The sequence below is a fragment of the Serratia sp. SM04 genome (assembly GCF_040280225.1).
GTDB classification, from domain to species: domain Bacteria; phylum Pseudomonadota; class Gammaproteobacteria; order Enterobacterales; family Enterobacteriaceae; genus Serratia; species Serratia sarumanii.
In genome coordinates this window covers 1-57,671 of the sequence record NZ_JBEOQT010000006.1, presented here as the reverse complement: position 1 = coordinate 57,671, position 57,671 = coordinate 1, and the positions used below count along the sequence as shown (strand labels likewise).

General features: G+C 56.7%; 42 protein-coding genes, 1 tRNA gene and 1 pseudogene (1 of these 44 running past the window's edge). 18 read left to right on the top strand and 26 right to left on the bottom strand.

Going from position 1 to position 57,671, the window contains the following annotated elements; genetic code table 11:
* From ABTW55_RS10785 to ABTW55_RS10770, 4 genes are all read right to left on the bottom strand, one after another.
* On the bottom strand, positions 1-156 hold the 5' portion of the coding sequence (locus ABTW55_RS10785) for a hypothetical protein (protein ID WP_033652779.1). The gene continues 618 nt to the left of window position 1, outside the view; 156 of the gene's 774 nt are visible here — the first part of the coding sequence; the start codon lies at positions 154-156; its stop codon lies beyond the left edge, outside the window.
* 215 nt (positions 157-371) lie between these two features.
* Complete coding sequence (nrdG, locus tag ABTW55_RS10780) at positions 372-836, bottom strand: anaerobic ribonucleoside-triphosphate reductase-activating protein (RefSeq protein ID WP_060422687.1); 465 nt, start codon at positions 834-836, stop codon at positions 372-374.
* Between the two features lie 168 nt (positions 837-1,004).
* Positions 1,005-3,143: an anaerobic ribonucleoside-triphosphate reductase gene (gene nrdD / locus ABTW55_RS10775; protein ID WP_060422684.1), complete on the bottom strand. Its 2,139-nt coding sequence runs from the start codon at positions 3,141-3,143 to the stop codon at positions 1,005-1,007.
* 244 nt (positions 3,144-3,387) lie between these two features.
* The gene (locus ABTW55_RS10770; RefSeq protein ID WP_033636854.1) at positions 3,388-4,302 is read right to left on the bottom strand and encodes a LysR family transcriptional regulator; all 915 of its coding nucleotides are present in this window, start codon (positions 4,300-4,302) and stop codon (positions 3,388-3,390) included.
* Positions 4,303-4,408: 106 nt separating this feature from the next.
* On the opposite strand from ABTW55_RS10770, the gene ABTW55_RS10765 reads away from it, so the two are divergent.
* Positions 4,409-4,933 carry an NAD(P)H-dependent oxidoreductase gene (locus ABTW55_RS10765; RefSeq protein ID WP_060422791.1) on the top strand — a complete coding sequence of 175 codons (525 nt, stop codon included), beginning with the start codon at positions 4,409-4,411 and terminating at the stop codon, positions 4,931-4,933.
* Positions 4,934-4,962: 29 nt separating this feature from the next.
* Here the strand turns inward: ABTW55_RS10765 and treC are convergent, their stop codons facing one another.
* The 3 genes from treC to treR all read right to left on the bottom strand — a co-directional run bounded on the left by treC (position 4,963) and on the right by treR (position 9,187).
* A complete protein-coding gene (gene treC / locus ABTW55_RS10760) occupies positions 4,963-6,627 on the bottom strand; it encodes an alpha,alpha-phosphotrehalase (protein ID WP_060422681.1) in 1,665 nt (554 codons plus the stop codon).
* A 67-nt stretch (positions 6,628-6,694) separates the two neighbouring features.
* Positions 6,695-8,110: a PTS trehalose transporter subunit IIBC gene (gene treB / locus ABTW55_RS10755; protein WP_033636857.1), complete on the bottom strand. Its 1,416-nt coding sequence runs from the start codon at positions 8,108-8,110 to the stop codon at positions 6,695-6,697.
* A gap of 129 nt (positions 8,111-8,239) precedes the next feature.
* Positions 8,240-9,187: a trehalose operon repressor TreR gene (gene treR / locus ABTW55_RS10750; RefSeq protein ID WP_033636858.1), complete on the bottom strand. Its 948-nt coding sequence runs from the start codon at positions 9,185-9,187 to the stop codon at positions 8,240-8,242.
* 423 nt (positions 9,188-9,610) lie between these two features.
* On the opposite strand from treR, the gene mgtA reads away from it, so the two are divergent.
* On the top strand, positions 9,611-12,319 hold the full coding sequence (mgtA, locus tag ABTW55_RS10745; protein ID WP_060422678.1) for a magnesium-translocating P-type ATPase: 2,709 nt from the start codon (positions 9,611-9,613) through the stop codon (positions 12,317-12,319).
* Positions 12,320-12,529: 210 nt separating this feature from the next.
* Positions 12,530-14,920, top strand: a complete 2,391-nt coding sequence (locus tag ABTW55_RS10740) for a family 20 glycosylhydrolase (RefSeq protein WP_060422675.1) — start codon at positions 12,530-12,532, stop codon at positions 14,918-14,920.
* Between the two features lie 36 nt (positions 14,921-14,956).
* On the opposite strand, the gene ABTW55_RS10735 is transcribed toward ABTW55_RS10740, so the two are convergent.
* The 6 genes from ABTW55_RS10735 to argF form a co-directional block, all read right to left on the bottom strand.
* Entirely contained in the window at positions 14,957-17,944 is a 2,988-nt protein-coding gene (locus ABTW55_RS10735; protein WP_060422672.1) for a non-ribosomal peptide synthetase, read from the bottom strand.
* 204 nt (positions 17,945-18,148) lie between these two features.
* On the bottom strand, positions 18,149-18,535 hold the full coding sequence (gene ridA / locus ABTW55_RS10730; protein ID WP_060422669.1) for a 2-iminobutanoate/2-iminopropanoate deaminase: 387 nt from the start codon (positions 18,533-18,535) through the stop codon (positions 18,149-18,151).
* Between the two features lie 157 nt (positions 18,536-18,692).
* Positions 18,693-19,157, bottom strand: coding sequence for an aspartate carbamoyltransferase regulatory subunit (gene pyrI, locus ABTW55_RS10725; protein WP_033636863.1), 465 nt, complete (start codon positions 19,155-19,157; stop codon positions 18,693-18,695).
* A 12-nt stretch (positions 19,158-19,169) separates the two neighbouring features.
* Positions 19,170-20,105: an aspartate carbamoyltransferase gene (gene pyrB, locus ABTW55_RS10720; RefSeq protein ID WP_033636864.1), complete on the bottom strand. Its 936-nt coding sequence runs from the start codon at positions 20,103-20,105 to the stop codon at positions 19,170-19,172.
* A 298-nt stretch (positions 20,106-20,403) separates the two neighbouring features.
* Positions 20,404-21,972, bottom strand: a complete 1,569-nt coding sequence (locus tag ABTW55_RS10715) for an ABC transporter substrate-binding protein (protein WP_060422666.1) — start codon at positions 21,970-21,972, stop codon at positions 20,404-20,406.
* A 195-nt stretch (positions 21,973-22,167) separates the two neighbouring features.
* Positions 22,168-23,187: an ornithine carbamoyltransferase gene (gene argF / locus ABTW55_RS10710; protein WP_047569565.1), complete on the bottom strand. Its 1,020-nt coding sequence runs from the start codon at positions 23,185-23,187 to the stop codon at positions 22,168-22,170.
* Between the two features lie 162 nt (positions 23,188-23,349).
* Here argF and rraB point away from each other — a divergent pair, with 162 nt between their 5' ends.
* Together rraB and miaE are read left to right on the top strand one after the other, a co-directional pair.
* The gene (gene rraB, locus ABTW55_RS10705; RefSeq protein ID WP_004933365.1) at positions 23,350-23,775 is read left to right on the top strand and encodes a ribonuclease E inhibitor RraB; all 426 of its coding nucleotides are present in this window, start codon (positions 23,350-23,352) and stop codon (positions 23,773-23,775) included.
* 180 nt (positions 23,776-23,955) lie between these two features.
* Positions 23,956-24,720, top strand: coding sequence for a tRNA isopentenyl-2-thiomethyl-A-37 hydroxylase MiaE (miaE, locus tag ABTW55_RS10700; RefSeq protein WP_060422664.1), 765 nt, complete (start codon positions 23,956-23,958; stop codon positions 24,718-24,720).
* A 15-nt stretch (positions 24,721-24,735) separates the two neighbouring features.
* Here miaE and ABTW55_RS10695 read toward each other — a convergent pair whose 3' ends face one another.
* From ABTW55_RS10695 to pepA, 5 genes are all read right to left on the bottom strand, one after another.
* Entirely contained in the window at positions 24,736-26,343 is a 1,608-nt protein-coding gene (locus ABTW55_RS10695) for a GMC family oxidoreductase (RefSeq protein WP_033636871.1), read from the bottom strand.
* A 225-nt stretch (positions 26,344-26,568) separates the two neighbouring features.
* Entirely contained in the window at positions 26,569-27,072 is a 504-nt protein-coding gene (locus tag ABTW55_RS10690; RefSeq protein WP_041037659.1) for a GNAT family N-acetyltransferase, read from the bottom strand.
* Between the two features lie 200 nt (positions 27,073-27,272).
* Positions 27,273-30,149: a valine--tRNA ligase gene (locus ABTW55_RS10685; RefSeq protein ID WP_060422661.1), complete on the bottom strand. Its 2,877-nt coding sequence runs from the start codon at positions 30,147-30,149 to the stop codon at positions 27,273-27,275.
* 12 nt (positions 30,150-30,161) lie between these two features.
* The gene (locus ABTW55_RS10680) at positions 30,162-30,611 is read right to left on the bottom strand and encodes a DNA polymerase III subunit chi (protein ID WP_033631663.1); all 450 of its coding nucleotides are present in this window, start codon (positions 30,609-30,611) and stop codon (positions 30,162-30,164) included.
* Between the two features lie 84 nt (positions 30,612-30,695).
* Positions 30,696-32,207 (bottom strand): leucyl aminopeptidase, encoded by a 1,512-nt coding sequence (gene pepA / locus ABTW55_RS10675; RefSeq protein ID WP_033636874.1) that lies wholly within the window; start codon positions 32,205-32,207, stop codon positions 30,696-30,698.
* Between the two features lie 282 nt (positions 32,208-32,489).
* On the opposite strand from pepA, the gene lptF reads away from it, so the two are divergent.
* From lptF to ABTW55_RS10660, 3 genes are all read left to right on the top strand, one after another.
* Positions 32,490-33,584, top strand: coding sequence for an LPS export ABC transporter permease LptF (gene lptF, locus ABTW55_RS10670; RefSeq protein ID WP_033652791.1), 1,095 nt, complete (start codon positions 32,490-32,492; stop codon positions 33,582-33,584).
* Positions 33,584-34,654, top strand: coding sequence for an LPS export ABC transporter permease LptG (lptG, locus tag ABTW55_RS10665; protein ID WP_033636876.1), 1,071 nt, complete (start codon positions 33,584-33,586; stop codon positions 34,652-34,654). Before lptF ends, lptG begins: the two co-directional genes overlap by 1 nt.
* Positions 34,655-34,789: 135 nt before the next feature.
* On the top strand, positions 34,790-35,506 hold the full coding sequence (locus ABTW55_RS10660) for a LuxR family transcriptional regulator (protein WP_049211804.1): 717 nt from the start codon (positions 34,790-34,792) through the stop codon (positions 35,504-35,506).
* A 782-nt stretch (positions 35,507-36,288) separates the two neighbouring features.
* On the opposite strand, the gene ABTW55_RS10655 is transcribed toward ABTW55_RS10660, so the two are convergent.
* Genes ABTW55_RS10655 through ABTW55_RS10640 form a run of 4 tightly spaced genes read right to left on the bottom strand, consistent with a single transcriptional unit; the run spans position 36,289 to position 39,747 of the window.
* Positions 36,289-37,674, bottom strand: coding sequence for a GntP family permease (locus ABTW55_RS10655; RefSeq protein WP_074027173.1), 1,386 nt, complete (start codon positions 37,672-37,674; stop codon positions 36,289-36,291).
* On the bottom strand, positions 37,674-38,639 hold the full coding sequence (gene denD, locus ABTW55_RS10650) for a D-erythronate dehydrogenase (protein WP_060422658.1): 966 nt from the start codon (positions 38,637-38,639) through the stop codon (positions 37,674-37,676). Before denD ends, ABTW55_RS10655 begins: the two co-directional genes overlap by 1 nt.
* Positions 38,640-38,669: 30 nt before the next feature.
* Positions 38,670-39,437: a DeoR/GlpR family DNA-binding transcription regulator gene (locus ABTW55_RS10645; RefSeq protein WP_060422656.1), complete on the bottom strand. Its 768-nt coding sequence runs from the start codon at positions 39,435-39,437 to the stop codon at positions 38,670-38,672.
* A gap of 55 nt (positions 39,438-39,492) precedes the next feature.
* Positions 39,493-39,747 (bottom strand): hypothetical protein, encoded by a 255-nt coding sequence (locus ABTW55_RS10640; RefSeq protein WP_146224372.1) that lies wholly within the window; start codon positions 39,745-39,747, stop codon positions 39,493-39,495.
* 82 nt (positions 39,748-39,829) lie between these two features.
* Between ABTW55_RS10640 and ABTW55_RS10635 the strand changes: the two genes are divergently transcribed.
* The 7 genes and pseudogenes from ABTW55_RS10635 to ABTW55_RS10605 all read left to right on the top strand — a co-directional run bounded on the left by ABTW55_RS10635 (position 39,830) and on the right by ABTW55_RS10605 (position 50,151).
* A tRNA-Leu gene (locus ABTW55_RS10635) sits at positions 39,830-39,914 on the top strand.
* A 182-nt stretch (positions 39,915-40,096) separates the two neighbouring features.
* Positions 40,097-40,607, top strand: a pseudogene (locus ABTW55_RS10630) (tyrosine-type recombinase/integrase); the annotation flags it as partial.
* Positions 40,608-40,733: 126 nt separating this feature from the next.
* Positions 40,734-44,258 (top strand): type I restriction-modification system endonuclease, encoded by a 3,525-nt coding sequence (gene hsdR, locus ABTW55_RS10625; protein ID WP_060422652.1) that lies wholly within the window; start codon positions 40,734-40,736, stop codon positions 44,256-44,258.
* A gap of 79 nt (positions 44,259-44,337) precedes the next feature.
* Positions 44,338-45,906 (top strand): N-6 DNA methylase, encoded by a 1,569-nt coding sequence (locus tag ABTW55_RS10620; protein WP_060422649.1) that lies wholly within the window; start codon positions 44,338-44,340, stop codon positions 45,904-45,906.
* Positions 45,906-47,288 carry a restriction endonuclease subunit S gene (locus tag ABTW55_RS10615; RefSeq protein ID WP_072265036.1) on the top strand — a complete coding sequence of 461 codons (1,383 nt, stop codon included), beginning with the start codon at positions 45,906-45,908 and terminating at the stop codon, positions 47,286-47,288. The genes ABTW55_RS10620 and ABTW55_RS10615 overlap by 1 nt, the downstream gene beginning before the upstream one ends.
* Positions 47,288-48,991 (top strand): AAA family ATPase, encoded by a 1,704-nt coding sequence (locus ABTW55_RS10610; protein WP_072265035.1) that lies wholly within the window; start codon positions 47,288-47,290, stop codon positions 48,989-48,991. Before ABTW55_RS10615 ends, ABTW55_RS10610 begins: the two co-directional genes overlap by 1 nt.
* Positions 48,991-50,151, top strand: a complete 1,161-nt coding sequence (locus ABTW55_RS10605; protein ID WP_072265034.1) for a hypothetical protein — start codon at positions 48,991-48,993, stop codon at positions 50,149-50,151. Before ABTW55_RS10610 ends, ABTW55_RS10605 begins: the two co-directional genes overlap by 1 nt.
* Positions 50,152-50,160: 9 nt before the next feature.
* Here ABTW55_RS10605 and ABTW55_RS10600 read toward each other — a convergent pair whose 3' ends face one another.
* The 4 genes from ABTW55_RS10600 to ABTW55_RS10585 all read right to left on the bottom strand — a co-directional run bounded on the left by ABTW55_RS10600 (position 50,161) and on the right by ABTW55_RS10585 (position 55,681).
* Positions 50,161-51,357 carry a hypothetical protein gene (locus ABTW55_RS10600; protein WP_060422647.1) on the bottom strand — a complete coding sequence of 399 codons (1,197 nt, stop codon included), beginning with the start codon at positions 51,355-51,357 and terminating at the stop codon, positions 50,161-50,163.
* Entirely contained in the window at positions 51,345-53,576 is a 2,232-nt protein-coding gene (locus ABTW55_RS10595; RefSeq protein WP_200761783.1) for a Piwi domain-containing protein, read from the bottom strand. Before ABTW55_RS10595 ends, ABTW55_RS10600 begins: the two co-directional genes overlap by 13 nt.
* 447 nt (positions 53,577-54,023) lie before the next feature.
* Positions 54,024-55,148 carry an HNH endonuclease gene (locus ABTW55_RS10590; RefSeq protein ID WP_373682060.1) on the bottom strand — a complete coding sequence of 375 codons (1,125 nt, stop codon included), beginning with the start codon at positions 55,146-55,148 and terminating at the stop codon, positions 54,024-54,026.
* A 224-nt stretch (positions 55,149-55,372) separates the two neighbouring features.
* Positions 55,373-55,681, bottom strand: coding sequence for a hypothetical protein (locus ABTW55_RS10585; protein ID WP_060422642.1), 309 nt, complete (start codon positions 55,679-55,681; stop codon positions 55,373-55,375).
* A 514-nt stretch (positions 55,682-56,195) separates the two neighbouring features.
* Here ABTW55_RS10585 and ABTW55_RS10580 point away from each other — a divergent pair.
* The 3 genes from ABTW55_RS10580 to ABTW55_RS10570 are packed head-to-tail and all read left to right on the top strand — an operon-like array spanning position 56,196 to position 57,644.
* Positions 56,196-57,023, top strand: a complete 828-nt coding sequence (locus ABTW55_RS10580; RefSeq protein ID WP_060422639.1) for an RNase A-like domain-containing protein — start codon at positions 56,196-56,198, stop codon at positions 57,021-57,023.
* Positions 57,024-57,027: 4 nt separating this feature from the next.
* Positions 57,028-57,327, top strand: coding sequence for a contact-dependent growth inhibition system immunity protein (locus tag ABTW55_RS10575; protein WP_072265033.1), 300 nt, complete (start codon positions 57,028-57,030; stop codon positions 57,325-57,327).
* Positions 57,312-57,644 carry a contact-dependent growth inhibition system immunity protein gene (locus ABTW55_RS10570; protein ID WP_060422634.1) on the top strand — a complete coding sequence of 111 codons (333 nt, stop codon included), beginning with the start codon at positions 57,312-57,314 and terminating at the stop codon, positions 57,642-57,644. Before ABTW55_RS10575 ends, ABTW55_RS10570 begins: the two co-directional genes overlap by 16 nt.
* The last annotated feature ends 27 nt before the right edge of the window (positions 57,645-57,671 follow it).

Here is a 57,671-nt window from a genome sequence, read left to right as displayed (position 1 = left end):
ATCAGCTATTGCGACCTCACCGCGCATATGAGCAAATACACGATTACCTTTTCCCTTCCCCACATAGAAAGTACTTCCATCCCTTGGATCAATCAATCGGTATACATACCAACCAAGATGTTCCATAACTCCCGGTGGAAACTCATTAATATCCATGTCAAAACACCTATCACTCGATTTATAAAACATACTTTAAACATAGTACTGTCGATTAATGACTAATAGTACCCAATAATTTTTCCCTGTGATTGATACAGCGGGGAATTAGCAAAATATGCTTCTGGCACAAATACGCCCGTCAGATTGGCTCCATGCTGCAGATGTGTCAGATCGAATCTGGATGAATACCTATTGAAACGTGTGTTGATAGCTCAACGCAACCTATGCACCACCTGGTTGCTGCTGCCGCGCCAGATCAGCGCCGGGTCTTTCAAATCTTGCACGAACTTGCCGTCGATCAGCACGTTGATCCTGTCCACCACCTGCATTTGCTGCGCGTCCAGCTCCGCCAGCCGGTAGCCTGTCCACAGCCAGATATCCTTGCCGGGGCATTCGGCGCGCACCCGTTTCACCAGTTGCAAGATGCTCGGCACGTTGGCCGGGTGCAGCGGATCGCCGCCGGAGAGCGACAGCCCCTGGCGCGGCACGCGCGTATCGTTCAGATCGGCGATGATGCGGTCTTCCAGCGCCGGGATAAACGGCTGGCCGGAGTTGAGCCGCCAGGTGCTTTTGTTGTAGCAACCGGGGCACTGGTGCACGCAGCCGGCGACAAACAGCGTGCAGCGGGTGCCGGGGCCGTTGACCACGTCGATCGGGTAATACTGGTGATAATTCATGTGAGGCCTGCCCATCAGGCTATTTTACTGGCCATTTTGCCTCCGGGCAGTGCTGCCAATCCTCACGTACTGCGTGTACGCTGCGGTTGGTGCGCGCTGGCCGAAGGCAAACTGGCGGCGACAATCACGCCTGATGAACAGGCTTCTGCATAGGCTGCACCGCGCTTTTCAGCCGAGCTGCCCGTTGCCGAGGTGTTTCACCCGGCGTTTCACCTCTTCCTGCTTGCCGGCGTTGAATGGCCGGGCATCGGGGCTGCCGAGATAGCCGCACACCCGGCGGGTGACTGAGACCTTGGCTGAGTCGTGGTTGCCGCATTTCGGGCAGGTGAAGCCTTTGCTGGTGCAGGAGAATTCACCGGTGAAGCCGCATTCGTAGCACTCGTCGATCGGCGTGTTGGTGCCGTAGTAAGGCACCCGGCTGTAGCTGTAGTCCCACACGTCTTCCAGCGCCTTCAGGTTGTGCTGCAGGTTCGGGTATTCGCCGTAGCAGATGAAGCCGCCGCTGGCCAACGGCGGGTAGGGCGCTTCGAAGTCCAGCTTGTCGTACGGATTGACCTTCTTCTCCACGTCGAGGTGGAAGCTGTTGGTGTAATAGCCCTTGTCGGTGACGCCCGGCACCACGCCGAAATCAGCGGTGTCCAGCCGGCAGAAGCGATCGCACAGGTTCTCGCTCGGCGTGCTGTAGAGGCTGAAGCCGTAGCCGGTTTCGTCTTTCCAGGCGTCGACGGCGGCACGCAGCCGCGCGACGATCGCCACCGCTTTGGCGCGCAGCGCCTCGTCGTCATACACGTGGTTTTTGCCGCCGAACAGCGCGTTGATGGTCTCGTGCAGGCCGATGTAGCCCAGCGAAATCGAGGCGCGGCCGTGCTTGAAGATATCGGCGATATTGTCGTCGGCCTTGAGCCGCACGCCGCAGGCGCCTTCCATGTACAAGATTGGCGCCACCCGCGCCTTGATGCCTTCCAGCCGGGCGATGCGCGTCATCAGCGCCTTTTTCGCCAGCTGCAGGCGCTGATCCAGCAGCGCCCAGAAGCGCGACTCATCGCCCATCGCCTCCAGCGCGATGCGCGGCAGGTTGAGGCTGATGACGCCGATGTTGTTGCGGCCGTCGTGCACCAGCTCGCCATCCTGCTCGTAGGTGCCGAGGAAGCTGCGGCAGCCCATCGGCGTTTTGAACGAGCCGGTGACCTTCACCACCTGATCGTAGTTGAGGATGTCCGGGTACATGCGCTTGCTGGCGCACTCCAGCGCCAGCTGCTTGATGTCGTAGTTCGGATCGCCGTACTGGTGGTTGAGGCCGTCGCGGATGGCGAACACCAGTTTGGGGAACACGGCGGTCTTGCGGTTTTTGCCCAGCCCGGCGATGCGGTTTTTCAGGATTGAGCGCTGGATCAGGCGCGATTCCCAGCTGGTGCCAAGGCCGAAGCCGAAGGTGACGAACGGCGTCTGGCCGTTGGCGGTGTGCAGGGTGTTGACCTCGTACTCCAGCGACTGGAAGGCGTCGTAACACTCTTTCTCGGTGCGCGCCATGGCATAGCCTTTGGCGTCCGGGATCTGCCATTCCTCCGCCACCTGCAGGTGTTTGCGGAAGCTCTCGTCGACGAACGGCGCCAGAATTTCATCGATGCGGTTGATGGTGGTGCCGCCATAGATATGGCTGGCGACCTGGGCGATGATCTGCGCGGTCACGGCGGTGGCGGTGGAGATCGACTTCGGTGGTTCAATCTCGGCGTTGCCCATCTTGAAGCCGTTGGTCAGCATGCCTTTCAGATCGATCAGCATGCAGTTGAACATCGGGAAAAACGGCGAGTAGTCGAGATCGTGGTAGTGAATTTCGCCGCGTTCATGGGCCAGCACCACGTCGCGCGGCAGGATGTGCTGCTTGGCGTAGTGTTTGGCGACGATGCCTGCCAGCAGGTCGCGCTGGGTGGGGATCACCTTGCTGTCCTTGTTGGCGTTCTCGTTCAGCAGCGCGCGGTTGCTCTGCTCGACCAGGCCGCGAATTTCCTGGTTCAGGCGGCCGCGCAGCTCGCGCGCCACGTCGCGATCGTGGCGGTATTCGATATAGGCGCGCGCCAGCTGTTTGTACTCGCCGGCCATCAGCTGGTTTTCCACCGCCTGCTGGATCTCGTGGATATCGACGCGCGGCTGCTGCTCCATGCGCTGAGCGACCACGCGGGCGATGGTGGCGCAGTAGTCGGCGTCGACCACGCCCACCGCCAGCGCGGCGCGCTCGATGGCCTGCGCGATGCGCGCTTCGTCAAAAGGTACCTGGCAACCGTCCCGCTTAATCACTACTGGTTTCACGTTGTACTCCTTGTTCCCCGAGGGAGCGTTCATACCCGCCTGGCGTGGCGAGCAACCGTCAAATTTCGCTTATCCACAGGGCAAAGCCGCAGCGCGCAAGGGCTGTGGCGGCGTGTGGATGATTTTGTGGATAACTACTATATATAGGTGTTCGTAATTCTTAATGCACTATATATAGATATTGGCGAGATTCTTTTGATGTAGAACAAGGAAAACGGAAGAGCGTGCGCAAGCTGAACAGTCGTCAATCGCTCACTGGCCGATCGCGAAAATGCGCCAGCAGAAAGTCGACCCAGACGCGCACCCGCGGCGGCAGATCCGCCGAGGCGTAATAGAGCCACAGCTGTACCGGGCGCGGCCAGCATTCCGCCAGCACCGGCCGCAGCGTGCCCTGTTCGAAGTGCTTTTCGAGGTACCAGCGCGCCAGGTTGACGATGCCGAGCCCGGCCAGCGCCGCATCCAGCAGCATCTCTGGGCGGCTCACCACCAGCCGGCCGTTCAGATCCAGCGCCAGCGTTTCGCCCTGATGGCGCAGCTGCCATTTGACGTGGCGGCCGTTGCTGGGGTTGCGGTGCAGCAGGCAGTCGTGCCGCAGCAGGTCGTGCGGCGTTTGCGGTTCACCGCGCCGCGCCAGATAGTCGGGCGACGCTGCCAGCACCATATGCATCGGGTAGAGCGGGCGCGCCACCAGCCGGCTGTCGGGATCGACCCGGCTGCCGATGCCGACGTCGAAGCCTTCGCCCACCAGATTCACCACCCGGGCGTCCAGCGACAGATCGAGATCGATCTGCGGGTAGCGCGCGAGAAATTGCGGGATCAACGGCATCAGCATCTGGCGGCCAAAGCCGGGGATCATCGTGACGCGCACCACCCCGGCCGGCGCCTGCCGCTCGCCGCCGGCGCTTTCCAGCGTCGCCGCCAACGCCTGCCACAGCGGCGCCACCTGCGCCAGCAGCGCTTTGCCCTCGTCGGTCAGCAGCACGTTGTGGGTGTTGCGCTGAAACAGCCGCAGCGCCAGCTTCTCTTCCAGCGCGCGGATATTTTTGCTGACCGCCGCCGGCGTGACGCCCAGCTGGCGGGCGGCGGCGGAGAAATTTTGCGCCTGCGCGGCGGCAAGGAAGGCCGGCAGCAGGCGGTGCACGTCAAAGGGCAGCGACATAGTGGTTGATACTTTCGGTTGAAATTGAAGTGACCTTGAACAGCCTACACCCGAAGCGGCAGAAATGGAAAAATGCCTCATCTTCTTTACGTTCAAGGAATCCTTTATGCCACGCATTTTAGTGTTAACCGCCCACCGCACCCCCGACGAGTCGCGCATCAACCAGGCGCTGATCGAGGCGGTGCGCCCGCTGCCTAACGTGACCGTGCACGAACTGATCCGCGCTTACCCGGATTACCGCATCGACGTGGCGCGCGAACAGGCACTGCTGGCAAGCCACGATGCGGTGGTGATGATGTTCCCGTTTTTTTGGTACAGCTCGCCGGCGATCCTGCGCGAATGGCAGGACGCGGTATTAACCTATGGTTTCGCCTACGGCAGCGAGGGCACCAAACTGCACGGCAAGCCGCTGCAGCTGGTGGTGAGCACCGGCGGTAACGCGCAGGCCTACACGCCGGCAGGCTACAACCGCTATCCAGTGCAGGATCTGCTGCTGCCGTTCCACGCGCTGGCTAACCTGACCGGCATGGATTATCTGCCGCCGCATCTGGTGCAGGGCGTGAGCGACATGAGCGATGAGCAGTTGGCGCAAGAGGCCGCCGGGGTGGTGGCGCTGATGGGGACATTGTAGGGCGCAGTTCATCGCTGCGCCCTGCGGGGTCAGTCTTCGAGCAGCCACCACACCGCTTCGAACGGCCGCAGCGTCAGCGCCTGCGGCTGGTCCGCCGAGTCGCTGTAGTTGCTCATCAGCGGGCGCCATTGGGCGGAGGCTTCCACGCCTTCCGCCGTCCAGGCCAGCGGTTCGCGGCTCAGGTTGGCCACCACCAGCAGGCGCTGGCCGTTCCAGCTGCGCTGATAGCACCACAGCGCCGGGTGATCCGGCGCCAGATCCTGATAGTCGCCGTGGGTCAGCAGCGGATACTGCTTGCGCAGGGTGATCAGCTGGCGGTAGGCGTAAAACACCGAGTCGAGGTCGGCCAGCGCCGCGTCGGCGTTGATCTGCGGGTAGTTCTCGGCGCAGCCGATCCACGGCGTGCCGGTGGTGAAACCGGCGTGCGGCGCGGCGCTCCACTGCATCGGCGTGCGGCCGTTGTCGCGCGATTTGTCCGCCAGGATCGCCAGCAGTTCGGCGTCGCCGCGGCCCTGGGCGCTCAGCTCGGCGTACATGTTCAGGCTTTCCACGTCGCGATACTGCTCGATGGCGCGGAAGCCGGGGTTGGTCATGCCGATCTCTTCACCCTGATAGATATAAGGGGTGCCCTGCATGCCGTGAAGCACCATCGCCAGCATTTTGGCGGCCGGCACCCGCAGTGCGCCTTCATCACCGAAGCGCGACACGATGCGCGGCTGATCGTGGTTGCACCAGAACAGCGCGTTCCAGGCGCGGTTATGCATCCCCTGCTGCCAGTGGCGGAAGATCTGCTTCAGTTCCACATAATCCGGAGCCGCCCGCGTCCATTTTTCACCGCCGGCGTAGTCCACCTTCAGATGGTGGAAGTTGAAGGTCATCGACAGCTCTTCGCCGCTCTGCGCCGCGTACTGCCGGCAATGCTCAAGCGTGGTGGAAGACATCTCGCCCACCGTCATCAGGCCGCGCGGCTGGAATACGTCGCGGCTCATTTCCTGCAGGAATTCGTGGATGCGCGGGCCGTCGGTGTAGAAGCGGCGGCCGTCGCCCTGGCTGTCGGACGGGAAGTCCTGCTGCTTGGACACCAGGTTGATCACGTCGAGGCGCAGGCCGTCGACGCCTTTATCCGCCCAGAACTGACACACTTTCTTCAGCTCTTCGCGCACCGGCGGGTGTTCCCAGTTGAGATCCGCCTGCTCGACGGCGAACAGGTGCAGATAGTACTGGCCGCTGTCGGCGTGCCACTGCCAGGCGTTGCCGCCGAACTTGGAGCGCCAGTTGTTCGGCGGCGTATCCCCTTCGCCGTCGCGCCAGACGTAGAACTGGCGATACGGGCTGTGGCGATCCTGCGCGGCCTTGAACCACGGATGCTCGGTCGAGGTGTGGTTGAACACCATGTCCATCACGATGCGGATGCCGCGCCGGTGGGCGGCGGCGACCAACTGCTCGAAGTCCGCCATGGTGCCGTAAGCCGGATCGATGGCGCAGTAGTCCGCCACGTCATAGCCGTTGTCCACCTGCGGCGACACGTAGACCGGCGTCAGCCAGATGGCGTCGACGCCCAGCTCCTGCAGATAGTCCAGCCGCCGGGTCACGCCGGCCAAATCGCCGTAGCCGTTGCCGGTGCTGTCTTGAAAACTCTTCGGATAAATTTGGTAGATGACGCCGTTCTGCCACCAGGGGGTTGGGTTGCTCATAGCTGTATACCTTTGAATCGTGACAACGGGCCCGCGTGAGCGGGCCCCTACATTCATTTTGCGTCAATTAAACCGGCAGCTCGCCGCGGGCGGCCTTGCGTTTGTAGACCATGATGGTCAGCACCAGCGGGATGACGATCGCCACCAGAATCGCCAGCGAGTAAATCAGCCAGAACTGCGGCTTGATAGACAGGATGCCCGGCAGGCCGCCGACGCCGATGCCGTTGGCCATCACGCCGTCCAGGCCGCAGATCAGGCCCGCGATCGCGGAGCCGATCATCGCGCACAGCATCGGGAAACGGTATTTGAGGTTGATGCCGTACATCGCCGGTTCGGTCACGCCGAGATAGGCGGAGATCGCCGCCGGCACCGAGATTTCACGCTCGTTGGCCTTGCGGCTGATGATGATGATGCCGAGCACCGCCGAGGCCTGCGCGATGTTGGACAGCGCAATCAGCGGCCACACCGGGGTGCCGCCCATGCTCTGAATCATCTGCATGTCGATGGCCAGCGTGGTCTGGTGCACGCCGGTGATCACCAGCGGCGCATACAGGAAGCCGAACAGCGCGGCACCCACCGGCGCGAAGCTGCCGGTCATCACCGCTTTCACCGCCCAGGCGACGCCGTCGCCGATCATGCGGCCGAACGGCCCGATCAGCGCGTGCGCCAGGAACACCGCCAGCAGCAGCGAAACCACCGGCACCACCACCAGATAGAGATAGTCGGGGACGATCTTTTTCAGCCGGGTTTCGATCCAGCCCAGCGCCATGCCCGCCAGGATCGACGGGATCACCTGCGCCTGATAGCCGACTTTCTGGATCACGAACCAGCCGAAGTTCCACACTTCCGGCGTTTGCTGGCCGAGCAGGTAGGAGTTCATCAGCTGCGGCGACACCAGGGTGACGCCCAGCACGATGCCGAGCACCGGCGTGCCGCCCATCTTTTTCACCGTCGACCAGCAGATGGCCACCGGCAGGAACATGAAGATCGCTTCACCGAGCAACCACAGGAAGTCGTAAATGGTTTTCCACGCCGGGTGCATCTGCGCCAGCGTTTGGCCGCCGGACATCGGGATGTCGCCAATCACGTTGCGGAAGCCGAGGATCAGACCGCCGCTGATCAGCGCCGGCAGCAGCGGGAAGAAGATTTCGGCGAAGTGGGAGATGGTGCGCTCGGTCCAGGTCATGTTCTGGCGCGCGGCCACCTTGGCCTGTTCTTTGTCGGCCTCGTTGACGCCGGTGCTGGCGATCAGCGCCTGATAGTAGTCGCCGACGTCGGTGCCGATCACCACCTGGAACTGCCCGGCGTTGGTGAAGCAGCCTTTGACCATCGGCAGCTCTTCGATTTCCTTGGGGCTGGCCTTGCTGGGGTCGTTGAGGACGAAACGCAACCGGGTAATGCAATGGCTGACGGTGGCGATGTTTTCGCGGCCGCCGACCAAAACAATCAGGCGATCAATATCCTGCTGTTTTACTTTGCTCATTATGGGATACCTGCAGAGGTGTTGGCTGAGTAATGATCAAAGCTTAGTCACTCGGATTTTTTTATGGAATGGGAACGTTCCCGGTTTGGGGCGAGGATCACAAAATGACAAAAAATGGTCGTCTTTTAATCAGGAAAGTTTGCTGGGCACCACCAGGCGGCGGATCCCCTGTTCACCGTTGAGCTGCGCCAGCAGCTGTTGCGCCGCCAGCAGGCCGGCGCTGCCGTAGCCGAACTCCACCGACAGGGTGTCGGGGAACAGAAAGCTGAGCAGCGGGGTGTTGCCGATGGCGCATACCTGAATGGCGCGCGCCGGCTGTTGCTGCAGGTACTTTATCGCCCCCAGGGCGATGCTGTCGGAGGCGCAGATCAGTGCGCTGGTGTGTGTATCAATCACTTCGGCGGCGTGCTGGAAACCGCTCTGGTAGCTCAGCTCGCCCAGCGTGGCGCGCGGCGTGAGCTTGAGGCGTTCACAGGCGTCGAGATAGGCCTGGTAGCGGCGCTGGCCGGTGGTGGCGTCGCTGAGCTGCACCCCCAGATAGCCGATGTGCCGGTGCCCTTGCCGATACAGGCGATCCATCAGTAGGTTCACCGCGCCGGCGTCGTCGTAGCAGACGGACGAAAAGCCGTCGTATTCGCGCACCATCACCACCATTTTTTCCTGCCACGGTTTGAGCATCGCCGCGGTCAGCCCGGTAAAGCCGAACAGGATCACGCCGTCGACGTTGCGCTGGCGCAGCACGTGCAGGTGCTCCTGCACCAGGCGGGTTTCGAACTGGCTCTCCATCACGATAGGATCGAAACCCTGCTGATACAGCAGCGGCAGCATGGTGCGCACCGCCTGGTTTTCCGACGGCGAATCGAGACGGGAAACGATGATGCCCACCACTTTGTCGCTCTGGCCGCGCATGGCGCGCGCCGACTTGGAGGGGGTAAACCCTTGCTGACGGATCACCGCTTCCACCCGTTCGCGGGTCTGCGGGCTCACGCTGCCTTCGTTGTTCAGCACCCGTGAGACGGTGGATTTGCCTACGCCGCTCAGGCGTGCGATGTCCTTGATGGTCAGCCGGTTTTGCATGGTTTACTTTTCGTTGAGGTGGACAGGCGTAACATAATGGCCTGTAAAACAATGCCCGTCAGCATAGCTCATTTTCCCACGCGGATCTTGAGGCAATACGGGATTGTTGTACTGCGCTGAACGGCCGCTCCTGCCGCTCTGTTTTTCCCTTTACCGGAGGTGATTCCCCATATGGACCCCGACCCGACCGCTTTAGACACTCACTCGGTTCACCGGTAAAACCTTTCCGCCTGGCGCTGCTGTTTTACCGGTGAAGTACATCACGGTAACCGGTGGCGCGCGCTTCGTCGTTCGCTCCTGCTGCTGAAAAAAGAATAAGGATCTGCGTTGGCAGAGGCTTTTTGGCGCATCCGCCATCCGCCCGGCCGATGACGATCCCCGTTTACCCGCTGCCGTGAGGCACCGGGCGACGAGGTGCGAACCATGAAACTGAAAAAACTCCCCCGTCAGCTGCTGGGCCTGTTCGCCCGCGGCCTTCCGCGCCGTTTGGTGCGCCGCGACAGCCTGCTGGACGGCGTCGGCGGCGCTGCGCACGATATGCCGGCCGGCCTGGCGCAACAGCGGCTGGAATGCGCCGCCGCAGAGACGATGCAGCTGTTTGAGCGTTTTCACAGCCACCCGGAAGGCATCACCGCCCATGAGGCGGAGCAGGTGCGCCGGCGCTGCGGCGAGAACGTCATCGACGATCAGCAGAAAGAGGCCTGGTGGCAACACCTCTGGCACTGCTACCGCAACCCGTTCAACCTGCTGCTGACCGCGCTCGGCATGATCTCGTACGCCACCGAGGATCTCACCGGCGCGCTGGTGATCGCGCTGATGGTGCTGATCTCCACGCTGCTGAACTTCATCCAGGAGGCGCGCTCCAACCGGGCGGCCGATGCGCTGAAAGCGATGGTGAGCAACACCGCCACGGTGATCCGCAGCGATGCGCTCACCGGCAAGAGCGAACACGTGGAGCTGCCGATCGCGCAATTGGTGCCGGGCGATATCGTCAAGCTGGCGGCCGGCGACATGATCCCGGCGGATCTGCGCCTGCTGTCGGCCAAGGATCTGTTTATCAGCCAGGCTGCGCTGACCGGCGAATCGCTGCCGGTGGAAAAATCCGCGGCGCCGCAGTTGCCGGCGGCCGATCCGCTCGACTGCCAGAACCTGTGCTTCATGGGCACCAACGTGGTCAGCGGCACCGCGCTGGCGATGGTGATCGGCACCGGCGGCGGCACCTATTTCGGCCAGCTGGCGCAGCGCGTCACCAGCCAGGAGCAGCAGCCGAACGCCTTCCAGAGCGGCATCAGCAAGGTCAGCTGGCTGCTGATCCGCTTTATGCTGGTGATGACGCCGATCGTGCTGCTGATCAACGGCTACACCAAGGGCGACTGGTGGGAAGCGGCGCTGTTCGCGCTGTCGGTGGCGGTCGGGCTGACGCCGGAAATGCTGCCGATGATCGTCACCTCGACGCTGGCCAAAGGGGCGGTGAAGCTGTCGCGCCAGAAGGTGATCGTCAAACGCCTGGACGCCATCCAGAACTTCGGCGCCATGGACATTCTGTGCACTGACAAGACCGGCACCCTGACCCAGGACAAGATCGTGCTGGAGCGCCACACCGATGCGTTCGGCGCCGGCAGCGAGCGGGTGCTGCGCTACGCCTGGCTGAACAGCTTCTACCAGACCGGGCTGAAAAACCTGCTCGACGTGGCGGTGCTGAGCTGCGCGGAGCAGAATCGGCAGCCGGCGGCGTTGCAAAACTACCGCAAGGTGGACGAGATCCCGTTCGATTTCGTGCGCCGCCGCATGTCGGTGGTGGTGGCCAAGGACAATGAGTATCACGAGCTGGTGTGCAAGGGCGCGCTGGAAGAGATGCTGGCGATTTGCAGCCACGTGCGCCACGAAGACGAGGTGATCCCGCTGAGCGAGGCGCTGTTGGCGCGCATTCGCCGCATCACCGACGATCTCAACCAGCAGGGGCTGCGGGTGGTGGCGGTGGCCAACAAGATCCTGCCGGCGCAAACCCATGAATACGGCGTGGCGGATGAGTCGGATCTGATCCTCGAAGGCTACGTCGCCTTCCTCGATCCGCCGAAGGAGAGCACCGCGCCGGCGCTGGCGGCGCTGAAACAGAACGGCGTCACGGTGAAGATCCTCACCGGCGACAACGAGCTGGTGGCCGCCAAAGTGTGCCGGGACGTCGGGCTGGAGGCCGATAGTCTGCTGCGCGGCAGCGAGATCGAACAGATGGACGACGAGCAGCTGGCGCAGGCGGCGGCGCGCACCACGGTGTTCGCCAAGCTGACGCCGCTGCACAAGGAGCGCATCGTCAAACTGCTGCGCCGCCAGGGGCACGTGGTGGGCTTTATGGGCGACGGCATCAACGATGCGCCGGCGCTGCGCGCGGCCGATATCGGCATCTCCGTCGATTCAGCGGTGGACATAGCCAAGGAAGCGGCGGACATTATCCTGCTGGAAAAAAGCCTGATGGTGCTGGAGCAGGGGGTGATCGAAGGGCGCCGCACCTTCGCCAACATGCTGAAATACATCAAGATGACCGCCAGCTCCAACTTCGGTAACGTGTTCAGCGTGCTGATCGCCAGCGCCTTCCTGCCGTTTCTGCCGATGCTGCCGCTGCACCTGCTGATTCAGAACCTGATGTACGACATCTCGCAGATCGCCATCCCGTTCGATAACGTCGACGACGATCAGATCACCCAGCCGCAGCGCTGGAACTCCGCCGATCTGGGGCGGTTTATGGTGTTCTTCGGGCCGATCAGCTCGATCTTCGACGTGCTGACCTTCAGCCTGATGTGGTGGGTGTTCAAGGCCAACACGCCGGAAATGCAGACGCTGTTCCAGTCCGGCTGGTTCGTGGAAGGGCTGCTGTCACAAACGCTGATCGTGCACATGATCCGCACGCGCAAAATTCCGTTTATCCAGAGCCGCCCGTCCTGGCCGCTGTGCATCATGACGCTGGCGGTGATCGCCACCGGCATCGGCCTGGTGTTCTCGCCGCTGGCCGGCTTCCTGCAGCTGCAGGCGCTGCCGCTCGGTTACTTCCCGTGGCTGGTGCTGATCCTCGCCGGTTACATGGTGCTGACCCAGTGCGTGAAAGGCTGGTTCGTGCGCCGCTACGGCTGGCAATAACCCGCTCGCCCCCTCCGGCCGGGAGGGGGCAACTGTGATCCCGTCCGCTTTTTCACCGCAACGGTTGGACATCTGTTCTGGGCTGAGTCTTTATCTACAGCGTTGGCTGTTTTCCCCTGCGCCTTTCAAGCCACCGCGTTGTTGTTTATCGCCTAGCGGTGGTTTGAAATTCATTGGGGATATTTTGTTTTTTCCTCTGAGGAATTTCCGATGCACAGACCTTTCCGTTATACGCTACTGGCTTCATCGTTATGGTTTTCTTGCGGCGCGCTGGCGCAGCCGGCCGGCGATCTGCCGCTGATGCCCTGGCCGCAGCAGGTGGACGTGACGCAACCGGCGGGCAAGCTGGTGCTGGATCACCGCTTGTCTCTGACGTTGCAAGGTGACGACTTGGGCGACACGCTGCCGCGCTGGCGCCAGCGCATCGAACTGCAGACCGGCTGGACGCTGGTGCCGATGGAAGAAGCGAACGGCGCGGCGATCAAGGTGGTGATCAAGGACCGGGTGGCGGCGCAGCCGCTGCCGGGCAGCGACGAGAGTTACCGGCTGGCGGTCACGCCGCAGGGCGCCACGTTGACCGCCAACACGCGTTTCGGCGCGCTGCGCGGCATGGAGACCCTACTGCAGCTGCTGCAGACCGACGGGCAAAATACCTTCCTGCCGCTGGTGGATATCCGCGACGTACCGCGTTTTCCGTGGCGCGGCGTGCTGCTGGATTCGGCGCGTCATTTCCTGCCGCTGCCGGACATTCTGCGCCAGCTCGACGGCATGGCGGCGGCCAAGCTTAACGTGTTCCACTGGCACCTGACCGACGATCAGGGCTGGCGCTTTGCCTCCGAGCATTATCCCAAGCTGCAACAGCAGGCCAGCGACGGCCAGTTCTACACCCGCGAGCAGATGCGGCAGGTGGTGGCTTACGCCACGGCGCGCGGCATTCGCGTGGTGCCGGAGATCGACATGCCGGGGCACGCCTCCAGCATTGCGGTGGCCTATCCCGACCTGATGAGCGCGCCGGGGCCGTATCGGATGGAGCGCGAGTGGGGCGTGCATAAGCCGACGCTCGATCCGACCCGCGACGAGGTGTATCAGTTTGTCGACACGATCGTCGGCGAGCTGGCGGCGATCTTCCCCGATCCTTATCTGCATATCGGCGGCGACGAGGTGGACGCCAGCCAGTGGCGGGCGTCGCCGTCGATTCAGGCGTTTATGCAGAAGAACGGGCTGGCGGATACCCATGCGCTGCAGGCCTACTTCAACCAGAAGCTGGAAAAGATCCTCGAGAAACACCAGCGGCAGATGGTCGGCTGGGACGAGATCTATCATCCGTCGCTGCCGCGCTCGATCGTCATTCAATCCTGGCAGGGGCAAGACTCGCTGGGCGCCAGCGCGCAGGACGGCTATCAGGGCATCCTCTCCACCGGTTTCTACCTCGATCAGCCGCAAAGCACCGCCTATCACTACCGCAATGAAATTCTGCCGCAGCCGCTGGGGGTCGAGACGGCGGTGCAACCTGGCGAGCAGGCGCAAAGCTGGGGCTTCAGCATGCCGCGCCTGAAGGGCAGCGCGGTGGAGGGCAGCTTCACGCTGATCGAGGGCAAGCAGGGCTGGCGCGGTTTTATCGATTTCAACGGCAAATCGCGCCGCGCGGTGCACGACATTGTCTGGCGCACGCCGCAGCAGGTGACGTTCCGCGTCGATACCTGGATGGGTGACACGCGGCCGGTGTTCACGCTGCAGCAGGACAAGCTCAGCGGCTATACGTTGGTCGGCAACGTGCGTTACCCCACCCGCGGCGACAAGCTGGCGGCGGTGCCGGCGGGCAAGATGCCGGTGGTGCCGGACGAGAAGGGGCAGGCCAACATTCTCGGCGGTGAAGCGGCGCTGTGGGCGGAAAACGTGCGCGCGCCGCTTCTCGATCTCAAGCTGTGGCCGCGCGCCTTCGCGGTGGCGGAGCAGCTGTGGTCGGCGCAGGACGTCACCGACGAAAACAACATGTACCGGCGGCTGGCGGCGATCGACGTCTGGTCGGTGGTGTCGGTCGGCCTGCAGCAGCACGCGGAAACGGCGCGCGAATTCACCCGATTGAGCAACAGCGTGCAGATCGTGCCGCTGCAGATCCTGGCCGAGGCGGTGGAGCCGGCACAGTATTACACCCGCCAGCACCTGAAGTTCCAGGCCGGCAACTATCACCAGTTCGAACCGCTGAACCGCTTTGCCGATGCGCTGCCGCCGGAGAGCGGCGCGGTGCGCGACATGCAGGCACAGGTCGCAGCCTTGTTGAAGGATAAGCGCGATAAGGCGGCGGCGCAGGCGCTGCGCGAACGGCTGCAGCGCTGGCAGGCGAACGGCGCGGCGCTGCAGACGGCGATCGCGGGCAACCGCACGCTGCGGGAGCTGGCGCCGGTGGCGCAGGACGTCGATGCCTTGGCTACGCTGGGCTTAACGCTGCTGGATCGCCATCAGCAGGACAAACCGCTGAGCCGGGCCGAGGCCGAACAAGCGCAGCGCCGGCTGGATGCGGCGGCGCAGACGCGCGACGAGGTGGTGATTGCGGCGGTGTACCCGCTGGAGGCGCTGCTGCGGGGGCTTAAAACGGAGTGAGGGTGACGGGGCTCGGCCAGCTGAGCCCCGGTCTCGTTACGCCCGAAGCGACAGCGGCGCATACCCGATGGCGTGCTGCAGGTAATTCAGCAGCAGCTGGCGGGTGAAGCGCGGCTCATCGATACCGCTGCCCTGCAGGAAGCGTTGCAGGTTGCTGCAGTCCCACCGATAGGTGTCTTGATAGAGCTCCACCGTCGATAGCTCGTCCACCATAGGATCCTTGAACAGGCTGAGCAGCGGGTACAGCGGCGCGTCGCTGTCGTTTTCCCATTGGGCCCGCCACTGTGCGAAGGGCAGAGGATGAAAGCGATAACCGAACTCGCGCTCCAGCAGGCTGAAAAACTCACGCAGCGTCAGATTATTGTCACCTTGATGGATCAGGTTGAATTTCTGCCCCAGCGCCTGCGGGTTGCGAGAGACGTGGGCGATGGCTCGGGTCATGTAATCCACCGTGGTCAACCCTTCGCGCAGATCCCGTAAATCCGGCACCGTGCCGCTGCTGATGCAGGTTCTCACCAGCCGCGCCCACCATTGGTAATCGGCGTTGACGCCGGTGCGGCTGTGGCAGGTAGCGTAGCCCAGGCGGAAGGTCATCAGCGGCAGGCCTTGCTTCGCCGCCAGATCGGCGATTTTCTCCATCACCCATTTGCTGCGCACGTAGCCGATATCGCGGCTGACCGCCGGCAGGTTTTGATCGATATCGTCGCTTTCCCGCATCACCCGCTTACCGGTGTGCAGATGCCCCCAGCTGTAAACGGAGATGGTCGACAGCAGCATCAGCGGCTTGGTGCGGCTATGCGCCGCGAAACGAATGATTTCCCGCAGGCCCTGTACGTTGTCGCGCTTCATGTAGGCGTAAGGCTGGATAAAATTCACCGCGCTGGCCGAATGGTAAATCAGATCGATATCCTGACTTAACACCCGGTAAGCCGCCGGGGCCAGCGAGAAATGGTGTTCCGCCACGTCGCCGGGCAGGATATGGAGGCGTGCGCGCTGCCCGGCGCTCAACGCGATCCGGTAGCGCTGCAGCACCGCCTCCAGCCGCTGTCTCGGCGGCAGTTTGGCGCCGTCGCGCACCAGACAGTACAGCTCGGCGTCGGTGGTGCGCAGCAGATCGGCCAACAGGTGCGCGCCGACGAAGCCGGTGGCGCCGGTCAGCAAAATGGCGCGCGGCGCGCTGATTTGCCGCGCATCGAACGTCGGAACGATGACGAGATCCGACGGCAAATACACGTCATCCAGCAAGGCGCGTGCCGGCTCGCCGTCTTGAGGTTCAGGCGTTTGTTCTTGTCCCTGGCGTTGCGCCATCGCCTGCGCCAGCGTCGTCAGGTTCGGGTATGCATAGATATCACGCACATAGGTTTTGACCGCGAACGCTTTACCCAGTTGGTTTGCCAGGTTTGCCGCCAGCAGCGAATGCCCGCCCAGCGCGAAGAAATCATCGTCGGCGCGGATATGATCGATTTTCAGCAGCCTGCGCCACAGATCGGCGACGATCCGCTGGTGGCCGTCGAGCGGTTCAGCAGGGGCCGGCCGAGCCTCGGGCGCCAGGGCCAACAGCGCCGCCTGGTCGATTTTACCGTTGGCGTTGATCGGCAACCGAGCCAGATGCCGGTACTCGGCGGGCAGAGAGTAGGCGGGCAGCTGATCCTGAAGCTGCCGTTTAACCCGTGCAATGAGATCGCCGCCGGGATCTTCACCGGTCAAAAACGCCAGGATCCGCTTGTCGCTCGGATTGTCCGTTTGATTGACGAGGGCGATGGCGGTTTTTACGCCGGAGACCTGCGTCATCAGGCTGCCGATTTCACCGAGTTCCACGCGATTGCCGCGGATTTTGACCTGGGCGTCGAGTCGCCCCAGGTACTGAATGCGGCCGTCAGGCAAGCGGCGCGCCCGATCGCCACTGCGGTACAAGCGCTGGCCGCCGACGTGCGGCGAAGTGACAAAACGCTCGGCGGTCAGCTGCGGGGCGTTCAGGTAGCCGCGCGCCAGGCAGAGGCCGCTGATGCAGAGCTCGCCAGATTCGCCGTCGGTTACCGGCCACAGGCGCTCGTCGAGGATGAATACCTGCGTATCGGCGATGGGCCGGCCAATCGTGGACGGCGGGTTTTGCGTCGCGCAGCGCACGCGGTTGCAGGTGGCGAAGATGGTGGCCTCCGTCGGGCCGTAGTAATCCACCACTGCATAGTCGATGCCGCGCAGCTCGAGCGGATTCAGCTTTTCACCGGCGGTGAACAGGTATTTCAGCGCCAGCCCGGCGGGCTGCGGCGCGCCGATGACCTCCGGCACCAATACCGTAGGGACAAAGGCGTGGGTGAGGCGATGCCGGGCGAAGAAGGCCAGCAATGCGTCCGGCTGCAGGCGGGTCTCCTCGTGCGGCAGATACAGGGTGCCGCCGCAGATCAGCGGTGCCCAGATTTCCCATTGCGCCACGTCAAAACCGACGCCGGCAATCAGCGTGGAACGGCTGTGTTCATCCATCGCGAAACGTTGGTTATGCCAGAGGAGCAGGTTTAACAGCGAACGGTGTTCGATCATGACGCCTTTGGGCGCGCCGGTGGTGCCGGAGGTGAAAATAATATAGGCAAGCGCATCGGAGGGCGGAGGGGAAAATACAGTTATGGAAACTTTAGTCAGGGAAATATTATCAATGGAAAGGACTTTGCGCGGGAGGTTGTCGATATTTACACGAGCATCATGGTTGCTGAAGAGGATTATCGGCGAGCCACTTTGTTCGATAATATTGCGAATGCGCCGTTCGGGATAGCGGGCGTCAATGGGAATATAGCAGGCTCCGGCCTTGGCGATCGCCATCATGCCGATCGGTAATTCCACCGTGCGCTGCGCGACCAGCGGCACGGCATCGCCGGGCCGAACCCCTTCCTGTTTCAGGCGCGTGCACAGTGCGCTGCTGGCTTCATCCAATTGACGGTAGGTCAGATGTTTATTATCGCCGACGACGGCGGTTTTTTCCGGATAACGGGAAGCTTGTTGGATAAAATAATCCAATACGCTAGGTGCCATGGTTATCTCCTGTCATTATTCACGGAGTGAACGAAATGAAACAGCAATGACCCGGCCGGGTGAGAAATAATTATAGGCGTGTTTTTATTGTGGGATTGTAAATGTGAGCGGTATTACGCTATCGCTATAAATTAATTGGATTAATAAAATTCTTACCAATGAAAACGGCCAGCCGAAGCTGACCGTCATTCGCGTGCGTGTCGATTAACGACGCACGGCGATGGCTTCGATTTCGATCTTCACGTCTTTCGGCAGACGCGCCACTTCCACGCAGGAGCGGGCCGGGAACGGCGCGCTGTGCTCGGTGAAGAAGGTTTCGTACGCGGCGTTAACGGTGGCGAAGTCGTTCAGATCTTTCACGAACACGGTGGTTTTCACGATGTCGGCAACGCTCAGGCCGGCGGCTTCGACGATCGCTTTGACGTTTTCCAGCGACTGGCGCGCCTGAGCGGCCACGTCGTCGGCGACGGCGCCGGTTTTCGGATCGACCGGGATCTGGCCGGAAGTGATGATCATGCTGCCCAGATCAACGCCCTGCACGTAAGGACCAATGGCTGCCGGGGCGAGTTCAGTGCTGATATTACGTGACATGTTTTCTCCTGATAGACCCGTTGTCTTTCACGCCGCCGCGCGGTCGGCCGCAGCTTGAAATTCGGTGGGTAGCAACGTGGGTAGAGTTATTTTCAGACTCCCATTATAGGGAGTGACGCGCAGATTAACAGCGTCGCTCCCGTTAAAAGGGCAGAATTCAGTCGGCCTGCAGCACCACCTGATGCTCGAACTCTTTCTCGCAATAGCGGCACTTCAGGTGCACTTCGCCGTCGCGCGGCTTCACGCTGAAGCTCGACGCTACCGGCTCGCTACGGCTGATGCAGTTGCTGTTCGGGCAGGTCAGCACGCCGTCGATGTGATCCGGCAGGCTAAGGGTCAGTTTGCGCACCACTTCATAGTTGTCGATGCGGTTTACCGTGGCCTTCGGCGCGTACATCGCCAGCTGGTTGGCCTGCTGCTCGGTCAGGAAGGTGTTCTCGATCTTGATCAGATCCTTGCGGCCCAGCGCGTTGGAGGGCAGGTTCAGGCCGATGGTGATGCGCTGGTCGGTGGCGGTCAGCTTGAACAGCGTCAGCAGTTTGAAACCGATCTGCGCCGGAATGTGGTCGATCACCGTGCCGCATTTGATCGCTTCGACCTGCAATTTGTTGTCGTGAGTCATGGCGGTTCCCCCTTAAAGAGCCAAATCTGCGTTAAGCACCAGCGCCAGCAGCGCCTGGCGGGCGAAGATGCCGTTGCCCGCCTGCTGGAAGTAGTAGGCATGCGGCGTTTTATCCACGTCGGTGGCGATCTCGTCGATGCGCGGCAGCGGGTGCAGCACCTTGAGGTTGGCGCGCGCGCCGGCCAGATCCGCGGCGCGCAGGACGAACTGCGCCTTCACGTTGGCGTACTCGGAAGGATCGAGGCGCTCTTTCTGTACCCGGGTCATGTAGAGAATATCCAGCTCCGGCACCACTTCTTCAATGCTGCTGTGCAGGCTGTACTCAATGCCTTTCTCTTCCAGCATTTTCAGGATGTAGGCCGGCATCGCCAGCGCGTCCGGGGCGATGAAGTAGAAGCGGTTGCCTTCGAACTTGGCCAGCGCCTGGGTGAGCGAATGCACGGTGCGGCCGTACTTCAGGTCGCCGACCATGGCGATGCTGAGGTTGCTCAGGCGGCCCTGGGTTTCCTGGATGGTGAACAGATCCAGCAGGGTCTGGGTCGGGTGCTGGTTGGCGCCGTCGCCGGCGTTGAGCACCGGCACGTTGCCGGAGAATTCAGCGGCCATGCGCGCCGCGCCTTCCTGCGGGTGGCGCATCACGATGGCGTCCACGTAGGTGCTGATCACCGAGATAGTGTCGGCCAGGGTTTCGCCTTTCTTGCCGAGCGAAGTGTTGCTGCCGTCGGCGAAACCGACTACCGAGGCGCCGAGACGGTGCATCGAGGTTTCGAACGACAGGCGGGTACGGGTCGAGGCTTCGAAGAAGCAGCTGGCGATCACCTTGTGTTTCAACAGTTCCGGCTGCGGATTGGCTTTCAGACCGGCGGCGGTGCGCAGCACCAGCTCCAGATCCTCGCGGCTGAGATCGTTAATAGAGATGATGTGTTTGTGATACAGCGGATTGGCCATTTTTCACTCCTCCTCGACGCGTGCCCGTGGCGCGGGACTTTGGGATATTCTCAAGGCAAAAAAAAGCCCCTCAATGAGGGGCTTGAAACGATCGGTTTAGCAACAGGAGAAACAACGGCAGCTGGCCGCCGATAGGCAGTCGGTTTTGTCGATTGCGGCTAACAAAACAAACGTCGTTTTTCATGCTTTCTCCTGGCAAATTGTGGCGCATTATACTCGCGCTTTTCGCCACTGCAAGCGTTAAAACGCCGTTTTTTGCCGCCCCGCAATCGATTGGCCGGCGATGGCCGCCCGCCGGCTATTTGCTGACGCGATCGTAGTAGACCATGTCGGCGTTCAGCCCCTGCTGGTAGCCTTTGACGTTGTCGCGCAGCACCACTTCGGTTTTGGCCTGATCGATAAACACGTACGGCGAACTGCGCTGCAGTTCCTGCTGCATGGTGGTGTACAGCGCGCGGCGCTTGGCCGGATCGGCTTCGGCCAGCGCCGCCAGCGTCTGCTGGTTCAACTGCGGGATCTGCCAGCCGTTCAGTCCGGCCACCGTGCTGCTTTTGCCGTCGTTGTAGGCGAAGGCGCTGGCGTTGGAGTGGGCGTCGAAATAATCCGGGATCCACAGGCGGATCGCCGCCTGATGCTGCCTGGCGCGCACGCGGGAGTAAACCTGGCTGCCCGCCGCCGGCAGCAGCTCGACCTTCACGCCGGCGGCGGCGAAGCTACCCTGCAGCGCCTGCGCGATGGTGATGAACGGCGGCTTGTTCTCTACGTCCAGCGTAAAGGTGGCGTGGGTGATGCCCGCCTTGGCCAGGATGGCTTTCGCCTTGGCCGGATCGTAGCTGAACGGGTTGGTCTCCAGCGCGCCCGGCAGCCCGACCGGCAGGAAGCTCTGGTGCACGAAGTATTGGCCCTTCAGCAGATCCTTCGTGATGCCCTGATAATCCACCAGGTAGCGCGCCGCTTCCCAGAAGGCCGGGTTGTTCAGCAGCGGATTGGCGCCGTTGCCGGCGTTGAACACCAGGTAGTTTTGTTCGGCGGACGGGATCTCCAACACCTTGACGCCCGGCTGGTTTTTCAGCGTGTCGGTCTGATCGGCGCCCAGTTCGCGGGCGATATCGGCGTCGCCCTGCTGGATCAGCAGGCGGCGGGTGGCCGGATCCGGCACGTTTTTAATGATGATGTTTTTCAGCTGCGGCTTGTCGCCCGGCGTGGTGGGGTTGGCGTCCAGCACGATCGCCTGATGCGGCTGATAGACGCGCATCTTGAACGGGCCGCTGCCGGCGGAGTGCATTTTCAGCCAGGCGTTGCCGAAGTCGCCGTCTTTGACGTTGGCCAGCGCCGCCTTGCTGTCGACGATCGAGGCGATCGGCGTCGAAAGAATATTCAGCGCCACCGCCGGGCTGACGTCCGCCGTCCAGCGCAGCTGCACGGTATGTTCGTCGATCTTCTTCAACTGCGCGTCGATGTCGTCCGGCTGCCAGCCGAGCACGTTGAGGATGAACGCCGGCGACTTGTTCATTTTGATCGCGCGGCTGTAGGAAAAGATCACGTCGTCGGCGGTCAGCGGGTTGCCGGAGGCGAACGCCGCCTGCGGCCGCAGTTTCACCGTCAGCGTTTTGGCCGCCGCATCGCTCTGCCAGCTTTCCGCCAGCACCGGCGCCACCTTGGCCGGATCGTCGCGATCCGCCTGCACCAGCCGCTGATACAGGCTGGGCACCGTCTGGATGCTGGAGAGTTCGTTGGCTTCCGCCGGATCGAGGCTGACGATGTCATCCAGCGATTGCACCACTACCAGCGTATTCGGCGGCGTGGCGGCTAACGCGGCGGCGGGCAGGGCGGTGAGCAGGAACAGCGGCAAGAGTTTGGCTTTCATCGGTGTGTATCCCCTGAAGGCGCCGCAGGGCGACGCTGAGAACGGTTTGTTATCGTTGGTTTTTACGGCGCGGGCGCCGTCGGCCTGTCACGGTAGAGCCTTTGCCGGCGGTGAGCAAAGGTCAATCCGCTATTTGATATTCCTGGAATATATTAGCCGCCCTGGCCGGGGGCGCCAGGGCGGAGGGGAGGGCGGTCAGAGGGTTTCGCTCAGCGTGGCGACCAGCACCGCCTTGATGGTGTGCAGCCGGTTTTCCGCCTGATCGAACACCACGCTGTGCGCCGACTCGAACACTTCGTCGGTCACTTCCATGCCGCCGTGCAGATCGTACTGCTGCGCCATCTGCTTGCCGAGCGTGGTTTGATCGTCGTGGAACGCCGGCAGGCAGTGCAGGAACTTCACGTTCGGGTTGCCGGTCAGCTTCAGCATCGCCATGTTGACCTGATACGGCCGCAGCAGCGCGATACGCTCCCGCCAGGTTTCTTTCGGTTCGCCCATCGACACCCACACGTCGGTGTAGAGGAAGTCGGCGTCTTGCACCCCTTCGGTGATGTCTTCGGTCAGGGTGAGTTTCGCGCCGGTTTGCTGCGCCAGCGCCTGGCACTCGGCCACCAGCTCCGGCTGCGGCCAGCAGGCCTTCGGCGCCACCAGCCGCAGATCCATGCCCGCCAGCGCGGCGGCTTCCAGCAGCGTGTTGCCCATGTTGTTGCGCGCGTCGCCGACGTACGCCAGCTTCACTTCACTCAGCGCCTTGCCCGGAAGGTGTTCCTGCACGGTGAGCAGGTCCGCCAGCAATTGGGTGGGATGGAACTCGTCGGTCAGGCCGTTCCACACCGGCACGCCGGCGTTCTGCGCCAGGGTTTCCACCAGCGCCTGGCCGTAGCCGCGATACTGAATACCGTCGTACAGGCGGCCCAGCACCCGGGCGGTGTCTTTCATCGACTCCTTATGGCCGATCTGGCTGCCGCTCGGGCCGAGGTAAGTGACCTGCGCGCCCTGATCGAATGCGGCAACTTCGAAAGAGCATCGCGTGCGGGTCGAGTCTTTTTCGAAGATGAGCGCAATGTTTTTGCCCTGCAGCCGGCGCTGTTCCTGCCCCTGCTTCTTGGCCTGCTTCAGATCTGCCGCCAGTTTCAGCAGCGCCTGCAGCTCGGCGGGGGTGAAATCCATTAACCTCAGAAAGTGACGTTGGTAGAACGCATTGTCGGTGCTCATAGTCCGATTCCCTGATTGCTTAATTGAATTAAAATTCACTTTATATGTATGAATATTCAATTTCAACCCCAGCGAGGAAATCTTTCACGTTTATCGTGGAAGCAATGTCGGCGGTGTGTGAAAATAGAAGGAATGAAGGCCATTTGACTTGAGGATATAGGCATGGCAAACCGCGAATTGCTGGAAGAACAACGTGAAGAGACCCGCCTGATCATCGAAGAACTGCTGGAAGACGGCAGCGATCCGGACGCGCTCTACACCATCGAGCACCATCTGTCCGCCGAGAAATTTGAGGTTCTGGAGCAGGCCGCCGTTGAAGCCTTCAAGCTGGGCTACGAAGTGACCGACGCCGAAGAGCTGGAAGTGGAAGACGGTTCGCTGGTGATGTGCTGCGACGTGATCAGCGAAGTCGGCCTGAACGCCGAACTGATCGACGCCCAGGTCGAGCAGCTGGTGGCGCTGGCGGAACGCTGCGGCGTCAACTACGACGGCTGGGGCACCTACTTCGAAGATCCGAACGGTGAAGACGGTGAGGATGACGAAGACGGCGACTACATCGACGAAGACGACGACGGTAAACGCCACTAATTCCTTTCCGATCAATACCTGTGGGCTGGCTCTCGCCGGCCCCTGATATCCCCGTCGTCTTTCAAGCTGCAGCGTTGTTGGCTGCACTCCCTCACCCCAGTCACTTACCTAAGTAAGCTCCTGGGGATGAGTGAGCTGGCCGCCTAGCTGCAACTTGAAATACATAGGGCAATTAAGCCGATGACATACCAATCCCTGTTAGCCCCGATTTTAAGCTTCCTGCACTGTGAAACTCCTGACGCCTGGATCGACGCCGCGCGCCGTCCGGAAAACCTGCAGCTGTTGCTGACCGACCACCTGGTGTGCGAGCTGAAAGCCGCGCAGACCGGCATGTGGCTGATCCGCCGCTACGTGGCGGACAAAGAGAGCGGCGACGCGCTGTTGGTGCTGCTGCGGCCCTACGAGGCGTTTCTGCACGAAGCGCAGGGCGCGCCGGACACGCTGTTTCGCCAGGGCCAGTTCACCCGCAAGATCCTGCCGAAAAACGGCTCGGCCTACGGCCAGGATCTGGCGGATCGCATGGTGCTGTTGATCAAGGAAGAGCTGCATCACTTCTCGCAGGTGCTGGAGATCATGCAGGCGCGCGGGATCCCGTATCGCAAGATCACCGCCAGCCGCTACGCCAAGGGGATGATCCGCGAGATCCGCACTCACGATCCGGCGACGCTGATCGACAAGCTGATCTGCGGCGCCTACATCGAAGCGCGATCCTGCGAACGCTTCGCCAAACTGGCCCCGCATCTGGACGACGAGCTGAACCGCTTTTACGTCTCGCTGCTGCGCTCCGAAGCGCGCCATTATCAGGACTACCTGACGCTGGCGGAACAGATCGCCGGCGGCGACATCAGCGAACGGGTGGCGCATTTCGGCCGCCTCGAAGCTGAACTGATCCTGTCGCCGGACAGCGAGCTGCGTTTCCACAGCGGCGTGCCCGCCGCCGCCTGACGTTGAGGCGCGCCCTTACTGCGGCGCGCCCAGCAACAGATCCACCGCCTTTTCCGCCAGCATGATGGTCGGCGCATTGGTGTTGCCGCTGGTGAGTTGCGGCATCACCGAGCAGTCGATCACCCGCAGCTGCTCAAATCCGTGCACCCGCAGCTGCGGATCGGTCACCGCGTCCTGCGGCGACGGCCCCATGCGGCAGCTGCCCACCGGGTGATACACCGTCTTGCAGAAGTTGCGCACGAACTCTTCCAGCTGCGCCTCATCACGCGTCCACTCCGGCTGCGGCATCAGCAGATCCTTGATCAGCGGCTTCAGCGCCGCGGTTTGCAGGAAGCCCAGGCCGAACTTCACCGCGCGCACGCTGCCGGCCAGATCGTCCGGGTGGCCGAGGTAGTTGGCGTGCAGCTTGACCGGATCGTGCGGGTTGCTGCTGCGCAGCAGCACTTCGCCGCGCGCCTTCGGCTGCAGGTAGCCGACCTTGAGCGTGAAGCCGTGAATGTTCGGCAGCGGCTCGCCGGGCACGTCGTCCCAGCTGTCCAGCAGCGGCAGGAAGTGGATCTGCACGTCCGGCCGGCCGTCGCCCTGGCTGTCGGTGAAGGCGGCGCCTTCCAGCACGTTGGACGAGAGCACGCCGCTGCGAAACGCCAGCCACTGCGCGCCGTGGCTCAGCGCCTGCAGGCCGCGATCGGCGCCGAACAGGCTGATCGGCTCGCGGGTGCTGACGTTGATCGACATGTGCAGATGGTCGTGGAAGTTTTTACCCACCGGCAGATCCGCCCGCACCTCGATGCCCAGCTGCTGCAGGTGGTCGCGCGGGCCGATGCCGGACAGCATCAGCAGCTTCGGCGAACCGACCGCGCCGGCGCTGACGATCACCTCTTTGGTGGCGCGCGCGGTCACTTCCGCGCCGCCGTTCTGGCTGTAGACCACGCCGGTGGCGACGTTGCCCTCGAAGGTCAGCCGATGCGCCAGGGCGTTCAGTTTCACCACCAGCCGCCGTTCGTCGCGCACCGCCTTCAGGTAGGTGCGGGCGGTGCTGGCGCGTTCGCCGTTGTGGGTGGTGGTTTGGTAGAAACCGACGCCGTGCTGGCTGTCGCCGTTGAAGTCGTTGCGGTAGGGCAGGTTCAGCTCCTGGCCGGCGCGGATAAACGCCATGCTGAGCGGGTGGCGGTAGCGGTTTTCGCTGACCGGCAGCAGCCCGTCGGCGCCGTGGTAGTCGTCCGACAGGCTTTCGTTGGCCTCGGCGCGTTTGAAATAGGGCAGCACCTCCCGGTAGCTCCATCCGGTACAGCCATAGCGCTCGGCCCAGTCGTCGTAGTCCTGCGGCTGGCCGCGCAGGTAGATCATGCCGTTGACCGAACTGCTGCCGCCCAGCACCTTGCCCTGCGCGATCTGCATGCGGCGGTTGTTGGCGTGCGGTTCCGGCTCCGTCTCGTAGGGCCAGCTCTTTTTGGCGATGATCTTGGCCACGCCGGCCGGCATCTTGATGAACAGGTTATTGTCGTCGCCGCCGGCTTCCAGCAGCAGCACCCGCGCCTGGGTGCGGCGGATCAGCTGCGCCGCCAGCACGCAGCCGGCGGAACCGGCGCCGACGATGATGTAATCAAAGGTATTTTCCGACATGACAGCTCTCCGTGCGCGATTGGGATACTGGCAGAGTAACGCGGGGGAAAAAGCGGTCAATTTGCGATCGTTAATTTATTAACGAACTTCACATTAAATTTACATCGTGGTTTTTAACGTCAGTTTATCTGCTTGAAATACGGCGTTATAGCGAGTTTTACTGATTGATTGCGATATTAATAAAAAAGGCGCAGCAAGCTGCGCCATGATGTGCAGGCGGGGCGATTACAGCGTTTTCAGCATGGTGACTTCGCAATCGACGTGGCCGGTAGCGCCCATCGCGTGGTCGATGTGTTCGAAGCCCAGATGTTCGTACAGCGCAACGGCCTGCGTCAGGCTGGCGGTGGTCTCGAGGTAACAACAGCGGAAGCCGTGCCGGCGGGCGAAATCCAGCGCCTGCAGCGCCAGGCGTTTCGCCAATCCCTTGCCGCGCAACACCGGCAGGAAATACATCTTCTGCAATTCGCATATATCGTCTGCGCCGCCCTGCAGCGGTGCGATGCCGCCGCCGCCGGCGACCTGGCCGTCTACCTCGATCACCCAGTAAGCGCTGCGCGGCAGGCTGTAGAGCTGATACAGGGCGTCCAGATTGGGATCGGAGACGGTATAGCCTTTATCCGCCGTCAGGCCGTGCTCGGCGGAGACTTCGCGAATGACGTGAGCAATGGCGGCATTGTCGTCCGCCGTGATGGGGCGCACCAGCAGGCGCGCCGGGGTTGCTGTTGTCATGTTTACACTCGCCATTGAAAGAGACCACGTTCGTTTTTCGTTTTTATCGCAGCACGAAACGCGCCGGGAGTTATTTCCCGGCGGCGTCCCTGCAGCAGTAATATCTTGTAATAACACCTAACCCGGCCCGGATGCAACGGCGATAAAAAAACAGCGGGGAAGACCCCGCTGTTTTTCAGGCGTTGGCGTGAGCCGGTGAATTACAGCGCGGCGATGGTCGCCTGCTGTTCCTGCAGCTTCACTTTGCCTTCTTTGCAGGCCGCCAGACGATCGCGTTCTTTGGCGACCACCGCTTCCGGCGCGCGCGCCACGAAGCCTTCGTTCGCCAGCTTGCCTTCGATCGCGGCGATTTCCGCATCCAGTTTGCCCATCTCTTTCGCCAGACGCGCGATCTCGGCGTCTTTGTCGATGAAACCGGCCATCGGGATCAGCAGCTCGGCGCCGTCCACCAGCTTGGTGACGGAGACCGGGCCTTTCTCACCGGCCGGCAGCAGCGCGATGGATTCCAGGCGCGCCAGACGGGCGATAAAGCTTTGGTTCTCCTGCACGCGGCGCTGGGCGTCGGCGCTGCAGTTGCGCAGCAGCACGTCGAGCGCTTTGCTTGGCGCGATGTTCATCTCGGCGCGGATGTTGCGCACGGCGATGATGGTTTGCTTGATCCACTCCAGATCGTTCAGCGCCTGCTCGTCTTCCAGCGCGGCGTCGTAGGCCGGGAACGGCTGCAGCATGATGGTGTCTGCGGTCGTGCCGGTCAGCGGCTTCACGCGCTGCCAGATGGTTTCGGTGATAAACGGAATGATCGGGTGCGCCAGGCGCAGCAGCGCTTCCAGCACGGTGATCAGCGTGTGGCGGGTGCCGCGCTGTTCCGCTTCGCTGCCGTTGCTCACCACCGGCTTGGTCAGCTCCAGATACCAGTCGCAGAACTGGTTCCAGGTGAATTCGTACAGGATGTTGGCCGCCAGATCGAAGCGGTAGGTATCCAGCGCTTCGCGGTAGGCTTTCACCGTGCGGTTGAATTCGGCCAGGATCCAGCGATCCGCCAGCGATAGCACTTTCTCGCCGCCGTTGAAGCCGCAGTCGTGCGCTTCGGTGTTCATCAGCACGAAGCGGCTGGCGTTCCACAGCTTGTTACAGAAGTTGCGGTAGCCTTCCAGGCGCTTCATGTCCCAGTTGATGTCGCGGCCGGTCGAGGCCAGCGCCGCTAGGGTGAAGCGCAGGGCGTCGGTGCCGTGCGGCTCGATGCCGTTCGGGAACTGCTTCTCGGTGCGCTTGCGGATTTTCTCCGCCAGCTGCGGCTGCATCATGTTGCCGGTGCGTTTTTCCAGCAGATCTTCCAGCGAGATGCCGTCGACCATGTCCAGCGGATCGATCACGTTGCCTTTCGACTTGGACATCTTCTGGCCTTCGTCGTCGCGGATCAGGCCGGTCATGTAGACGGTCTTGAACGGCACCTGCGGCTTGCCGTTTTCATCCTTGATGAAGTGCATGGTCAGCATGATCATGCGCGCGATCCAGAAGAAGATGATGTCGAAGCCGCTGACCATCACGCTGGTCGGGTGGAAGGTTTTCAGCGCCTCGGTCTGCTCCGGCCAGCCCAGGGTAGAGAAGGTCCACAGGCCGGACGAGAACCAGGTGTCCAGCACGTCTTCGTCCTGGGTCAGCACCACGTCGGCGCCCAGGTTGTTCTCGCTGCGCACTTCTTCTTCGCTGCGGCCCACGTAGACTTTGCCGTTCACGTCGTACCAGGCCGGGATACGGTGGCCCCACCACAGCTGACGCGAGATGCACCAGTCCTGAATGTCGCGCATCCAGCTGAAGTACATGTTTTCGTACTGCTTCGGCACGAACTGGATTTCGCCCTGTTCGACCGCTTCCACCGCCACTTTGGCCAGCGGCGCGGTGCGCACGTACCATTGGTCGGTCAGCATCGGCTCGATCACCACGCCGCCGCGGTCGCCGTAAGGCACCGTCAGGTCGTGCGGTTTGATCTCGTCCAGCAGGCCTAACTGATCGAAGGCGGCAACCACCGCTTTACGCGCCGCGAAGCGCTCCAGGCCACGGAACTCGGCCGGGATCTCGTTGCAGTAGTCGGTGCAGACTTCGCCCAGGGTGTTGAACACTTCCGCTTCCTGACGGATGTCGCCGTCGAAGGTCAGAATGTTGATCATCGGCAGGCCGTGGCGTTTGCCGACTTCGTAGTCGTTGAAATCGTGCGCCGGGGTGATCTTCACGCAGCCGGTGCCTTTTTCCATATCGGCGTGTTCGTCGCCGACGATGCGGATGCGGCGGCCGACCAGCGGCAGAATGATCTCTTTGCCGATCAGGTCTTTATAGCGCGGATCTTCCGGGTTGACCGCCACGCCGGTATCGCCCAGCACGGTTTCCGGACGGGTGGTGGCGACCACCAGGTAGTCTTTGCCCTCGGCGGTTTTCGCGCCGTCGGCCAGCGGGTAGCGCAGGTGCCACATGTAACCTTTGGATTCGCGGTTTTCCACTTCCAGATCGGAGATGGCGGTGCGCAGCTTCGGATCCCAGTTCACCAGGCGCTTGCCGCGGTAGATCAGGTCTTCTTTGTGCAGACGGACAAACACTTCGCGCACCGCGTTCGACAGGCCTTCGTCCATGGTGAAGCGCTCGCGCTCCCAGTCCACGGAGTTGCCCAGACGGCGCATCTGGCGGGTGATGGTGCCGCCGGACTCCGCCTTCCACTGCCAGATCTTGTCGATAAACGCGTCACGGCCGTAGTCGTGGCGGGTTTTGCCTTCTTCCGCGGCGATCTTGCGCTCCACCACCATCTGGGTGGCGATGCCGGCGTGGTCGGTGCCCGCCTGCCACAGGGTGTTTTTACCCTGCATGCGCTGATAGCGAATCATGGTGTCCATGATGGTCTGCTGGAACGCGTGGCCCATGTGCAGGCTGCCGGTGACGTTCGGCGGCGGGATCATGATGCAGAAGCTTTCCTGGCTGGTGTCGCCGTTCGGCTTGAAGTAACCCTGATTCTCCCAGTGATCGTACAGCTTCTGTTCGATCTGCTTTGGGTCGTATGCGGTGTCGAGCTGACTGTTTGTCTTTTCCATTCTTTATCGTATTCAGTGAGTTGGCGGCGTAGCCGTGGTCAAATGGAAGCCGACGCTGCGATAGGCCTTGTAACGGTCGCGCGCCAACTGTTTCAGAGTGTCTTCGTAAGGAACGAAGTCTACCACTTCATGGAAAGCGGTAGCAAAATCGGCAAACTGCGGCAGCAGGGCGATCAGCAGATCGCGCGGGGCGTTGCCGCGCTTGCCGGGCCAGCACAGTTCCACCGGCGCGCCGTAGTGCGGCCCTTCGCCGGCCAGGTTGTGCGGCACGAATTCATGCGGCTCGCGCTGCCACAGCGCTTCGTCCAGCCGCTGGGCCTGCTCCTGGCTCTCGCAGGCGATCAGCACCCGCTTGCCGGAACGGAAGCCGTTGGCGGCAACGGCGCAGGCCACGGCCTCATGGGCGCTGAGCGCACCAGACGGTTCCGCGTTGTCGAGCAAATAAAACGTCGCCTGTTTCATTAAGGATCCACCGCTGCCGATAAAAAAATGTAGGGGCACAGCATGCTGTGCCCCTTGGGATTATACCTGAATTACCGCTCAGATTTAATCGTCGCCGTTCAGGCCCGCGCGGTTCAATAGGAACTGCGACAGCAGCGCCACCGGGCGGCCGGTCGCGCCCTTGGCTTTACCGGAACGCCAGGCGGTGCCGGCGATATCCAGGTGCGCCCAGGTGTACTTGCGGGTGAAGCGCGACAGGAAGCAGGCGGCGGTGATGGCGCCGCCAGGGCGGCCACCGATGTTCGCCATGTCGGCGAAGTTGGAGTCCAACTGCTCGTAGTACTCGTCGGCCATCGGCAGGCGCCAGGCGCGGTCGCCGGCCTGCTCGGAAGCGCCCAGCAGCTCGTGCGCCAGCGGGTTGTGGTTCGACATCAGGCCGGTGATGTGGTGGCCCAAGGCGATCACGCAGGCGCCGGTCAGGGTGGCGATGTCGATCACCAGCTCCGGCTCGAAGCGCTCGACGTAGGTCAGGGTGTCGCACAGCACCAGGCGGCCTTCGGCGTCGGTGTTCAGCACCTCGACGGTCTGGCCGGACATGGTGGTCAGCACGTCGCCCGGACGGTACGCCCGGCCGCCCGGCATGTTTTCACAGCCGGCCAGCACGCCGATCACGTTCAGCGGCAGGTTCAGCTCCGCCACCACGCGCATCACGCCGTACACGGTCGCCGCGCCGCACATGTCGTATTTCATCTCGTCCATGCCGTCGGCCGGTTTGATCGAGATGCCGCCGGAGTCGAAGGTCAGCCCTTTGCCTACCAGCACGATCGGCTTAGCGTCCGGATTTGGGTTGCCCTTATATTCCATCACCGACATTAACGACTCGTTTTGCGAACCGGCGCCGACCGCCAGATAGGCGTTCATGCCCAGCTCTTTCATCTGCTGTTCGCCGATGACGCGGGTGGTGATGTGGGTGCTGAAGGCGTCCGCCAGCTGGCGGGCCTGCGAGGCCAGGTAGCCGGCGTTACAGATGTTCGGCGGCATGTTGCCGAGATCTTTGGCCGCCTTGATGCCGGAAGCCACCGCCAGGCCGTGCTGGATAGCGCGCTCGCCGCTGGTGAGCTCACGGCGGGTCGGCACGTTGAACACCATTTTGCGCAGCGGACGACGCGGCTCCACCTTGTTGCTTTTCAGCTGATCGAAGGTGTAGAGCGTCTCTTTGGCGGTTTCCACCGCCTGACGCACTTTCCAGTAGGTATTGCGGCCTTTTACATGCAGCTCGGTCAGGAAGCAGACCGCTTCCATCGAGCCGGTGTCGTTGAGGGTATTGATGGTTTTCTGGATCACCTGCTTGTATTGGCGCTCATCGAGCTCGCGCTCTTTGCCGCAGCCGATCAGCAGGATGCGCTCGGAGAGAATGTTGGGCACATGGTGCAGTAGCAGCGTCTGCCCGACCTTGCCTTCCAGTTCGCCACGGCGCAGCAATGCGCTGATATAACCATCACTGATTTTGTCGAGTTGTTCTGCGATAGGGGACAGGCGGCGCGGTTCGAAAACGCCGACTACAATACAGGCACTGCGCTGTTTTTCCGGGCTACCGCTTTTTACACTGAACTCCATGCACTCTCCTGAATCTTAAAGACAAAGGCGGACGCTACGGCTAGAATAACCGACTCCGTAACGATCTCCCGCCATTTGAGTTAACGGATTATGTTAACCTGAACGGCGTAAATTGCTCTGTTTTGGCGACTATAAGCAAGTTCCTATAGGACACCCAAACGGCTTGATGTTGTAATACTATTTTAGCTGTGAAGGTTGCCATATGATGAGAATAAATGGCGGATTAGCGATGAAATTATCGATTTTCCTGCAAAAAGACAAGTTTTCACAGGCGTAATAAGCGTGATCATCATAAGATATCTGGTACGGGAAACGCTCAAGAGCCAAATCGCCATCCTGTTCATCCTGCTTCTGATCTTCTTTTGTCAGAACCTGGTCAGGGTGTTGGGCGATGCGGTGGACGGCAATATCCCGACAAACTTAGTCCTCTCCCTGCTGGCGCTGGGCGTGCCAAAAATGGCGCAGCTCATCCTGCCGTTGAGCCTGTTTCTCGGCTTGCTGATGACGCTTGGGCGGTTGTATACCGAGAGCGAAATCACCGTTATGCACGCCTGCGGGCTGGGCAAACGCACCCTGATTATCGCCGCCATGATCCTGGCGCTGTTCACCTCTGCGGTCGCGGCGGTGAACGTGTTTTGGGCTGGCCCCTGGGCTTCGCGCTATCAGGACGTGGTGGTGAACGAAGCCAAGGCCAACCCGAGCATCGCCGGGCTGGCGGAAGGGCAGTTCAAACCCTCGCAGGACGGCAACGCGGTGCTGTTTATCGGCAACGTGAAGGGCAGCACCTTCAACGACGTGTTCCTGGCGCAACTGCGGCCGAACGGCAACCAACGCCCGTCGGTGGTGGTGGCCGAGCACGGCAACATCGTGCAGCAGAAAGACGGCTCGCAGGTGGTGACGCTCGACAAGGGCACCCGCTTTGAAGGCACCGCGCTGCTGCGCGACTTCCGCATTACCGACTTCAACGACTACAAGGCGGTGATTGGCCACCGTACCGTGGCGGCGGACAACACCGAATCCGAACAGATGTCGATGCAGACGCTGTGGGAGTCCGACGATCCGGATGCGCGCGCCGAGTTCCACTGGCGCCTGACGCTGGTGGTGTCGGTGGCGCTGATGGCGCTGCTGGTGGTGCCGCTCAGCGTAGTGAACCCGCGCCAGGGCCGCGTGCTGAGCATGCTGCCGGCCATCCTGCTGTATCTGATCTTCTTCCTGCTGCAGACCTCGCTGCGCTCCAACGCCGGCAAGGGCAAGCTGGATCCGATGCTGTGGCTGTGGCTGGTTAACGGCGTTTACTTCGCGATCGCGCTGGCGCTGAACCTGTGGGATACCGTGCCGATGCGCAAGCTGCGCGCACGCCTGAGAGGAGCGGCCTGATGTTTGGCGTATTAGACCGGTATATCGGTAAAACGATTTTCAACACCATCATCATGACGCTGTTCATGTTGGTGTCGCTGTCCGGCATCATCAAGTTCGTCGATCAGCTGCGCAAGGTCGGCCAGGGCGAATACACCGCGTTGAGCGCCGGCATGTACACCCTGCTGAGCGTGCCGAAAGACATCGAGATCTTCTTCCCGATGGCGGCGCTGCTCGGCGCGCTGCTCGGCCTGGGCCAACTGGCGACGCGCAGCGAACTGGTCGTCATGCAGGCTTCCGGCTTTACCCGCCTGCAGATCGCCGGCTCGGTGATGAAAACCGCCATTCCGCTGGTGCTGCTGACCATGGCGATCGGCGAGTGGGTGGCGCCGCAGGGCGAGCAGATGGCGCGCAACTACCGCGCCCAGCAGATGTACGGCGGCTCGCTGCTCTCCACCAAGAGCGGGCTGTGGGCGAAGGATGGCAACGACTTCATCTACATCGAGCGCGTCTCCGGCGACAAAGAACTCTCCGGCGTGAACATCTACCACTTCAACGATCAGCGTCGCCTGGAGACGGTGCGCTATGCCGCCACCGCCAGCTTCGAGAACGGGGTGTGGCAGCTTTCGCAGGTGGACACCTCGGATCTGACCGATCCGAAACAGGTGACCGGCACCCAGACGCTGACCGGCGAATGGAAAACCAACCTGACCCCGGACAAGCTGGGCGTGGTGGCGCTGGATCCGGATTCGCTCTCCATCAGCGGGCTGCACAACTACGTGAAGTACCTGAAGCAGAGCGGCCAGGAGGCCAGCCGTTACCAGCTCAACATGTGGAGCAAAATCTTCTCGCCGCTGTCGGTGGCGGTGATGATGCTGATGGCGCTATCGTTCATCTTCGGCCCGCTGCGCAGCGTGCCGATGGGCATCCGCGTGGTGACCGGCATCAGCTTCGGCTTCCTGTTCTACGTGCTGGATCAGATCTTCGGCCCGCTGAGCCTGGTGTACAGCATGCCGCCGGTGCTGGGCGCGCTGCTGCCGAGCATGCTGTTCCTGCTGATCAGCGTTTATATGCTGCTCAAACGCAAGTAGCGGGGCGATCGGTAGTGAAGAAAGGCGTGGCCGCGGGGCCGCGCCTTTTTTGTTGGTGGGGCATGCCCCCGCCTGTGGTTTTTGTCGTGTTATAGTCACTTCAGCGGCAATGCAGGCAGAGGGAGCACGCAGCCAATGGAAGACGAATACAATCTCAGCAATATCATCGGCAAGCGACTGGAAGCGGCGTTGGGAGAGTTGGGCGATCTCCTGTGGGCGTATGTGGTGTTATCCAAAAAAGACATTGCCTGCATCTTTGGCGTCACCAACTACCCGAGTGAATGGGTAAAAAAGTATCAAGAGCAGGGGTTGCAGTATATTGATCCGGTGGTGCTTACCGCCCGTAACCGCCTGACCCCGTTCGCCTGGGACGAGCAAATCATGGCTGACGCAGGGCTGCACTTTCCCGAGTTGTTCGAACAGGCCCGCGAGTTTGGCGTAACGCACGGCTATACCTTCGTGCTGCACGATTACAACGACAATCTCGTCACGCTTTCCTTTGCCTTCAACGTTGAGCAGAGAGCGGAAGCCATCCAGGCGCTCACCGATCGTAAAGGTGAAATCTCGGTATTGCTGGCCTCAATCCATGAGTCGTATCTGGCACTATCCCCACTTTCAGAAAAAAACGCCGTAGCCCTGGAAAGAAATGCCCGCTTTACCGACAGGGAAAACGAGATCCTTTATTGGGCCAGCGTGGGTAAAACCTACCAGGAAACGGCGATGATCCTGGGCATAAAAACCGGCACCATCAAGTTTCATATGTCCAACGTCGTCAAAAAGTTGGGGGTAACGAATGCCCGACATGCCGTGCGCCTGGGGATGGAGCTTCGGTTGATTAAACCGGTGGAGTGACAGGCTAGCGTACCCGTGGAATACGGAGGCACGGCTGCGCATAAATCATCAGCCGGGATACGTCTGAAGGGAGAAAATATCGGCTGGCGAACAGCGTTTTTCGATTCAAGAAATGATGGGCGTCAATCGGTATTGATTTGGTCGCGTGTCGGTTCACGTTGAGGACGTAATATAGAGTACCTGCCCCGATCTCTGCGATATGAAATAATAACCTGCATGCACTGATAAAGGTCTAGTAAGGGACTGTACTTTAGTCTAACTGGTTTCTCACCCCTCAAGGCGATACACTTCCCCGGTAATGTTTTGATAAAAAATACAAAAAAAAACCTGACCGCGTAGGGCCAGGTTGCCAATATTGGCCAACACCAGGGAAAATTTTCTTACATCATCTTAAAGCTATTAACTCTGCGGAGGCAAGTGTTCTCTGCTGGTTTTTACGCCTTGAGTGGCTATTTCGTTACGTATGTACGCTATTTTGTGGTGATTTTCGATAGAACCCCATCCAGCTAAAAATAACGTCTCTTTCTTAATGGCGTTATTCCACGTATTTATTTCCCGCCTGATTTTTACCAATGAAAAAAGAGTGTTCTCGGAATGTTACGCAACCTCATTCTTTATTGGCTGACACATGGATATGCAATTATTTGCAGCATTGCCATTGCGGCTGGGGATTATTTTTTGCTGGCTGCATTGGTTGAGAAGAGCCGATTGGCGTGGCGAAAGAATACGTTTGGGGCGCGATCTAACAGATCGCGCCTTGGGGGTTGACGTTGGGGGAAGCGTTACAGCAGCCAGTCCAGCAACACCACGCCGCACAGGCTGATAGCCCAGGCGATAGTGGTGGGCACCGACCACACCATCATCTGTTGGCGCACGTCCTTGATGCCCATCATGCGGTTGACCACCCAGAACATGCTGTCGTTGAAGTAGCTGAAGAACAGCGCGCCCAGGGTGGCCGCCTGCGCCGCCGCCAGCATATTGACGCCGGGCAGCAGGCTGACGATCGGCGCCGATATTGAGGCGGCGGTGATCATCGCCACCGTGCCGGAGCCCTGTATCACCCGCACCAGCGTGGCGATGACGAACGGGATCAGCACCGGCGAGATCGGCAACCCGGCGACCTGTTCCGCCAGCTGCGTGCCGGCGCCGCTCTCGCGCAGCACCGCCCCCAACGCGCCGCCTGCGCCGGTAACCAGCAGGATGATGCCGGCGGTCTGCAGGCCTTCCTCCAGCCGCTCCAGCGTGTCGTGCTTGTTGGCGTGCGGCATCAGGGTGTACACCGCCAGCAGCACGCTGATCGCCAGCGCGATCATCGGCGAGCCGAGAAACGCGAAGCTTTGGCCCCACAGGCTCTCCGCCAGCCAGCCCATGCCCTCGCGCTTGGCCAGCATATTGTTGACCGCGTTGACGAAGATCAGCCCGATCGGCGTCAGGATCGGCAGCAGCGACAACATCAGGCTCGGCAGCGCCTTGCCCTCTTTCTCCGCCAGATACTGCTGATGCGCGGCGCGCAGATCCTGCGGCGCTTCCTCTTCCTGCGGCATAAAGTCCGGGTAGCGCGCGCCCAGCCAGCGCGCATACAGCACGATGCCGATCACGCAGGGAATGGCCAGCACCAGCCCGGCCAACATCATGGCGCCGATATCCACGCCGAAGATGCCCGCCACGCCCAGCGGCCCCGGCGTCGGCGGCACCGCGTGGTGGGTGAGGATCAGCCCGCCGGCCAGCGCGACGCCGAGCGTCAGCAGGTTGCGCTTGCCCTTTTTCGCCAGCGCCTTGACCAGCGGATAAAGGATGACGAACGCCGAGTCGACGAAAATCGGGATGCTGACGATATAGCCGGTGATGGCCAGCGCCCACTCCTCGCGCCTTTTGCCCAGCCACTTGATAAAGCTGTAGGCGATCTGCTCGGCGGCGCCGGAGACCTCCAGCACCCGGCCCATCATCACCCCCAGCCCGATAACGATGCCGATGCTGCCGAGCGTGGAGCCGAAGCCCTTGGTGATGGCGTCGACGGTTTGCGTGGCGCCCATGCCGCCGGTAATGCCGGCGATGGAGGCGGCGATCAGCATGGCGATCAGCGCATGCACGCGGGTGCGCAGCACCAGGAAAATCAGTGCGAACACCGCCACCGCCAGCCCGATTATTGGGGTATACATCGCCATGATCAGCCCCCGCCTTGCGGCATGTCGTCGCGGATAAAGGCGCGGATCGCCTGCTCGAAGCTTTCATCGGCGGTGAAGCCCAACTGCTGCGCCCGCCGGGTGTCGAACTCGCCCGGCCAGCCGGCGACGATGCGGTTGATGGCGGCGTCCGGCTCGAATCGCACCCGCGCGGCGACGGCGTCACCGGCCACCGCGCTCAGCGCTTCGAGCATCTCCCGCACGCGCACGCTGATGCCGGGCAGGTTGAGCGTGCGCAGCGCGCCGAACGCCGAAGCGGGCAGCGTGGCGGCGTGGATGAAGTTACTCACCACCGCGGCCGGGCTGGAGAGCCACAGCGCCAGCTCGGCGTCTACCGGGCACACCGCCGGCTCGCCGTGCAGCGGTTCGCGGATGATGCCGCTGGCGAACGACGAGGCCGCCTTGTTCGGCTTGCCCGGCCGCACGCTGATGGTGGGCAGGCGCAGCACGCGGCCATCGACGAAGCCTTTGCGCGCATAGTCGTTGATCAGCAGTTCGCACATCGCCTTCTGCGCGCCGTAGGAGGATTGCGGGGTGACCGCGCAGCGATCGTCGATCACCGGCGGCAGCTCACCGCCGAACACCGCCAGCGAACTGGTGAAGATAAACTTCATGCCCGGCGCCCGGTGGCGCGCCGCTTCCAGCAATTGGCGGGTGGCGTCGAAATTGACCTGCATGCCGAGATCGAAATCGCTCTCCGCATGGCTGCTGACGATGGCCGCCAGGTGGAACAGCACGCCGCAGTCGGCGTCGATCAGCCGCTCCGCCGCGCCGGGCTGCGACAGATCGAGCGCCAGACACTGCAGGCGCGCATCCGGCAGCGGGGCGGGCGGCGGGGTGATGTCCGCCAGGATCAGCGTGTCGAAGGCCAGCGGGCAACTGCCGTGCAGCAGCGCTTTCGCCAGCCGCTGGCCGAGAAAACCGGCGCCGCCGGTGATGACGATATTCATATGGTGCTCCTTTCCCTAGCGTTGTTGTTATCAGAGTTGGACGTTGTGCAGTTGCAGACCGCGCTCGCGCAGCAGCTGCTGCGCCTCCGGCGGCAGCGCGGCGTCGCAGATGATGTCGCTCAGCGCCTCCAGCGGACAGACGCGGAACATGCCGTATTTGCCGTACTTGCTGCTGTCGGAGACCAGCACCCGGCGGCGGGCGACCTCCAGCAGCGCCTGCTTGACCAGCACCTTCTCCTCGTGCGGGGTGGAGAGGCCGTGCTCCAGATCCCACGAGCTGGTGCTGATGAAGGCCACGTCGATATTCAGGGTGCGCAACAACATGGCGGCGCTGTTGCCGACGCAGGAGTAGTTGCGCTGATCCACCTGGCCGCCGGTGTGGAACAGGCTGAGCTGCGGGCGATTCATCAGGTGCTGGATGATGGAAAAATCGTTGGTGACGACCGTTAGATTGAAACGCTCCGCCAGGCTGCGGGCGATCTCGAAGGTGGTGGTGCCGGCGTCCAGATAGACCACCTGACCGTCTTCCACCAAGCCGGCGGCGTATTTGCCGATCTCGCGCTTGTGGCGATGGTGCAGCTGCGCCTTCTCGCAATAGGCCAGCTCCTGGCGCAGCGCCTCGCTCAGGCGCACGCCGCCGCTGACGCTGACCACCTTGCCTTGCTCTTCCAGCACGCGGATATCGCGCCGCACCGTCATGTGGGAGACGCTCATCAGCTCCGACAGCGCGCTGATGCTCGCCAGCTGATATTCATGCACATAGCGATAGATGTAATCGCGGCGTTCAGACGGGATCATGTTCGCTCCTGTGGCCCCGGCGGCGGCAGGGGCGCCGCGAAGCTGTTATTTTTTGTTATGGAGGAACATCTTCAACCATCGCGATTAACAAGTAAGCGACAGTTATCACAAATGCCGGCGTGGGGGTTGGGGCGGTTTTGTTATTTAACTTCATGATTAATTGTTTATTATTGGATTTTTTCGGCGTTTTGTCGCGCAACACCATGTTGTGATAATTAATGTGACGCGCCACAAGGTTTGTGAAGCGGGCGGGGCGGGAAAGCGGCGTGGAAGGGCCGGCAAACGTGCGCTGCGGCGCTTTTTTCGACACTTAACTCATTGAACAACGGATAAGTGTTGCGTGACGATCGCGGGAAGGTATAATGCACCCGTTTTCCGCATACTACTTCAGTGCCGAAGTGGCGAAATCGGTAGACGCAGTTGATTCAAAATCAACCGTAGAGATACGTGCCGGTTCGAGTCCGGCCTTCGGCACCATTAGTATGTAAACAGACCTCAACTGAGGTCTTTTTTTATGTCTAAAATCCAGTATTTATCTACCTTTCCCGCTATATTAACTCTCTCAAGGTCAACCTACATCTACCAACACATATTGGTGCAGATGATGGTATTTCCGGTTCGATAATGCTTGTACCAACAGAGAGGGGGTAAGCAATAAACTGACCGATGGCAACGGTATGCATCTTCTCGTCCACCCCAATGGTTCAAGATACTGGCGTCTGTAGTACCGCTTTGGCGGGAAGCAAAAGATACTGGCTTTAGGAGTATATCCTGATGTGTCTCTTGCAGATGCCAGAGCTCGTCATGATGATACTCGTAAGCTTCTGGCAAACGGCATCGACCCGGGAGACAAAAAGAAAAATGATAATGATAAGATTGAACAGGAAGAAGTACGCACTTTTGAGCAGCTTGCTGTTGAGTGGCACGCCACAAATAAAAAGTGGTCGGAAGAACATAGTCGACGAGTGCTCAAAATCTGGAGGATAACCTCTGTCCAGCCATAGGTAAGCGTAATTTTGTCGAACTTAAAACGCGGGACTTGTTAGTCCCGATAAAAGCCGTAGAGATGTCTCGATGTCTTTAGGTGGCATCACGGTTACAACAGCGAACTGCGGCAATTATGCGTTATGCCTACAGAGCGGTTTGCTCGACTACAATCCAGCGCAGAAGAACCGGACAAGATATTGATTTAAGGAGGGGGATTACTTACCTCTTCTGACCGGTTTCTGCGATACAATGCTACCAAGTATTTAACTAATTCTAAGCACAGGCGCTTTATAATTGAGAGGCGATTGAATGGATGCTTTAAGGGCTACAACATCGACAAATTTCAGTTTTCTCGCTGAACATGACCCGCTGTTTCTACAAATCGCCACTGCTGCAGAAAACGCCTTCTCAGGCGATCCCAACACCACCTTGATTAAGTTGCGCCAACTAGGTGAAGCCTTAGCACAACATATTGCTGCGCTGGTCGGGCTCACGTTTGATGAACCGCCCATTCAGGCTGATTTACTCTACCGCCTCAATCGCGAGCTAAAATTTGAACCCACGGTACGCGAGCTATTTCATCTATTGCGGATAGAGGGCAACAAGGCCACTCACCAGTTCAAAACCAAGCACAAAGAGGCGCTAGATGGCTTAAAAGTGGCGCGAGCGCTAGCTATCTGGTTCCACCAATCTTTCGGCAAGCAGGGCGCGGCCTTTAAACCCGGCGCTTTTATTGCTCCTCCAGACCCGAGCAATCAGCTTAGGCAACTCCAAACGGAAATCGATCGCCTTAAAAGTGAGCTCACCACCGCCAACATACAGCTAGATTCCAGCCAACAGCTGCAAAGGTTACTGGTGCAGGAAAAGAGTGAATATGAAACGCTGGCGCTAGCCATGGATGATGAAACCAAGGTGTTAGCATCGCAGGCGAAAGAACAGGAAATTGCACTCGAAAAGCTTCGACAACAATACGATGAAAAACTGAAAAACCTACAAGCACAGCTGACAGAAAAAGATGAAAAGCAGGCCCGAACACAACGGCAAGAGTTTGTCCAGAAGAGCCGTCGTGCCAGTCAACATATCGCGTTAAATGAAGAACTCACCCGTATACTGATTGACCAAAACTTAAATGATGCGGGCTGGCTTGCTGACAGTCAGGAACTGACTTGGGCTAACGGAACTCGCCCTGAAAAGGGGATCAACAAAGCCATTGCCGAATGGCCTACGGAGCATCAGGGTAAAAAAGGCCGCGCTGATTACGTTCTTTTTTGCGGCTTAACTCCGCTGGCCACGGTCGAAGCCAAAAAAGAAAACACCGATGTTGCGGGAAAAATTCCGCAGGCAGAACGCTACAGTAAAGGCTTCAAAATCACTTTCCCCATGATCGGTGCATGGGAGCGGGAAGGCAGAAGCATTGCATGGGCGGATGAAACTGACGGGCATTACATTATCCCGTTTGTATACTCCTGCAACGGTCGCCCCTACGTGCCACAGTTGGCCGAGTCATCAGGAACTTGGTTCAGAGACGTGCGCGAACCGTCCAACATCCGCCGTGCGCTGCAAAAGTTTCATACCCCGCAAGGCTTGCTGGATAAGCTCGATCGCAGCAAAGACAGCGCCGAACAGAAGCTAAAGCAAGAAGGCTTCGCTTACCTCCGGTTACGCGATTATCAGCAAAAGGCCATTCTCGCCGTTGAAAGCACATTGGCGCAAAACATCCGAAATGCCCTTCTGGCGATGGCGACCGGCACCGGGAAAACACGCACCATTGTTGGCCTGATGTACCGTTTTCTGAAAACGGAACGCTTCAAGCGTATCCTCTTTCTGGTTGACCGCACGGCTTTGGGAGACCAAGCCATGGACACCTTCAAAGAAGCTCCGCTGGAGCAAAACCAGACGCTGTCTCAGATTTACAATATCGCTGAGCTCGGCGATATGGCAACACAAGCAGAAACCCGAGTACAGGTCGCGACGGTACAGGCCTTGGTTAGTCGCATTTTTGCCTCGGACACCCCCCCGCCGGTGGATAAATTCGACTGCATCATCGTTGATGAAGCCCACCGAGGTTACACCTTAGATCAGGAAATGACGGAAGGGGAGCTCTCGACCCGTGACGCCAGCCAATACCTCTCTAGTTACCGTCGGGTGCTCGATTATTTCGACGCGGTAAAAATCGGCCTTACCGCCACCCCGGCGAAACACACCAGCGATATCTTCGGCAAACCGATTTACATCTACTCCTACCGAGAAGCCGTGGCGGATGATTGGCTTATCGATCATGAACCTCCAATCCGTTATGAAACGCTGCTGACGCAAAATGGCATCCACTTTGACAAAGGGAGTCAGGTACATGCTATTAATATCCACACCGGAGAGGTTGAGATTGACCAGCTAGAAGACGAGCTGGATTTCAACGTCGATGCATTTAACCGTGGCGTCATCAGTGAAAACTTTAATCGGGTTATTTGCCAACAACTCGTGAAAGAGCTCGACCCCTTTGGCGAAGAGAAAACGTTGGTTTTCTGCGTTACAGACAAACATGCCGACATGGTCAAACGCCTGCTGGATGAAGCGTTTTCTGTCGAATATGAAAACTATAATCAAGCGGCCGTAGAAAAAATCACCGGTGAAAGTGACAAAGTCAAACAGCTGATCAAACGTTATAAAAATGAGCGCTATCCGAATATTGCAGTCACCGTTGATTTGCTTAGCACCGGCATTGACGTGCCGAAGATTTGTAATCTGGTTTTCTTGCGTCGGGTGAAGTCACGTATTTTATTTGAACAGATGATCGGCCGTGCAACGCGCCGCTGTGATGACATTGGCAAAACGGTCTTCCGTATTTACGATCCAGTGGATATTTATGAGGCCCTCAGCGACGTCAACACTATGAAACCGTTGGTCAAAGACCCCAATATCACGCTTGAACAATTGGTCGGCGAGCTAACCGATACTGAACAGCTCGAAAAAGCGCTCAACAGCCCCGGCGAACAGACAGGTGAAACTCAGGCTGATGTGGTGCTCAGTCAGTTAAGCCAAAAGGTGATGCGCATCCTGCGTAAAGCGGAAAAACGGGCAGAAAATCGCCCAGCGGTGAAACAAAAATTGGCTGATCTCCATCAACTGTGGGGCGTTGAGCCAAAACAGCTGCATCAACATCTGCATCACTTAGGGCCGCGTCAGGCGGCAGCCTTCATCCAACAACAGCAAGGGCTAATTAGCCAGCTCAACGAGATCGCTACATTACTCGGCAGTGAATACCGGCCGATTATTTCTGAGCATCATGACCAACTACAGGAACGTAATCAGAGCTACGGTAGCCATCAACGGCCAGAAGATTACCTGGAAAGCTTTGCGGATTTTATTCAGCAGCAGCTTAACCAATCCACTGCGCTGGCCGTGGTGGTCAACAAACCCCGCGACCTCACTCGTGAACAGCTTAAAGAGATCCGCTTATTATTAGACGGTGCGGGCTATTCCGAAGCTAAATTGCAAACCGCCGTGCGTAATCAAACCAATCAGGATATCGCCGCAAGCATTGTCGGCCATATTCGCCGTGCTGCACTAGGGGAACCGCTTGTGCCTTTTGCACAGCGCGTATCACAGGCAATGATCAGCATTTATAACAGCCACGCATGGACAACCCAGCAACGAAAATGGCTGGATCGTTTGGCAAAACAGCTGGTTCATGAAGTGATCATTGACCACCAATTTATTAACAGTAGCTTTGCTGATGACGGCGGCGTAAAACAGCTTAATAAGATATTGGTAGACCAACTGGACAGCGTGCTGGATGAACTTAACGGTGCGATCTGGCCACAACAAAGCGCCTGATGCTGGTAAAATTCGCTGGCGAAACTCGCCTTTTTAATCGCACTTGCGGTATTTTCCGTGAGCGAATGCAGGAAAAATAATGAGTAATAATAACGATATCGTACAAAAACTGTGGAACCTGTGTGATGTACTGCGTGACGACGGCATCAACTACAGCGATTACGTCACCGAACTAGTGCTACTGCTGTTTATCAAAATGGTGCATGAAAATACCGAAGCAGAATTATTAGATCAGCATACCTTACCGCAGGGCTGCCAATGGAATGACCTCAGCAGTTTATCGGGTCTCAACCTGCTCAACCATTACAAACAAATGTTGTTGAAGCTTTCCAGCGGCAAAGACGCTGAAGGTAATTCGGTTCATGCCGACCCGCTGATTAGCGCCATTTATGCCGATGCGCAAACTCGCCTTCGTGAGCCTCGTCATCTCGAACAGATGATCCGCACCCTCGATCAAATTGACTGGTTTAGTGCTAAAAAAGACGGTCTTGGCGATCTTTATGAAGGTTTGCTGGAGAAAAACGCCGGAGAAACAAAATCTGGTGCAGGACAATACTTTACGCCGCGAGCCTTAATTAACAGCATGGTACGCTGCATCAAGCCACAGCCCGGAGAAGTGATCCAAGATCCCGCTGCGGGCACCGCAGGATTTTTGATTGCCGCCGATCAATACATCAAGCAACAAACCGACAACCTCTACGACCTGACGGCCAAAGCGAGAACCTTTCAAAAAAATAAAGCCTTTGTTGGTGTAGAACTGGTTCCGTCTACGCGCCGCTTGGCACTGATGAACTGCCTGCTGCACGGCATGGAAGGGGATGACGAAGGCGTCGTGCATCAGGGCAACGCGCTGGGCATGGCGGGCGCTAGCTTGCCCAAAGCCGATATCATTCTTGCTAACCCTCCGTTCGGTACGGCGAAGGGCGGTGAAGCTAGCATTACCCGTGATGACTTAACCTACCCAACCAGTAACAAACAGCTAGCGTTTTTACAGCATATCTACCGTAACTTAAAACCGGGGGGCCGTGCAGCCGTGGTGCTGCCCGACAACGTCCTGTTTGAAGCGGGCGTTGGCACCGATGTACGCCGCGACCTTATGAACAAATGCAACCTGCACACCATTTTACGTTTACCCACCGGGATTTTTTACGCGCAGGGCGTGAAAACCAACGTTTTATTCTTCACCAAAGGCAGCGCTAGTAACAAATATCAGGATGAAAACTGCACAGATAACGTCTGGGTATATGATCTGCGTAGTAACATGCCAAGCTTTGGCAAACGCACCCCGTTTGGTGAGCAACATTTAAAACCCTTTGAAGCGGTTTACGGTGACGATGCCAACGGTCAAAGCCAGCGCAGTGAAGGGGAATGGAGCTTTAACTCCGACGAACTCGACGCGCCCGATAACGCCGAAAATCAGCACGTTGACGACCGCATGGCGACCAGCCGCTGGCGCACATTCAGCCGCGAATGGATCCGCGATGTTAAAGGTGATTCATTAGATATTGCATGGCTGAAAGATAACAACAGCGTTGATGCGACTAACCTGCCTGAACCTAGCGTATTAGCGCTTGAAGCAAAAGAAGAATTAACCACTGCTTTAGCAGAACTGGATGCTTTATTGACTGTATTAGGAGCAACTCGCTGATGGGTGAGATTATTCTACCTGAAGGGTGGTCCAATTGTACTCTTGCAGATATTGCTGAAGTTAACCCTAAAAAAATAGAGGCTGAAAAAGACATAAATGCAGGCTTTGTTCCTATGTCTCATGCCCCAACAAACTATAATGGGAAATTAAAGTTTGAAGAGAAGACGTGGGGTGAGATTGGTAAGTCTTACACTAACTTTAAAAATGATGATGTGATTTTTGCAAAAGTAACGCCCTGTTTTGAAAATGGTAAAGCAGCAATTGTAAAAGATATGCCAAATGATATCGGTGCAGGTAGTTCTGAATTTTATGTTCTACGCGCTCGTAATCAAGAAATACCAGCCAGTTATTTACTTGGGATTATTAAGACCAGAAAATTTATGCAGGAAGGTGCAGGAAATATGACAGGTGCTGTTGGTCTACGCCGTGTTCCAAGGGCTTTCGTTGAAAGTTTTCCTTTGATACTTCCCCCTCTTGCAGAACAAAAAATCATCGCCGATAAACTCGATACTCTGTTAGCACAGGTCGATAGCGCCAAAGCACGTCTTGAGCAAATACCACAAATCCTAAAGCGTTTTCGTCAGACTGTGTTGGCGGCTGCGGTGAGTGGGAAATTGACGGAGGAATGGCGTGAACAGAATAAGATATCCTCAGACTGGAAAAGTGTACAGTTTCTCGAGCTAATAACGAAACTTAGAAGTGGTTCGGGAGATACGCCAAGTGATAATGTTTGTGGGATCCCAATTCTTCGCTCTAGTGCAATACGACCGCAAATAATCAATTATGAGGATGTAAGGTATTTGAGTAGTGAAGAAACACTGAATGAAGATAATTATCTGAAAAATGGCGATCTATTATTTACGAGACTCAGTGGCTCAGCAGACTATGTGGGCAATTGCGCATTAGTTAAAGGTCTTACTAAGAAATACCAATATCCGGATCGCTTATTTTGCGCACGATTAAAAGATCAACGAAATGCTAATTATCTAGAGTATTTCTGCAGCTCTAATATTTTTCGAGAGCATATTATAAAATCAATTAAATCCTCAGCGGGTCATCAAAGAATCACTCTTAATGCAATTAGAACTGCACAAATTTTTATCCCTGATTACTTAGAACAAACCGAAATCGTCCGCCGTGTAGAACAACTCTTCGCTTATGCTGACGGTATCGAAAAGCAGGTACAAAACGCCCTTGAGCGCGTTAACAACCTCACACAATCGATTCTGGCTAAAGCATTTCGCGGGGAACTCACAGCGCAGTGGCGGGCAGAAAATCCCGATTTAACCAGCGGCGAAAATAGCGCACAAGCATTGCTGGCAAAAATTCAACAGCAACGCTCAAACACTAAAACCATCAAACGCAGCAAAGGTAATAGTTGATGCAACTGATTTCTTTAGACTTGAGTGGTAGCTACAAAGGCTTGAAAGATCAATTCTTTGATTTTAGTTATGCCCAAGATAATATATTTGCATTGATTGGCCTTAATGGTTCTGGTAAATCGCAATTGCTTGAATTAATAGGGGAGACTTTTTCTTATCTTGAGCGATGGCAACGTGCAGAGTTCAAAAATAAAACATCGCTGGGTTTTAGCGTGGCGGTACACTATCAATGGGATCTTAGAAATGATAGCGATGTTCTGTCTTACCCAGACGAACTCATTAATCATGGTGAGAGTATTGAGTTAAAGGTAACCATTGAGCTTAACGGTGATGTGGTTTTAAATGTTCGTGGTACTGATGTGTGGCATGTAATACAGCTTGGTGAGCGCCAGTTTCCCATCCCTCTCGTGGTTGGTTATGCTTCGGGGCTAAACGAAAATTTACAGCGAAGTTTTATGAAAAATGCTGTGCAATATTTTGAAGTCCGTCGAATTAGTAGCCAGCGTCACAAAATGCTATCACGAGAAATCAATGATGAACAATTAGCTGAAATTAATAAAAATTATCTAAAAAAATACCCACATATATTTAGCCCTTTATCAGAAGGTGATTTTGTTCCGAATTATCATCTTGATTTGAGAGAAGTGAATCCTGCCTCTAGTAATTTTAACTACCTTGATTACGATAATGTTGGGCTCTTAATTTTATCGCTATCGATTCTTCCGACAGAGACAGTATTTCAACTGTTGGATGAAATAACATATAAACATCCTGTCAAAGCCGTACTTCATTACGACTTTCGTTCCGGTATCATAGAAGATGATGCCATTCGTGATGTGAAAATGTTGATCCGTATAGCAGGCTCCGATCAAGTAAGGCCAACAGGAGGCCGAACGACAGATAACCAGTATGAGCTTTATGAGTTAGAATATCTGTCTGGAGAAATCACTCTCGAATTAAGTGATGAGACTGTTTTAAACAGACTTCGTGAAGATAACTACTATGATTCTTTCGCATTATTTAAAAGACTTAACAATATTCAACAGCTTGGCATAAAGAACTGGGATCGTACATCTCGTTTGAAATTGATGAAAGATGATTTTATAGGTACGTTAAAAAAACCACTCCAGTCAAGATTACCTTTATCTGTTGTTGAATTATTAATGGCTAATGAACAGGGGGATGTCGTGAGGTTTGATGATTTATCTGACGGTGAAGCTCAATTGATTCAGGTTATCGCGGCCACAAGGATATTTAGTCAGGCTCAAACACTATTTCTCTTTGATGAGCCAGAAACACACCTTAATCCATCTTGGCGTACTTATTTTCACCAGCGTTTAGCCGAAGCATTTACGCCTGAAAATGAGAGGAAAGGTCAATCGCATTTTATTTTATCTACTCACTCACCATTCATGATTTCCTCGCTCAAACGCGAGAATGTATTTTTCTTTGAGCGCAATGATACAGGTTGTATCAGTATGGAACCAGTATCCAGCCAGACTTATGGCACCTCATTTGATATTTTAGTTAAGAATCACTATGGTTTACGTTCCCTTATTTCACAGACAGTGGTAGAGGATGTTAAAAATAGATTGCCAGAAGATAATGATCCTGAAGCAGTTATAGCTGCGCGACGCTGGATTGAGGAAAATCTTGGGGAGTCAATGGAAAAGGCTTATCTTCTAAGGAAATTAGAGAACTAATGTTATTCTCACTCAACCCACAGACTTCTCAATGCTCTGTATTTTCATTGCTTAACGCTGAGTTTCTTCATTTTCTGCAATCTAGTGTTAATGCAGATATTTATTCAGAGAGATTATTTCGTACCTTTACGGAAACAAGTCGAGGTAGACAAAGAACAGTCCCAAGTGTTTGTTGGAGCAATAAACCAACAAGAGAAAAATTTCATAAGCTCTGGTTAGCTCTCCCAGATACAATAGTCAAACGTCAGGAGTTATCAGATCAGATAAGTGAATCTCAGAATATCCAAATTTTTTTTAATGACACTCAAGCTAGATTGCCCGAATTAGTGCCGGCCTCCTTATTTGAAGCATGTAAGTCATTAACAACTCATCTCTTTACATGCACAAAAGATCTTGCTAAAGCAAAGCTACAATCTCAAGGTTCTATAGAAAATCATTATCAAAACTTTGTAAGAGAAAATAATCACAGCCATCTTTGTTCTATTTGTGGTACTGCACTTCTATCTCAAAATAGAGCGAATGTAGTAGATGAAGATCAGTATCGTTCAGACTACGATCATGTTCTTTGCAAAGATAAATATCCCGTTTACAGTGTCCATCCTGGTAATTTCATTCCGACTTGCCACATTTGCAACAGCAAAGCAAAAGGACCTAAAGATGTTCTCAGAGATAACGGGAACCAACGAAGAATAGCATTTTATCCACTTCCCCCATCGCAAGAGTCATGTGAGCAATTTGCAGCGGTGTCACTTCACCTAAGTGATCGTAGAGACTTAATTGAGAATAACTGGGAAACGCCCTTGGAGTCAGCATTTGTTTTATTCCCAAGAGCTCCAGTAGACATAGTAAGTAAAATAGAAGTGTGGAAAGAAGTTTATAAAGTTACAGAAAGAGTAGAACAGCATCTTAAAACTCACTTTTGCGAGCGTATAGCTACAGATTTGCGACCAGTAAGTTTTGATGATTTCTGTCGGCAATTAGATAGATATTCAAGGCAAATGCCAATAGACTATAAAAAATCGGAGTGGAGATTTTGGTGGCATAAAGTTTATGAGTTTTTATCTAGTCAAAATGAAGCCTATCTACAAGATGTTTGGGTATTAATTGACTGGAAGTTAAGGCTATCAAATGATGCTGATATGGCTGACACTTTTGATTAATGTTGAATATCATTTTAACAGGTGATTAATATTGTCATGCTGTTTTTTTAAATTTATAGTGGAGGGGGCGTTTATTACGACGCAACCATCAATGCCATTTATCTTCAACACCCCCTCCTTGAATTTCGTATGTTCTTGCGTTGCACGCGTGCAATCCCACAGGAAACTGATGATGCGTGAATCCTTATATTTTTCGTCGACACGATAAAGTGACGCATCTTCTGCAATTTCTCCTATTAGTGCAGGAAACGATTTCTTTTTATCTTTTCGGTATTTTACTTCAATGATTGTGTGCAGTGATGGCAGATAAAGGTCAATACGAGGATTTTTTTGCCCGACAGGCTGAAGATTCACTTCATCAGCAATGTCGTTGAAAATTGGTGCAAGTAGGATATAAAGCAGATTCTGAACATGGTATTCATTTTCGACTTGCCACTGTACGGGCTCTGCGCCTCTGGTTCGACCTGTGTCCTCCCATGTCCACCGTTTTAACCCGGCAGGGATATGTTCCAGAAATCTTAGCAGGTCATCCAGGGTCCATCCAGACGGTGGAGCAATGGCAATTTCCTGATTAATTTGATTAAAAACGTAAAGCATTACGCACAAGAGAGTCACTGAAGGATTTTCTGTAGCTTGTGCTTGAAATTCACTCATGAAACGTCCGACAAGAGAAAGTCGGTTCTGATGGCTATTGATCTTCAGTAACTTTCTATAATGAAGGAAGAGTGGTATGCAAGCACTACTAAAGGTGGCTGATTCGCTGTTACTGACATATATCGCGATATCTTTCTCGAAGATACTGAGATGGTTGCTTTCAATCTGCTGAGCCAGAAACCCTGAAATCCACTGTTCGAACTCGTGTTCAATACTCTCATCTTGAATCTTTGCGGTTAGCCATTTTACTGCCATTACACCGAACATGTCCGATACCCAAGGTCTCGGTGTTGAGTCGATCTTGGGAGCTTGCCCGAGCAGGCGAGAAACATCCTGGACCGAGACAGTTTCAGCCAGAATACACAAACCTGAAATTGCACAGCGTTGGTATAAAGATAGATCCGCAAAACTAAAATTCGTAATGCAGCTCTTACCTCCGTCTAGGAGATTAAAAAAGCAGGACTTAAATGGATCAAGGTGAGCGGATTCGCTCACCTTACTGTGAAAATAGTCTCGTAGCTGATAAACGTTTTCTTTCTCTATAGAAACCATTGTGAATGCCCTATTTTCCCAATCATGACTGAGTCACTCCAGCCAGGAAGCTGATTCAACCATCCTAAATTATGGGCGATAAGATCGGAATAAGTTATGGTAACTGGCATGGGATTGGGGAAGTAACTACGCCAGGAGTGTGATGCGAAACTGTAGAGCTGAGCGCTCAAATACTTAATATCTTTGAAGGTCGAGTCTTTATGAACGTTGACTATCACACCACGTGGATGACCGTCCGTTTCTTGTCGTAATTCACGTTGGCCGATCAGGTAAACAAGCATTTCGTTTTTAGAAAGCTTGAACGTTTTTCCGCGATGCGTCGCCAAGCGTCCTTTAGGCATGGTTGCCGTTGAAGAGTCGAACATGTGGAGTCCGTGATTCTCTGAGATTTTAACGAAGGCATACTCGATCTGGTAATCTCTATACTTATCGATCACCGCACGGACTGCCTGAATCTCTTCCTTGTTAAACTTTTTGACTTGTGCATGAAAAATTAAACGAATCGAATCGCCTTTCTGCCAATTCATTCGCCTTTGTATTTTTTCTATATTCTCTCCTAAAACAGAGGTTAGGGCCTCGCAGTAAGCTTCCGGCACAACGGCTTTGGACGTACTCGAAACAATGTAACTTCCGTCTCCCGAAAATACGGTGGTGATTCCCATGATGCGCTGATTGTGGGCACCACGCTCTTGGACGATATTGGCACTGCCAATGCCGATCACGAGTTCATGGGATAGAGTTGGCGATGATTTTAGCAGCCACGGTACTCCACCCATCTTCGCGTAGCAGGCTAATGACATGTTGTTAAGCGAGTAGCCGAGTGAATAATCAGACTGGGATAGCAGCTCTATTGTGAAATCCTGTACAGGAACTTGGTGCATGTAAAATAGGCTTTTACCAAGATAGTAAGGATTATCAGTAACTTTGAGTTGTTTGAATGACTGTCGCACTTGTACGAGGGCTAGATCCCAACGTCCTCCGTCATCAGCTTTTTTGCGGATTGCAGCTTCGATGGCACTTTTGTATGCATCGACGCTGTTTGTGGATGTTTCGAACACTTCAACACGACTGGTTCCAAGTGCAAATTTACCCTCAAGACCATTTCTAAAATATTTGCTATTAGCCATGCCTTTCAGAAGCTTACGTACGAACTGCTCGACTCGCCCTCTGTCATGTTGGGCGCAGATCACACAGATTGACGGATCGTTCCTATCGAAGGTACGTTTTGTATAGGGGCCATTTTGTGTAAGACCCTTCTCCGTCCAATCTGCTTCACCGTTGTCGTTGAAGACGAACACCGGCTTTTGCATTTGTGCGCAATCTTTTTGAATGTCGGATGGATCCTCTATTTCGATACGCGTTCCATCGAACAGCGAGATGTTTGTCGTTTGGATATACCTCTTAAGGGTGTCGATGCGGTCTTTTTTATTCTCGCCTCCGTTGAAAATGGAAACGGACTGCCGAATATGTTCGACAATGGAGTCTTTCTTCGTACCATGCGTATGAAGGATGTAGTCGTCAAAATTCGCTCGACTAGCTTCGAGATAAACGTCTTTAGCCTCAGCATGAACTGCTTGGCCGTCGGGACGAATGACACTCAGAGTTCTCCCTTCGTGGCAGCTTTCTACAAACCCTAAAAGTTTCCTAAATCCGTCGTCCTGCTCGGTGACGACGTAGCGACCAATAACATTGAATCCGGTTTTTAGGAAAAACAGGCAGTTCTCTTTTACTACACGACGTGTTGAGCAATCAATTATAAGGCACGGTTGACCCTGGACAGTACGAGTGTCGATTGAATACTTGGCACAAATTTTTAAGGGATAAGCCTCACCAAGAATTGAGGCTAAAAGATTGTCTTTTGCTTTGGCACTTATCACCTCGATAGGATTGAAGCCGAAAGGAGTTCTACCCAATCCGGCGAAATGCTTGATAAGACCATCTTTTGCCAGAGCGCAAAAAATACCTAAATTATCCTTTAGTTGCAGAGTCTGCGGTGTACCAGATTTGGGGAACGTACCATCACTCGAAAAGATCTGAATATTGTCACCCTGACGCCGGAAGACGTGCGTCATTTTATGGGAGGAACGAAGGCTATCTAGAGTTGTCTTGTCGTAGGGTATCTGGACAAATGTCAACTCCAATTCAGGGACTTTCAGTGGAAACGCATTAAGGACAATCGGCAAGACCCACCCCTTTTGTGTTAGTGAAAAATCCAACATACTGCGTCTTGGTAATTATTCCCAGTCGGAGATGCGCTTGCACACTGGCAGCTGACTGGCGCTCGCCGTGGGTTCACTCGTGTCCGGAAGTAACTGTTCAGCAATTAATTTCTCCACCATGGTAGCGGAAATGTTTTTAAGACTCACAAAGCAATTATCTAACACTTTATACTAACCTAATGCAAAGACTGGGGATTTTAATACGAGTGCTGGCTATGCTTTGACGCACTGTGATGAAGATCTATTATTCGGTATACATAGGGGTACTAAAGCCCCGATATAACGCTATAATTACCGGTCTGACCAAATTAAACCTGTGGGTTCTCATGATTAAAATGACCTATGTTTCATGTGGTTAAATGGAGTTTACCTTGATAATCGGCCTCTTATAGGCAGGTGTAAGCCGTCCCTGAAGGGCAGGCTGTAGTGGCACTGTAATAAGACTGGCTATTTATATGCCCCCTCTTTCAACTCCAACTTCACCATCAACTTCTTATTCACCTCTTTCCCGTCCACCCCGCTATGAATCCGTCGATGGCAAGTCGGGCAGATAGCACCCACCCACTGCGGGTGATCGGGGCCTTCGTCGGCTAAACGTTTGGTGTGGTGGGGTTCGAGGTAGGGCTCGCCGTTCCTTTTCTTGAAGGGTGCCGGCTGCTCGCAGGCTTCACAGATGCCATTGGCGCGCTTGAGCACGTATTTTTTTACGTCTTCGCTGCGTTTGAACCAGGATTTCTTGCTGTCGCTTTGTTGGCGCTGGCCCGATTGCTGTGAGGACTGCAGTGCCTTCTTGCGTAACTGTTCGAGCGTCTCTGTCTGCGTATTCGCTTCATCGGTGTCTGCATCTTCTTCAACCGCGTGCAGTGACGATACTTTGAAAAGGTTAAAGGTAATGCCTTGCCGCATGTTATTTTCGAAGTCTAAGCACTGAATGTGATCCCAAGAATCGCACTCAAACATGCCAAGATAGCGAACGCCTTTTTCTTTCTTGTTGTCTTCGAACAGGAAGATGTCTTTGCCGTCTTTTTTATGGTCGCGGATGGATTTATTACCCCGAATAAATTCCATAGGGCCTTTTTGGCCTTCTCCCGTATAAGAGAAGCTGCCTTCAGCTGTCCATCCATCTTTGTAGCCGTAGGTTTCGCCACTTTCTCCGGTGAAGATAAAGATCACCGGGAATTCCCGTGGGGTCCAGATACCGCCTTGCAACTGCCCGCCGTAGAGCTCGATAAGCGCTTTGCGTGTGTATAGTTTGCCTTCGGTTAAATAATCAAAAGGATGCGGTGTTTCGACGGTCTCAAAACCGAGATCTTTGAGAAATTGGATGGCTTTTTCTGTTCCATTATCGGCGTTGATTCCCTTAAATGGATAGCCATGTTGCTCACTGTATGCTCTAGCGGCAATGCCGCGGATGTCGTACTTCTCGCCATTATAAATAAGGGTGAATTTTTTAAATCGCTTTATTTTATGTTGTTTTAAGAATTCATCTCGGCCAATTTTTTTATATTCTTCGATGGCTTTTAAAACGAATTCTTTTGAAGATAACGCCTCTATTGCAGTTGCCAAAACCACGTCCTCACATTACCGAGCAGACTCTGAGCAATGTGCTTGCTGACGAGAGCAGTATGCATCAATACCCAGCAGTTAACTCATCGATTTACCGAATGCGTTAACTATGCCAGGTAGAGGAGGAAATGCCTACCTTGATGAATGCTTTTGTTGTGATACGTCAGTCAGATCTATTGGAAAAACGTGGGTGGGAAGGGCGATGAGCATCGCCCTAATTGCCATTTACGTTAGCCGCAGGCTTCCATCTCCCGCAACGCCCGCCCATACAGGTTACACAACGCAGGAATCAGATGTGCCGTAGCGTTGAGGTAGTGATTCATTTGTTCCCAGCCTTCGGTATCCAACTGCGGGTGTTTTTGCAGTAAATGGCCGAACAGCATCAGGCCGTGGCACAGACCTTCCGCCTGTTCGGCAGAGAGTGCGGCCAGGTCTAAGAGCTCTGAGGGATTGAAAGTGCTGAGATCGAGGTGGTTAAACAGTTGGCGATAGAGGGTGAGGGTGCTTGCAACGGATTCTGTAGTGGGAACCTTTGTCATGGGTGCATCTCCGTATGTCATTAGCGAATGACTATCACCAGAGACGCTAAACTCGGGTGGTAGCTCAGACGGGGTTAGCGTCACCGGGACATACGAACCGGCGCTTCTTGCGAAGCCCCCGCCTGAGCCACCATTATTTGGAGTGAACTAAAGCTGCTGCATTATTACATAATACAGCGGTAGTATGTCAGATTCGGAACGCTAACTCCGGCTGCGGATTTTGCCGCAGCGGAAAAACTATAACGTTATCAGTAAAAGGAAAAAATAATCTGTATAGAATTACAGTTTATTTGCTTTCAGCATTGGAATGCAGCTCGCAGTTATTTATGGTGCTCTTTTATATTTGTAATGTCGCCTATATATGGCGAATATAATTCATATCATTCCATTCCCTAAATGAATGTTATGTTCGGTAATCCTCTATTCGCGCTACGAAGTGTTAACCGTTCCAGTATTTATCCTTTCTAGAGCTTATGTTAATCATACGGCTTTGCTCATTCACGGATGAACGAACATGGCGAATGAAGATGAGTTGCGTATTGCCCTGTCGCCGGTGCAGCTTGCGGCGGTACTGTCTGATGAAAGCGTCACTGAAGGTGAAACGTTCAGTAACCGTCTGCTTGGCGGTTTGGGGCTTGCCGGCGGTGTCGTTGAGCTGATGGGGGCGGCGGTGTTGTGCTATGCGCCGGATCCGACGTTTATCACCAAAGTTGGGTGTGTGGTGGTGGGAACGCATAGCCTGGACAGCATCAAGGCCGCTTCCAATCAGATGATTACCGGGCATCCAACAACTACCGATACTTATCAGTCTGCCGTTGTGTTGGCGCAAACACTGGGGGCCGATCGGGAAACGGCCTATAACGTCGGTTTAACGGTCGATATTGCCGTGCCTTTTGTCTTTGCCGGAGCGGTTGGTGCTGCCAGAGTCGCATCCGTGCGCATGGGCCGGGTTAAGCTGATTGAGCATGAGTCCGTTAGCGGTAAATATCCGGGCGGGCACACATTGGCTCGGCATATAAACATCGCTCCGGAAGCGCTTATTGCCCGGCTAGCCAGGCGCCCGAAACTGATCGCGGCAAGTACCTTCAGATCGGTAAAGGAGGCCGAAAAGTATGTATCTGTCACGGTAAAGGCGAACCGTGCAGATATTGTGAATTGGATGAAGTACGCGTCTCCCGGCAGCCGTTTGAGCGTGTATCACAATTTCACAGAATCAGTGGGTTATGGCGTGTTACGCGGCAGCACTGACGTCTATCAATGTCATCGGGTTGGCGTCGTGATTGAATTTACCCGCTATAATGGCAAACCTTACTTTATCCTTAGCGCCTTCCCTGCGAGATAAGCCGATGAAAACCAGCGAACTTGATGACCTGATAGTCATTTATTTTGGCCAAGATTATGACCTGATAAATGCAGAGGGCGATATTACTGCGCTGATCGCAGAGTACATTCGTCTGGCGACTCATCAGCAGCGCGAGGCTTTGGTCAATGAGATCGATGAGCTACTGGCGCAGGATAATGTGGAGTCATTATTCAACCAACGTTTCGGCTTTACCTTCAGCCCTGAGCTATGGGGAACCACGGTTCCCGCATTCCTGCAACAGGCCAGAAGCGCTGCAGTGAAAGCGCTTTGGGCACCATCGTGATTCGCAATCACTTTAGCGAGCTCAGTAGCTTATTCAGTATTTACTTCGGTCAGGATTATGATCTGTTTACTGATGCCGAAACGGCCGAGGGGGTGATTGACGGCTTCCTTGAGCAAAACGGTAGCCAGGTCATCCGCGATATCCTCGAGGAAGCCAAAAAATTTCAGGCCACCTATGCGGGGCGTATAAACGAGGGCATGGCGGAGCATTTTTCAGATGAATTTATGCCGGAGAGCTGGGGCACTACAGCGGTAGGGGTCTTTGCCATATTGCAACGAAAAGCAGAGCAAAAGCTGGAGCAGCTTAAACGAATTTAAGCCTGTCTCTTTTTAAAAACTTACGCC

Excerpts from the sequence above, each read along its gene's own strand:
- nrdG (WP_060422687.1), bottom strand. The coding sequence starts at position 836 with ATGAATTATCACCAGTATTACCCGATCGACGTGGTCAACGGCCCCGGC.
- ABTW55_RS10770 (WP_033636854.1), bottom strand. The coding sequence starts at position 4,302 with ATGTCGCTGCCCTTTGACGTGCACCGCCTGCTGCCGGCCTTCCTTGCC.
- ABTW55_RS10765 (WP_060422791.1), top strand. The coding sequence starts at position 4,409 with ATGCCACGCATTTTAGTGTTAACCGCCCACCGCACCCCCGACGAGTCG.
- treC (WP_060422681.1), bottom strand. The coding sequence starts at position 6,627 with ATGAGCAACCCAACCCCCTGGTGGCAGAACGGCGTCATCTACCAAATT.
- treB (WP_033636857.1), bottom strand. The coding sequence starts at position 8,110 with ATGAGCAAAGTAAAACAGCAGGATATTGATCGCCTGATTGTTTTGGTC.
- treR (WP_033636858.1), bottom strand. The coding sequence starts at position 9,187 with ATGCAAAACCGGCTGACCATCAAGGACATCGCACGCCTGAGCGGCGTA.
- mgtA (WP_060422678.1), top strand. The coding sequence starts at position 9,611 with ATGAAACTGAAAAAACTCCCCCGTCAGCTGCTGGGCCTGTTCGCCCGC.
- ABTW55_RS10740 (WP_060422675.1), top strand. The coding sequence starts at position 12,530 with ATGCACAGACCTTTCCGTTATACGCTACTGGCTTCATCGTTATGGTTT.
- ABTW55_RS10735 (WP_060422672.1), bottom strand. The coding sequence starts at position 17,944 with ATGGCACCTAGCGTATTGGATTATTTTATCCAACAAGCTTCCCGTTAT.
- ridA (WP_060422669.1), bottom strand. The coding sequence starts at position 18,535 with ATGTCACGTAATATCAGCACTGAACTCGCCCCGGCAGCCATTGGTCCT.
- pyrI (WP_033636863.1), bottom strand. The coding sequence starts at position 19,157 with ATGACTCACGACAACAAATTGCAGGTCGAAGCGATCAAATGCGGCACG.
- pyrB (WP_033636864.1), bottom strand. The coding sequence starts at position 20,105 with ATGGCCAATCCGCTGTATCACAAACACATCATCTCTATTAACGATCTC.
- ABTW55_RS10715 (WP_060422666.1), bottom strand. The coding sequence starts at position 21,972 with ATGAAAGCCAAACTCTTGCCGCTGTTCCTGCTCACCGCCCTGCCCGCC.
- argF (WP_047569565.1), bottom strand. The coding sequence starts at position 23,187 with ATGAGCACCGACAATGCGTTCTACCAACGTCACTTTCTGAGGTTAATG.
- rraB (WP_004933365.1), top strand. The coding sequence starts at position 23,350 with ATGGCAAACCGCGAATTGCTGGAAGAACAACGTGAAGAGACCCGCCTG.
- miaE (WP_060422664.1), top strand. The coding sequence starts at position 23,956 with ATGACATACCAATCCCTGTTAGCCCCGATTTTAAGCTTCCTGCACTGT.
- ABTW55_RS10695 (WP_033636871.1), bottom strand. The coding sequence starts at position 26,343 with ATGTCGGAAAATACCTTTGATTACATCATCGTCGGCGCCGGTTCCGCC.
- ABTW55_RS10690 (WP_041037659.1), bottom strand. The coding sequence starts at position 27,072 with ATGACAACAGCAACCCCGGCGCGCCTGCTGGTGCGCCCCATCACGGCG.
- ABTW55_RS10685 (WP_060422661.1), bottom strand. The coding sequence starts at position 30,149 with ATGGAAAAGACAAACAGTCAGCTCGACACCGCATACGACCCAAAGCAG.
- ABTW55_RS10680 (WP_033631663.1), bottom strand. The coding sequence starts at position 30,611 with ATGAAACAGGCGACGTTTTATTTGCTCGACAACGCGGAACCGTCTGGT.
- pepA (WP_033636874.1), bottom strand. The coding sequence starts at position 32,207 with ATGGAGTTCAGTGTAAAAAGCGGTAGCCCGGAAAAACAGCGCAGTGCC.
- lptG (WP_033636876.1), top strand. The coding sequence starts at position 33,584 with ATGTTTGGCGTATTAGACCGGTATATCGGTAAAACGATTTTCAACACC.
- ABTW55_RS10660 (WP_049211804.1), top strand. The coding sequence starts at position 34,790 with ATGGAAGACGAATACAATCTCAGCAATATCATCGGCAAGCGACTGGAA.
- denD (WP_060422658.1), bottom strand. The coding sequence starts at position 38,639 with ATGAATATCGTCATCACCGGCGGCGCCGGTTTTCTCGGCCAGCGGCTG.
- ABTW55_RS10645 (WP_060422656.1), bottom strand. The coding sequence starts at position 39,437 with ATGATCCCGTCTGAACGCCGCGATTACATCTATCGCTATGTGCATGAA.
- hsdR (WP_060422652.1), top strand. The coding sequence starts at position 40,734 with ATGGATGCTTTAAGGGCTACAACATCGACAAATTTCAGTTTTCTCGCT.
- ABTW55_RS10620 (WP_060422649.1), top strand. The coding sequence starts at position 44,338 with ATGAGTAATAATAACGATATCGTACAAAAACTGTGGAACCTGTGTGAT.
- ABTW55_RS10615 (WP_072265036.1), top strand. The coding sequence starts at position 45,906 with ATGGGTGAGATTATTCTACCTGAAGGGTGGTCCAATTGTACTCTTGCA.
- ABTW55_RS10610 (WP_072265035.1), top strand. The coding sequence starts at position 47,288 with ATGCAACTGATTTCTTTAGACTTGAGTGGTAGCTACAAAGGCTTGAAA.
- ABTW55_RS10605 (WP_072265034.1), top strand. The coding sequence starts at position 48,991 with ATGTTATTCTCACTCAACCCACAGACTTCTCAATGCTCTGTATTTTCA.
- ABTW55_RS10600 (WP_060422647.1), bottom strand. The coding sequence starts at position 51,357 with ATGGTTTCTATAGAGAAAGAAAACGTTTATCAGCTACGAGACTATTTT.
- ABTW55_RS10595 (WP_200761783.1), bottom strand. The coding sequence starts at position 53,576 with ATGTTGGATTTTTCACTAACACAAAAGGGGTGGGTCTTGCCGATTGTC.
- ABTW55_RS10585 (WP_060422642.1), bottom strand. The coding sequence starts at position 55,681 with ATGACAAAGGTTCCCACTACAGAATCCGTTGCAAGCACCCTCACCCTC.
- ABTW55_RS10580 (WP_060422639.1), top strand. The coding sequence starts at position 56,196 with ATGGCGAATGAAGATGAGTTGCGTATTGCCCTGTCGCCGGTGCAGCTT.
- ABTW55_RS10575 (WP_072265033.1), top strand. The coding sequence starts at position 57,028 with ATGAAAACCAGCGAACTTGATGACCTGATAGTCATTTATTTTGGCCAA.